The 50,594-nt window shown below is 71.7% G+C and carries 49 protein-coding genes and 3 pseudogenes; 32 read left to right on the plus strand and 20 right to left on the minus strand.

Going from position 1 to position 50,594, the window contains the following annotated elements; genetic code table 11:
- Window positions 1–34: 34 nt before the first annotated feature.
- Together TR46_RS09830 and TR46_RS09835 are read right to left on the minus strand one after the other, a co-directional pair.
- Entirely contained in the window at window positions 35–625 is a 591-nt protein-coding gene (locus tag TR46_RS09830; protein WP_042396940.1) for a TetR/AcrR family transcriptional regulator, read from the minus strand.
- Between the two features lie 201 nt (window positions 626–826).
- The gene (locus tag TR46_RS09835; protein WP_236655280.1) at window positions 827–1,435 is read right to left on the minus strand and encodes a C40 family peptidase; all 609 of its coding nucleotides are present in this window, start codon (window positions 1,433–1,435) and stop codon (window positions 827–829) included.
- Between the two features lie 124 nt (window positions 1,436–1,559).
- On the opposite strand from TR46_RS09835, the gene TR46_RS09840 reads away from it, so the two are divergent.
- Window positions 1,560–2,972 (plus strand): hypothetical protein, encoded by a 1,413-nt coding sequence (locus tag TR46_RS09840; protein ID WP_042396943.1) that lies wholly within the window; start codon window positions 1,560–1,562, stop codon window positions 2,970–2,972.
- A 19-nt stretch (window positions 2,973–2,991) separates the two neighbouring features.
- Here TR46_RS09840 and TR46_RS09845 read toward each other — a convergent pair whose 3' ends face one another.
- Window positions 2,992–3,447 carry a VOC family protein gene (locus TR46_RS09845; RefSeq protein WP_042396945.1) on the minus strand — a complete coding sequence of 152 codons (456 nt, stop codon included), beginning with the start codon at window positions 3,445–3,447 and terminating at the stop codon, window positions 2,992–2,994.
- A gap of 60 nt (window positions 3,448–3,507) precedes the next feature.
- On the opposite strand from TR46_RS09845, the gene TR46_RS09850 reads away from it, so the two are divergent.
- Window positions 3,508–4,146, plus strand: coding sequence for a hypothetical protein (locus tag TR46_RS09850; RefSeq protein WP_042396948.1), 639 nt, complete (start codon window positions 3,508–3,510; stop codon window positions 4,144–4,146).
- A 43-nt stretch (window positions 4,147–4,189) separates the two neighbouring features.
- Here TR46_RS09850 and TR46_RS09855 read toward each other — a convergent pair whose 3' ends face one another.
- Window positions 4,190–4,579: a VOC family protein gene (locus tag TR46_RS09855; RefSeq protein ID WP_042397132.1), complete on the minus strand. Its 390-nt coding sequence runs from the start codon at window positions 4,577–4,579 to the stop codon at window positions 4,190–4,192.
- Window positions 4,580–4,790: 211 nt separating this feature from the next.
- Between TR46_RS09855 and TR46_RS09860 the strand changes: the two are divergent.
- The 6 genes and pseudogenes from TR46_RS09860 to TR46_RS44100 all read left to right on the plus strand — a co-directional run.
- Window positions 4,791–5,863, plus strand: a pseudogene (locus tag TR46_RS09860) (protein kinase family protein).
- Between the two features lie 545 nt (window positions 5,864–6,408).
- The gene (locus tag TR46_RS09865) at window positions 6,409–7,131 is read left to right on the plus strand and encodes a GntR family transcriptional regulator (protein WP_042396951.1); all 723 of its coding nucleotides are present in this window, start codon (window positions 6,409–6,411) and stop codon (window positions 7,129–7,131) included.
- Between the two features lie 90 nt (window positions 7,132–7,221).
- A complete protein-coding gene (locus tag TR46_RS09870) occupies window positions 7,222–7,410 on the plus strand; it encodes a hypothetical protein (RefSeq protein WP_042396954.1) in 189 nt (62 codons plus the stop codon).
- Between the two features lie 74 nt (window positions 7,411–7,484).
- The gene (locus tag TR46_RS09875) at window positions 7,485–8,852 is read left to right on the plus strand and encodes a hypothetical protein (RefSeq protein ID WP_042396956.1); all 1,368 of its coding nucleotides are present in this window, start codon (window positions 7,485–7,487) and stop codon (window positions 8,850–8,852) included.
- Window positions 8,853–8,904: 52 nt separating this feature from the next.
- Window positions 8,905–9,336 (plus strand): annotated as a pseudogene (locus TR46_RS44095) (HD domain-containing protein); the annotation flags it as partial.
- 108 nt (window positions 9,337–9,444) lie between these two features.
- Window positions 9,445–9,804, plus strand: a pseudogene (locus TR46_RS44100) (DUF6508 domain-containing protein); the annotation flags it as partial.
- 74 nt (window positions 9,805–9,878) lie between these two features.
- Here the strand turns inward: TR46_RS44100 and TR46_RS09885 are convergent.
- Window positions 9,879–10,748, minus strand: a complete 870-nt coding sequence (locus TR46_RS09885; RefSeq protein ID WP_042396959.1) for a helix-turn-helix transcriptional regulator — start codon at window positions 10,746–10,748, stop codon at window positions 9,879–9,881.
- Between the two features lie 101 nt (window positions 10,749–10,849).
- Here TR46_RS09885 and TR46_RS09890 point away from each other — a divergent pair, with 101 nt between their 5' ends.
- Complete coding sequence (locus TR46_RS09890; RefSeq protein ID WP_042396962.1) at window positions 10,850–11,548, plus strand: SDR family NAD(P)-dependent oxidoreductase; 699 nt, start codon at window positions 10,850–10,852, stop codon at window positions 11,546–11,548.
- 61 nt (window positions 11,549–11,609) lie between these two features.
- Here TR46_RS09890 and TR46_RS37790 read toward each other — a convergent pair whose 3' ends face one another.
- Window positions 11,610–14,084 carry a pectinesterase family protein gene (locus TR46_RS37790; RefSeq protein WP_052432675.1) on the minus strand — a complete coding sequence of 825 codons (2,475 nt, stop codon included), beginning with the start codon at window positions 14,082–14,084 and terminating at the stop codon, window positions 11,610–11,612.
- 60 nt (window positions 14,085–14,144) lie between these two features.
- Entirely contained in the window at window positions 14,145–15,578 is a 1,434-nt protein-coding gene (locus TR46_RS09900) for a pectinesterase family protein (protein ID WP_042396965.1), read from the minus strand.
- 286 nt (window positions 15,579–15,864) lie between these two features.
- Between TR46_RS09900 and TR46_RS09905 the strand changes: the two genes are divergently transcribed.
- The 9 genes from TR46_RS09905 (at window position 15,865) to TR46_RS09945 (ending at window position 25,811) form a co-directional block, all read left to right on the plus strand.
- Window positions 15,865–16,530, plus strand: coding sequence for a GntR family transcriptional regulator (locus TR46_RS09905; RefSeq protein ID WP_304941270.1), 666 nt, complete (start codon window positions 15,865–15,867; stop codon window positions 16,528–16,530).
- Window positions 16,530–17,489, plus strand: coding sequence for a dihydrodipicolinate synthase family protein (locus tag TR46_RS09910; protein ID WP_042396969.1), 960 nt, complete (start codon window positions 16,530–16,532; stop codon window positions 17,487–17,489). The genes TR46_RS09905 and TR46_RS09910 overlap by 1 nt, the downstream gene beginning before the upstream one ends.
- Window positions 17,490–17,515: 26 nt before the next feature.
- Entirely contained in the window at window positions 17,516–19,246 is a 1,731-nt protein-coding gene (araD, locus tag TR46_RS09915; protein WP_152626388.1) for an L-arabinonate dehydratase, read from the plus strand.
- Window positions 19,247–19,330: 84 nt separating this feature from the next.
- Window positions 19,331–20,608 carry an extracellular solute-binding protein gene (locus TR46_RS09920; protein WP_084718190.1) on the plus strand — a complete coding sequence of 426 codons (1,278 nt, stop codon included), beginning with the start codon at window positions 19,331–19,333 and terminating at the stop codon, window positions 20,606–20,608.
- Between the two features lie 14 nt (window positions 20,609–20,622).
- Entirely contained in the window at window positions 20,623–21,798 is a 1,176-nt protein-coding gene (locus TR46_RS09925; RefSeq protein ID WP_084718192.1) for an ABC transporter ATP-binding protein, read from the plus strand.
- On the plus strand, window positions 21,795–22,697 hold the full coding sequence (locus TR46_RS09930; RefSeq protein WP_042396976.1) for an ABC transporter permease: 903 nt from the start codon (window positions 21,795–21,797) through the stop codon (window positions 22,695–22,697). The genes TR46_RS09925 and TR46_RS09930 overlap by 4 nt, the downstream gene beginning before the upstream one ends.
- Window positions 22,694–23,575: an ABC transporter permease gene (locus TR46_RS09935; protein WP_084718194.1), complete on the plus strand. Its 882-nt coding sequence runs from the start codon at window positions 22,694–22,696 to the stop codon at window positions 23,573–23,575. Before TR46_RS09930 ends, TR46_RS09935 begins: the two co-directional genes overlap by 4 nt.
- A 17-nt stretch (window positions 23,576–23,592) precedes the next feature.
- A complete protein-coding gene (locus tag TR46_RS09940; RefSeq protein ID WP_052432676.1) occupies window positions 23,593–25,023 on the plus strand; it encodes a glycoside hydrolase family 28 protein in 1,431 nt (476 codons plus the stop codon).
- Complete coding sequence (locus TR46_RS09945; protein WP_042396979.1) at window positions 25,020–25,811, plus strand: NAD-dependent epimerase/dehydratase family protein; 792 nt, start codon at window positions 25,020–25,022, stop codon at window positions 25,809–25,811. The genes TR46_RS09940 and TR46_RS09945 overlap by 4 nt, the downstream gene beginning before the upstream one ends.
- A 26-nt stretch (window positions 25,812–25,837) precedes the next feature.
- Here TR46_RS09945 and TR46_RS09950 read toward each other — a convergent pair whose 3' ends face one another.
- The 4 genes from TR46_RS09950 to paaI all read right to left on the minus strand — a co-directional run bounded on the left by TR46_RS09950 (window position 25,838) and on the right by paaI (window position 28,705).
- Window positions 25,838–26,368, minus strand: a complete 531-nt coding sequence (locus tag TR46_RS09950) for a hypothetical protein (protein WP_201776383.1) — start codon at window positions 26,366–26,368, stop codon at window positions 25,838–25,840.
- Window positions 26,369–26,517: 149 nt separating this feature from the next.
- Window positions 26,518–26,832 carry a VOC family protein gene (locus TR46_RS09955; RefSeq protein ID WP_042397157.1) on the minus strand — a complete coding sequence of 105 codons (315 nt, stop codon included), beginning with the start codon at window positions 26,830–26,832 and terminating at the stop codon, window positions 26,518–26,520.
- A gap of 80 nt (window positions 26,833–26,912) precedes the next feature.
- Window positions 26,913–28,271 (minus strand): phenylacetate--CoA ligase PaaK, encoded by a 1,359-nt coding sequence (gene paaK / locus TR46_RS09960; RefSeq protein WP_042396984.1) that lies wholly within the window; start codon window positions 28,269–28,271, stop codon window positions 26,913–26,915.
- Window positions 28,268–28,705, minus strand: coding sequence for a hydroxyphenylacetyl-CoA thioesterase PaaI (gene paaI / locus TR46_RS09965; protein WP_042396985.1), 438 nt, complete (start codon window positions 28,703–28,705; stop codon window positions 28,268–28,270). The genes paaK and paaI overlap by 4 nt, the downstream gene beginning before the upstream one ends.
- Before the next feature lie 99 nt (window positions 28,706–28,804).
- On the opposite strand from paaI, the gene paaA reads away from it, so the two are divergent.
- From paaA to paaE, 5 genes are read left to right on the plus strand one after another with little or no spacing between them, the layout of a single operon-like run.
- Window positions 28,805–29,791 carry a 1,2-phenylacetyl-CoA epoxidase subunit PaaA gene (paaA, locus tag TR46_RS09970; protein WP_042396987.1) on the plus strand — a complete coding sequence of 329 codons (987 nt, stop codon included), beginning with the start codon at window positions 28,805–28,807 and terminating at the stop codon, window positions 29,789–29,791.
- Window positions 29,788–30,075, plus strand: a complete 288-nt coding sequence (gene paaB / locus TR46_RS09975) for a 1,2-phenylacetyl-CoA epoxidase subunit PaaB (protein WP_042396989.1) — start codon at window positions 29,788–29,790, stop codon at window positions 30,073–30,075. The genes paaA and paaB overlap by 4 nt, the downstream gene beginning before the upstream one ends.
- A gap of 23 nt (window positions 30,076–30,098) precedes the next feature.
- On the plus strand, window positions 30,099–30,935 hold the full coding sequence (gene paaC, locus TR46_RS09980) for a 1,2-phenylacetyl-CoA epoxidase subunit PaaC (protein ID WP_042396992.1): 837 nt from the start codon (window positions 30,099–30,101) through the stop codon (window positions 30,933–30,935).
- Window positions 30,929–31,477: a 1,2-phenylacetyl-CoA epoxidase subunit PaaD gene (paaD, locus tag TR46_RS09985; protein WP_042396994.1), complete on the plus strand. Its 549-nt coding sequence runs from the start codon at window positions 30,929–30,931 to the stop codon at window positions 31,475–31,477. The genes paaC and paaD overlap by 7 nt, the downstream gene beginning before the upstream one ends.
- A complete protein-coding gene (paaE, locus tag TR46_RS09990; protein WP_042396996.1) occupies window positions 31,477–32,622 on the plus strand; it encodes a 1,2-phenylacetyl-CoA epoxidase subunit PaaE in 1,146 nt (381 codons plus the stop codon). Before paaD ends, paaE begins: the two co-directional genes overlap by 1 nt.
- A gap of 26 nt (window positions 32,623–32,648) precedes the next feature.
- Here paaE and TR46_RS09995 read toward each other — a convergent pair whose 3' ends face one another.
- Window positions 32,649–33,026, minus strand: coding sequence for an MmcQ/YjbR family DNA-binding protein (locus TR46_RS09995; protein WP_042397000.1), 378 nt, complete (start codon window positions 33,024–33,026; stop codon window positions 32,649–32,651).
- 109 nt (window positions 33,027–33,135) lie between these two features.
- Between TR46_RS09995 and TR46_RS10000 the strand changes: the two genes are divergently transcribed.
- Window positions 33,136–34,650: an MFS transporter gene (locus tag TR46_RS10000; RefSeq protein WP_042397005.1), complete on the plus strand. Its 1,515-nt coding sequence runs from the start codon at window positions 33,136–33,138 to the stop codon at window positions 34,648–34,650.
- Window positions 34,651–34,659: 9 nt separating this feature from the next.
- On the opposite strand, the gene TR46_RS10005 is transcribed toward TR46_RS10000, so the two are convergent.
- Window positions 34,660–35,610, minus strand: a complete 951-nt coding sequence (locus TR46_RS10005; protein WP_042397007.1) for a threonine/serine dehydratase — start codon at window positions 35,608–35,610, stop codon at window positions 34,660–34,662.
- A 125-nt stretch (window positions 35,611–35,735) separates the two neighbouring features.
- Window positions 35,736–35,876, minus strand: coding sequence for a hypothetical protein (locus tag TR46_RS40875; RefSeq protein WP_201776385.1), 141 nt, complete (start codon window positions 35,874–35,876; stop codon window positions 35,736–35,738).
- 135 nt (window positions 35,877–36,011) lie between these two features.
- Between TR46_RS40875 and TR46_RS10010 the strand changes: the two genes are divergently transcribed.
- The gene (locus TR46_RS10010; RefSeq protein WP_052432677.1) at window positions 36,012–36,437 is read left to right on the plus strand and encodes a nitroreductase/quinone reductase family protein; all 426 of its coding nucleotides are present in this window, start codon (window positions 36,012–36,014) and stop codon (window positions 36,435–36,437) included.
- A gap of 43 nt (window positions 36,438–36,480) precedes the next feature.
- On the opposite strand, the gene TR46_RS10015 is transcribed toward TR46_RS10010, so the two are convergent.
- Window positions 36,481–38,220 (minus strand): cholesterol oxidase substrate-binding domain-containing protein, encoded by a 1,740-nt coding sequence (locus tag TR46_RS10015; RefSeq protein WP_052432678.1) that lies wholly within the window; start codon window positions 38,218–38,220, stop codon window positions 36,481–36,483.
- A 383-nt stretch (window positions 38,221–38,603) separates the two neighbouring features.
- On the minus strand, window positions 38,604–39,782 hold the full coding sequence (locus TR46_RS10020; protein WP_042397010.1) for an ROK family transcriptional regulator: 1,179 nt from the start codon (window positions 39,780–39,782) through the stop codon (window positions 38,604–38,606).
- A 124-nt stretch (window positions 39,783–39,906) separates the two neighbouring features.
- Between TR46_RS10020 and TR46_RS10025 the strand changes: the two genes are divergently transcribed.
- The 4 genes from TR46_RS10025 (at window position 39,907) to TR46_RS10040 (ending at window position 43,900) form a co-directional block, all read left to right on the plus strand.
- A complete protein-coding gene (locus tag TR46_RS10025) occupies window positions 39,907–41,037 on the plus strand; it encodes a Gfo/Idh/MocA family protein (protein ID WP_042397012.1) in 1,131 nt (376 codons plus the stop codon).
- A complete protein-coding gene (locus TR46_RS10030; RefSeq protein ID WP_042397014.1) occupies window positions 41,034–41,954 on the plus strand; it encodes a sugar phosphate isomerase/epimerase family protein in 921 nt (306 codons plus the stop codon). Before TR46_RS10025 ends, TR46_RS10030 begins: the two co-directional genes overlap by 4 nt.
- A gap of 84 nt (window positions 41,955–42,038) precedes the next feature.
- The gene (locus tag TR46_RS10035; RefSeq protein WP_042397017.1) at window positions 42,039–42,794 is read left to right on the plus strand and encodes a sugar phosphate isomerase/epimerase family protein; all 756 of its coding nucleotides are present in this window, start codon (window positions 42,039–42,041) and stop codon (window positions 42,792–42,794) included.
- A complete protein-coding gene (locus tag TR46_RS10040; RefSeq protein ID WP_042397020.1) occupies window positions 42,791–43,900 on the plus strand; it encodes a Gfo/Idh/MocA family protein in 1,110 nt (369 codons plus the stop codon). The genes TR46_RS10035 and TR46_RS10040 overlap by 4 nt, the downstream gene beginning before the upstream one ends.
- An 82-nt stretch (window positions 43,901–43,982) precedes the next feature.
- Here the strand turns inward: TR46_RS10040 and TR46_RS10045 are convergent, their stop codons facing one another.
- Genes TR46_RS10045 through TR46_RS44105 form a run of 3 tightly spaced genes read right to left on the minus strand, consistent with a single transcriptional unit; the run spans window position 43,983 to window position 46,350 of the window.
- A complete protein-coding gene (locus TR46_RS10045; protein ID WP_042397023.1) occupies window positions 43,983–44,840 on the minus strand; it encodes a TIGR02452 family protein in 858 nt (285 codons plus the stop codon).
- Window positions 44,841–44,886: 46 nt separating this feature from the next.
- Entirely contained in the window at window positions 44,887–45,828 is a 942-nt protein-coding gene (locus tag TR46_RS10050) for a S66 peptidase family protein (RefSeq protein ID WP_042397025.1), read from the minus strand.
- Between the two features lie 42 nt (window positions 45,829–45,870).
- A complete protein-coding gene (locus tag TR46_RS44105) occupies window positions 45,871–46,350 on the minus strand; it encodes a VanZ family protein (RefSeq protein ID WP_063770561.1) in 480 nt (159 codons plus the stop codon).
- A 492-nt stretch (window positions 46,351–46,842) separates the two neighbouring features.
- Here TR46_RS44105 and TR46_RS10060 point away from each other — a divergent pair, with 492 nt between their 5' ends.
- The 3 genes from TR46_RS10060 (at window position 46,843) to TR46_RS10070 (ending at window position 49,420) form a co-directional block, all read left to right on the plus strand.
- Window positions 46,843–47,337, plus strand: a complete 495-nt coding sequence (locus tag TR46_RS10060) for a DUF6069 family protein (protein WP_052432679.1) — start codon at window positions 46,843–46,845, stop codon at window positions 47,335–47,337.
- 69 nt (window positions 47,338–47,406) lie between these two features.
- Window positions 47,407–47,736, plus strand: coding sequence for an STAS domain-containing protein (locus tag TR46_RS10065; RefSeq protein WP_052432680.1), 330 nt, complete (start codon window positions 47,407–47,409; stop codon window positions 47,734–47,736).
- A 187-nt stretch (window positions 47,737–47,923) separates the two neighbouring features.
- The gene (locus TR46_RS10070) at window positions 47,924–49,420 is read left to right on the plus strand and encodes a carbohydrate-binding protein (protein ID WP_042397028.1); all 1,497 of its coding nucleotides are present in this window, start codon (window positions 47,924–47,926) and stop codon (window positions 49,418–49,420) included.
- A 36-nt stretch (window positions 49,421–49,456) separates the two neighbouring features.
- Here the strand turns inward: TR46_RS10070 and TR46_RS10075 are convergent, their stop codons facing one another.
- Window positions 49,457–50,530, minus strand: coding sequence for a LacI family DNA-binding transcriptional regulator (locus TR46_RS10075; RefSeq protein WP_042397031.1), 1,074 nt, complete (start codon window positions 50,528–50,530; stop codon window positions 49,457–49,459).
- Window positions 50,531–50,594: the final 64 nt, after the last annotated feature.

Raw genomic sequence — 50,594 nt, forward strand, 5'->3', positions numbered from 1 at the left:
GGGGGTGGACGGGGCGAGCCGGGGCGGGCGGTGGTCAGCGGGGGAGGCGCAGGCCTGCGATGAGGAGTTCGACCAGTCGGCGGGCGTCGTAGCGGGGGTTGTTGTCCCCGCCGATGCACAGGTTGCCAACGCCGCGCATGAGTTCGTAGGAGTCGATGTCGGAGCGGATCTCCCCGGCGGCGACTGCGGCTGCGAGCAGTTCGGCGCAGACCGGAAGGAGCCGGTCGAGGAAGTAGGTGTGCAGCGCCTCGAAGTCGGTGTTGCCGGACTGCAGCACCACGGCGAGCCCGTGCTTGGTGACCAGGAAGTCGACAAAGAGATTGATCCACCGCCCAAGTGCGGCGTGCGGGGTCGCGCTGGTCTCCAGCAGCGCCGGGCCGGCCTGGGCGCAGGCTTCGACCTGGTGCCGGTAGACGGCGATGATGAGGTCCGCGCGGGTGGGGAAGTGGCGGTAGATGGTGCCGGTTCCGACACCGGCCCGGGCCGCGATGTCGCGTACCGGCACCTCGACACCGGCGGTGACGAAGAGCGCTGCGGCCGCGTCGAGCAGTGACTCCTCGTTGCGCCGGGCGTCCGCCCGCTTGGGGCGTGCCGCGCCGCCTGCGCCGCCTTGGCCTTCGTTCACCGCGCCGCCCCTCTGTGTCTCCTGCGGTCTCCTGTGCCGGGTCTGTGTCGGCCCGGTCAAGCGGATCTGAGTTCCGTATGGATTCGGGTCCACGATCCGATGGTGAGTCTAGCCGACGCAGGTCTGCTGCTCCCCTCCCGGTGAGCCTTCTCTCGGAGGCATTCCAGTAAGCGGAGTGGCGTTCCGCTATGACTGCGACGATCAGGCGTCGGGGCGTGCGGCGGCGATGAGCTGCGGGCCCCAGACCGGGTCGTGGGCGACGTCCGGGAGGACGGCGACGACGGTACCGGTGTGCTCCGCGTGCACCATCGCACCGCCGCCGAGGTACACGCCCACGTGGTGCACCGGGCCGCCAGGGTGGGCGAAGAACAGCAGGTCACCGGGGATCAGCTGGTCCAGGGGAACCGGACGGTCCTCGGCGCGCTGGTCCACACTGTAGTGCGGCAGCAGGACACGGCCGTCCGTTCCCTGGTACCAGGCGAAGAGAGCGAGCCCACTGCAGTCGAAGCCGATGGTGTGGTCGGCCATGCACACGCCCTGCAGATAGCCGTTGACACCGTCGCAGAAGCCGAGAGAGGGTCCCCGCGGACCGCCCCCGCCCCAGGCGTACGGCGTCCCCAGCTCGTGCAGCGCGGCTGCGGCGACGCGTTGGCCGGTGTCGCGTTCAGCCGTGGTCGCGGCTGCTCCGTCGCAGGCGGCAGCGGTGCCGGTGGCCGAGATCCAGAGCAGCAGCGCGAGCGCGGTGCAGACCACCGGACCGCGGCGCGTCGGCGTCCGGCGACGACGGTGAGGGGCTTGTGTCGGGTGCACTGTCGGATTCCATCGCCTCGGCGGTGCGGGGCTGCCGCAAGCGGCCATCGGTGGGCGAGTCCCGCAGCGTGATGATGTCGCCGGTAACCTGGGGGACCCCGCCCCCACGTTCCGAGGACCTCGCATGCCCCGCCGCGACCGCACATCCGCATCGCGGGACCCGCTGCCCGGCTACCTGGCCGGACTCGACCACGGGGCGCTGGTCCGGCTGCTGCTGGAGGCGGCCGCCGAGGCCCCGGCGCTGGGGGAGCGGCTGCGGTCGGCGGCGGTCCTGGCGGCGCTCCACGCGGCGGGGAGCGATCCGGGCGCGGCCGAGGCAGCCGTCCGTGCGGCGCTGCAACCGGTGGCCCCGCTCGACGCCGCCCGGACGCGGCTCTACGCCGAGCAGGCCGCGGCGGTGGTCGGCTTCCTCGGACAGACCCTGGCCGAGGGCGGCGCCGGTCTGGCGGTACGGCTCGCCCAGCAGGCGATCGAGCAGCTCGGTGCGGTGACGCCCCAGGCCGAGGACTCCGCAGGCAAGCTGCGCGAGGCCGCTGTGAACCTTGCCGAGCTGCACCGGGAGGCCTCTCTGGACGCCTCCCTGAAGGGCTGCTCCGACCCGGAGGAGCTGGCGGGCTGGCTCGCCGAACGCCATCTGACGGCTGATCAGGATGTCCCGTACGCCATTGACGCCTACGCGGAAATCCTCGGCGACCGCGGCCTCGACGCCTACAACAGCGCCCTCTCCGCCGCCTTCGACCGCAGCGCGCCCGGCGAGCGACGCGCCCTGGCCCGTCGTCTGGAGGCCGTGCACACACTCCGCGGCGACACCGACGCCCTGGTCGCGGTGCTCGCCACCGACCTGGGACACCCCAGCCGCCATCTGCGCATCGCCGCACTGCTCGCCGCCGCAGGGCGCGTCCCCGAAGCCCTCGAATGGGCCGAGCGGGGTCTCGCCCTGGCTCCGTCCGGCCGTGGGCCAGACGCGCCGCTGCTCGCCTTCGTCGCTGAGCACTACCCGGTGGTCGGGCGAGGCGACGAGGCCGTCGCGCTGCTCCGGGAGCAGTTCCAGCGCCGCCCGGACCACGACGCCTACCGCGCCCTGGTCGCGGCCCTACCCCCTGAGGCCGCGGCCGGGCAGCGGACCTGGGCACTGGCCGAACTGAACCGTCGCGCGGCCCGTCCCACCACCCGCAGCTGGGAGAACCCGGCCTCGCCGCTGATCGAGTTCCTCCTTGCCGACGGCGACCCCGACGCCGCCTGGGCGGCAGCCCGCCAGTACGGCGTACCGCACCGTGCGCTGCTCCGGCTGGCAGAGCTGCGCGCGGACACCCACCCGGCCGACGCGATTCCCGTCTACCGGCAGGAGATCGACGAGCAGATCGACCAGCAGACCCGCGACTCCTTCCGCGCCGCCGCCACCTGGACCGCACGCCTCCGCGACCTCTACCGAACCCTGGGCACCCCGGAGGAGGCCGTCCGCGTCATCGCCGAACTCCGCGCCACCCACAGCACCAAGGGCAGCCTGCTCGCCGAACTGGACGCCCACGGCCTCTGACCGGCGTGGCGGGCGATGGTCAGACGACGCAGAACTCATTGCCTTCCGGATCCTGCAGCACGACGCCGTACTGCCCCATGTCCGGCTCGTCCATGACCCGGAGCACCTTGGCACCGGCCTCGGTGAGGCTTTCCACCATGCCGGCGACCCGCTGCGCGCGGACCGCCAACGGGACGCCACGCCCGCCGCCGACCTTCAGGTCGAGGTGGATGCGATTCTTGGCGGCCTTGGGTTCCGGGACCTGCTGGAACCACACCCGCGGCCCTCGCCCTGCGGGATCGACGATCGACTCCGGGGTATCGCCGGCACCGTCAGGCAACTCCTCCTCGGGCACCCCGCTCGCTGCCCAGTACTCCCGCCAGGTGCCATGGCCGTCGGGCGGCGGCTCCGGTACATATCCAAGGGCCTTGCTCCAGAACGCCACCAGCCTCTGCGGTTCGGCGCAGTCGATCGTCAGTTGCAGCGTCATCTCCATGGCGGGAGCCTGGCAGACACGTCTGACATTCAATGGCAGCCGCACGGAGGGGGAGACCAGATGCGCTATGCGGGATCTGACTCGTGGACGATCAGCATCCGCGAGTGGGAGCAGCAGTTGGAGTGGGCCCTGTGGCTGCGCGCCGCCGAGCGCATCCCCGTCCCGGCAGGCGGCGCGATCCCCGGCCCCTTGGACATCGACCCGCTGCCCGAGCCGACCACGGACGCAGGAGAGGCCCTGGCCGACGGTTGGCGCTTCTGGTGGCACGCGGTGCTGAACCTGCAGTCCGATCCCCGACGCGGTGTCGGGACCGTGCCCGGAGGACCGCTCAGCGAGGGCTGGTTCGTTCCGCCCGACTTCGAGGCACTGGCCCCGCACCCTGAACTGCAGCGTCTGGTCGCGGCCCGTTGGCCGGAGATGGCGCACTGGCAGAACGCCCGCAAGAGCGCCGGGATGGCTGCCCTGAGGGATGCCTCCGGCCCCGCTAACCGGCTCAGCTGCGAGGGCGACATCGTCCGCGCCGTCGAAGCCGAGATCGGCCACCGGGCCGCGCCCTTCGCCCTGTGCCTCGTCCTGATCCCCGTGGCCGACGATGAGTTCCGCAGCCTCGGAGCCCGCACCTTCCTCGTCCCGGAACACCTGCGCGGCACGCCGACCTACGCCAACTGGCTCCACCGCCTGATCCGAGCCGTGGGCTGAAACCTCCGGCCAGGTTCATGAGTTCTGCGATGGACCCGACGGATCAGGATGTCTCACGTTCTTGCTCCTTGACCAGGCAGAAGGGATGCCCGGCCGGATCTGTGAGCACCCGCCACCATTTGCCCTCCCCCGGCTGGTGCTGCGGTTTGCCCGCGCCCAGGGCCAGCAGTTCGGCCTCCGCCTCGTCAAAGTCCTGCACTGCGAAGTCGAGATGGAACTGCTGGGGGACCGTCTGGTCGGGCCAGCACGGAGCCCGGTAGTCGTCGACCCGTTGGAAACCGATGAAGAGTCCGTCTTCCCGAGTGATGCCGGCGAAATCAGCGTCCGACTTCGGGTGGGGTTCGAGGCCGGTGGCCCGCTGATAAAACGCCGCCAGAGCCACCGGATCGGCACAGTCGAGCGTGATGGCGGCCAACTTCATCTGCATCGGCATGGCAGCTCCCGTCCATTCGATTCCCATCGAGAGGCGAATCCTTGTGATTCACAGCCTAGTGCCGCCCGACAGGCTGGCAGTGCCGCCGCTTATGGGACGTCAACGATCGCTTGGTGCCTCTGTTGTGTGGCCTGGCGGGACGGAAAGTAGAGTCGCGTGGTGACAGCGTGCTCTGGGCGGACCCAGGTGCTTCCGAGAGGTTGGTGCCCTGGTGAGGGTTGGCGTCGAGAGCTCTGAAGCGTCGCGTGGTGCGCGTCTGGCTGCCTACAGTGCGGTCTCCACGTCGCTGGCCCTGTGCAGTGATCGTCAACTGCACGACCTTGTGGATGCGGCTGCGCCGTTGGGTTCCGGCATCGGCGGGACCTCGGCTTTGCTGGAAGTCGCTGGGACCCCGGTCTTCGTCAAGCGACTTCCGCTGACCGATCTGGAAAGGCAGCCGGAGAACGTCCGGTCTACGGCGAATCTCTTCGGACTACCTGCCTTCTGCCATCCCGGCCTCGGGGTCCCTGGAGGGCCGGGCTTCGGGGCCTGGCGGGAGTTGGCCGTGCACACCACGACGACGAACTGGGTGCTCGCAGAGGACCATGAGGGATTCCCTCTCATGTACCACTGGCGGGTGCTGCCGCATCCCGGGCAGTCGCTTCCCGAGGAACTGGCCGACGTGGAGAAAGCTGTCTCGTACTGGGGAGGCGAACCCGAGGTGCGCCACCGGATCGAGGCACTTCGGGATTCCTCGGCGAGCATCGCGCTGTTCCTCGAGTACATCCCGCAGAACCTGCACGACTGGCTCGACGTTCAGGTCAATGCCGACGACGAGACGGCCGAGCAGGCATGTGCCAGGTGACGAAGGAGCTTGAGGCCATTACCTCCTTCATGAACGCCCGAGGGCTCCTGCATCTCGACGGTCACTTCCAGAACATCCTGACCGACGGGAAGCGTCTGTTCTTCGCGGACTACGGCCTTGCGATCTCCTCCCGGTTCGACCTGTCGAAGGAGGAGGTCGACTTCTTCGCCGAACACCAGACGTATGACCGCTGCTACACCGTCACCCATCTGGTCATCTGGCTCGTCACCGCCTTGTACGGGTACCGGGGGGACGAGCGCACCACTTTCCTGCACGCCTGCGCGCAAGGTGAACCTCCGACGGGAATCCCGCCGGGGATTGCGGCGATCCTCACTCGTCATGCCCCGCTCGCCGCAGTGATGACGGAGTACTACCGCGAGTTCCGCTTTGAGAGCAGGCAGACCCCGTATCCCCTGGAGGCGATCCGGGCATTGGGGTGAGCCGGCCCGTCCGGTCGGTGCTCTCTCGATTGATCTCCCGGACTCTGGACGTCAGAGACTCCCCGGTGGCGGGGCGCACCTGTCCAGGTAGGGCCTCCCACTCACGGCCGCCGCCACCGGGGCGGAGGTAGAGCATGCCCGCGATGACGTCCCGGACCACCCCGACACGGCCGGACCGGGTGTCGAGAACCCATTGCCCCACCTGCGGGGGCCTTTCGGCCCAGACGGCGGCGCTCACGACGCGTCCGCTGCAGTTGCCGGTTTCGGTGCGGCGCTCTGGGGCGGCTCTCCCTCGGCAGGCCGGAAAGTCACGCCGTCACAGGGGAGGCAGCGCCGGGTGCGGACGTTCACGCTGTTCTCCGATCCACCGCAGCAGGCACACTGCTGCGGCGTCATCGAGTACCACCAACCAACCATCGGCCTACCTCCGAAATCGAGTGCTCTAGTTCACTCTGTCGGTGGCCGAAGCACTCCGCAACGGTTCGTAGTGCACTAGTGTGCACCCTGACGCAACGTCATCCTCGTGGAGAGGTACGGCATTCGATATGGCGAGCTCGAAAACCTTTACGGTGATCGCTGATCACTTCCGCCAGCGGATTCTCTCGGGTGAACTGGAGCCCGGGGCGAAGCTGCCGACCAACCGTGAGATCAGCGGCTCCTGGCAGGTGGCCGCCGCCACGGTCAGCAGGGCCCTCCAGGCGCTGCAGGTGGAGGGTTTCATCCGCACCACTCCGAGAGGGACGTTCGTGGCCGACGATCCGCGAGTGGGTCTGAGCAGCCGCGACCGTCTGGCCAGGGTCCAACGCGTGAAGTCGATACTGGCCGAGGGCGAGACCAGCCGCGTAACCGATGCCGGTTTGGTCGTGCCGCCGCTCTACGTAGCCGAGCTGTTCGACCTGGACAGCGGGGATCAAGTGGTTCGGCGCGAGTGGATCAGCGGACGCGGCAGTACGCGGACCTGCTTCGCCGTCACCTGGTATCCGGCCCAGTTCGCTGCCCTGGTTCCCGATCTGCTGTCGACCGCTCCGGGGAAGAACGCCGGGCTGACCGCGCGGGTCCTCGAGGCCACCGAACGGATCATCACCCACGCCAGGGACGACATGCACGGCCGGGCCGCCGACGCCCGCGAAGCCTCTGGCCTGGGAATCCCGGTGGGATCCGCGGTCCTGGCGGGCGCGCACAGGTGGAGCGACGCAGCAGGGGTGGTGGAGTACGGGGAGTGGGTGCTCCCACCTAGGTTCACCATCGGCTACGAGTACGTCCCATAAGCCCGCTCGCGGCAGGCTCTTCCTGGTCTCCGCAGACGTACACCTCGTTCTGAGTCTCCATCAGGTTGAACGGGATCATTCAAACGGACCGTGACCGGCACTGCACGGCTGGCCGCCGTCCAGATCGTCGCGGTCCGCTGGACTCTGGCCGACGACAACGCCGAACACCTGGCCCGGGGTGTGACGGCCGACTCCCGGTACGACGCCGCGGTGGCCGACGCAGAACACGGCTTCGCGCTGCTGGAGCACGGACTACGGCAACTGCTGGAGCAGCACTGACCGTTGGCCACCGAGCCGGCGGACGCGGCCAATTCGTTTGCTCGGGGGCTCCGTTGTCAGGGAAGATCGCGGGCATGTTCTCGTCGAGTGAAAGCCGTCGTCCGAAGTCCGCTGAACTCGTCGAGGCGTGGGAGTCGCTGGAGGCCGGTGACACGCCTGCAGCGTTGCGGAAGCTGCGCTCCGGTGCTGAGTCACTGCCGTTGGGCGAGGTCGCGCTGGTCGTGGAGCGGGCGGCGGATTCGGCCGGGTTCGATGATCTGAAGGAGGCCTCGGCGAAGCTCGCCGATCAGCCGGAGGACGCGCAGAGCCTGTTCGACTTCGGGTACGCCTGCATCGAGCGCGGGCTCGACTACCTTGCCGTTCCGGCCATGCGCGAGGTACTGCGACGGTACCCGGACGCAGCCCTGCCACTGCGCGAGCTGGTGGCCGCCTACGAGGCGGAGACCCGGCACCGGGAGGCCGCCGACGTCCTGCTGGCGCACGAGGCGGCGTTGCAGGACTGGCCCGACCGCTACCTGCTGGTGTTCAACGCCCTCATGGCGGGTGACCTGGAACTGGCGAACCGTCAGTTCGCGTTGCTCACCGACCCCGAGGACGAGCAGTGGGTGCCACCCCGGGACCGGCTCGCGCGGATGCTGCGCAGGGCCGCGGCGGCCGCGGCCGTCACCGCTCTCGACCGGGAAGACCTGCGCGGTTGGCAGTTCGTCATCGGCGGCACCGTGCTCGGCACGCTGTCCCCCTACGGCTTCGCCCAGGGCATGCGGGGGCGGTACGCCTACTACCAGGACTCCTACGCCGAGTGCCGGCGCGGATTGCTGCGCCTGGGCACCGTCCTGGCCGCTGCCGGACTCCGGCCGGGTACGGTCTCGCTGCTGCCGGACCGGGACAGTCGGATCCTCGGCCTGGCCGCCGCGGAGATCCTCGGGCTTCCCGCAGAGTCCTTCGTCGCCGGGCGACGGGACACCGTGGTGATCGCCTACAACCTGGACGGCGTCATCGGCGAGGAGACCCGTGCCGCGGGCGGCGCCGCGCTCACGGCGCTGCTGGAACGCGAGCCCGGCCAGGTGCTGCACGAGCATGCGAGCTGCTGGACCGATGCGCCGCCGATCACCGCGGACAGCGTCGGCCTGCTGTACCAGTCGCTGGTGCCGCCGTGGGGTGCGCTCCTGCGTCAGGACGAGGACGGCCAAGTGGAGCGGACCGCGCCCGACGGCCGGTCGGTCGAGGAGCTGGCCGCCGAGATCGTGCGGGCCGGGCCGTCCACGGGCGACGGCGATCGCGAAGGCGACGGCGACGGCGGACGCGAAGGCGACGGCGGCACCCCGCCCGACAGCGACGAACTGCTGGCCGCGTTCGCCGCCGCCGTACGGGGCGAGTGGCTGCAGGGCGGTCGGCCCCCGCTCCGTTCGAGCGGGCCGGTTCCGAGCTCGCGCTTCCTGTGATCCGACGTCCTAGGGTGGTGGAGCGGGAGTCCAGCGGGATCGGAGACAGCTGATGGAGTATCTGAGTCTCACCGAAGTCGAGGCGGTGGCCCGGCGTGCCCACGCCGGGCAGGTGGACAAGACGGGCCGCCCCTACGCCGAGCATCTGGCCGCCGTGGCGGAGGGCGTGCGGGAGCGGGGAGGCGACCAGGAGCAGATCGCCGCCGCCTGGCTGCACGACTCGATCGAGGACGACGCGCTGTCGAGCGAATGGCTGGCCGGGGCGCCGTTGTCGGAGCGGACCAAAGCACTGGTCCTGGCGATGACCAAGCACCCGGACGAGGACCTCCGCGACTACGCCGCGCGGCTGCGGGCCGAGCCGGGCGCGGTGCTGATCAAGCAGGCGGACCTGGCGCACAACAGCAACCCCGGGCGGCTCGCCCAGCTGGACCCGGCGACGCGGATCCGGCTGCGCCGCAAGTACGCGCGGATGGACCGGCTGGTGCGCTGGGACCCGGCCGCCCCGGTCCCGGCGCGTCCCTGCGAGGGCGACCCGGGGGACGCGGCGCTGCTGGAAGGTCTGGACCGTGACCGCACCGACGCCTGGGAGACCCTCGCCGGGCATGTCCGGGACTGGCAGGTGGACGACGAGGACTACACCTGGGAGGAGAGCAGCCGTCGGCCCGACGGCAGTTGGCAGCTCGGTTACCCCGTCTACAGCAAACGGGTCGACTCGATCCACTTCGCGCTGTCCGCCGTCGGTGCGGTGACCCCGGCCTACCACTGGATGACGTTCGCACCGGTGCAGTTGAGCCGGGAGGAGACCTTCTCGCCGGCCGACGCGGTCCGCGCGGCCACCCAGGTCATCCGCGGCGAGCGCTTCGGCGACGGCACGATCGGCGCGGCGCTGCTGGACGGGACGCTGTTCGCCATCGCCGCCGCTCTGGTCGGCTGGTACGAGCAGGGCAGATAGCGAACGAACAGGGCAGAGCAGGTAGCGAGCAGGGCAGGTAGCGAGCAGACACACCGGCGGGGGCAGCAGCCGGATCAGAACGTCTCCGCCGCGGCCTCCACGATGCCCGCCACGCGGACCAGGTCGAGCTTGCCCTCCTCCTCGCTGCCGGGGGCCGCGGTGTAGATGACGATCTTGAGGTCGGCGTCGGTGTCGGTGAGGACGTCGCAGTCGATGGTGATCGGGCCGACCACGGGGTGGTGGATGGTCTTGCGGTCCTCGCGGTGCGTGCCGACGCCACCTGCCCGCCAGAGCCGGGCGAAGTGCGGATTCCCGTTGACGGTGTCGCACAGCAGGTCCGCCAGCCGCGGGTCGGCGGGGTAGCGGGCGGAGGCCCGGCGCAGGTCGGCGACGATGGCGCGGTCGGTGGCCTCGGCGTTCTCGGAGATGATCGGCCGGTCGGAGATGTGCGCCTTGGTCGCGGCGGTCGGGAACCGGGACCGGACCAGGTTCCGCTGGTCCGGCGCGACCGTCGAGGGATCGCCGATCAGCGCGGCCCAGCTGCGGTTCCACCAGAGCAGCCGCCAGTCGGCGGCGAACACGGCCACCGGTGTGGCGCCGAGCCGCTGCACGACGCGCTGGACCCCGGGCGGGATGTGATCGCTGATCATGCCGTCGCTCGGCGGTTGCAGACCGGCAAGTCGGTAGAGGTGGTCGCGCTCGTCGCGGCTCAGCCGCAGTGCCCGCGCCAGCGAGGCGGCGACCTGTGCGGACGGCGTGGTGGCCCGTCCCTGCTCCAGCCGCACGACGTAGTCGACCGAGACCCCGGCCAGCTCGGCGAGTTCCTCCCGGCGCAGCCCGGCCGCCCGCCGCACTCGGCCCGCGGGCAGTCCCACGGCCGCCGGGGTGAGCCGGTCGCGCCAGGATCGGATGGTGGCCCCCAGGCCGGTGGTGTCTGTGCTCATCCGTCCATTGTGCGGCGGGCGCGCGCAGTCAGGGTGGTACTGCGTTTCCTACCGTCGAAGCCTCCCTGGCTGTCCGTCCGTGCCGCGCCGAAGCTGGATCCATGGAAACCATTACCTTCATCACCGGGGCCAACAAGGGCCTGGGCTACGAGACCGCCCGCCGCCTCACCGAACTCGGCCACACCGTCGTCCTCGGAGCCCGCGACGCCGGGCGCGGACAGGCGGCCGCCGACCGGCTCGGCCTCCGTTTCGTGCGCATCGACGTCACCGACGACGCCTCCGTCGCCGCGGCGGCCGCCGACATCCAGGCTCACGAGGGCCGCGTCGACATCCTGATCAACAACGCCGGCATCATCGGGTCGCACGCTCCGGCGGAGGAGCTCACCGCGGCGGACGCGACCGCGGTCTTCGAGACCAATGTGATCGGCGTGGTCCGGGTCACCGGCGCGTTCCTGCCGCTGCTGCGCAAGTCGGCGAGCCCGTCGGTGGTCAATGTCAGCAGCGGCATGGGCTCGCAGGCGCTCACCCATGACCCCGGCCGGGTCGAGTCGCGGTTCGCCGCGCCGCTGTACACGGCCTCCAAGGCCGCGGTGACGATGCTCAGCACCCAGTACGCCAAGGCCCTGCCCGATATCCGGGTGAACGCGGTCGACCCCGGCTACACCGCCACCGACTTCAACGCCCACAGCGGCCCGCAGACCGTCACCGAGGGGACCGACGCGATCGTCGCCCTGGCGACCGAGCCCGCCGACGCCGGTACCGGTCGCTTCGTCGACCGCTTCGGCCCCGTCGCCTGGTAGCGGGTACCCGGGTACGGACGGGGGCCGCCCGTCCGTACCCGGGTCGGACACGCTCCAGTTGTCAGGAGTGCGGGAATCCGGGGAAGGAGCAGTGCTGCCCACCGCTGTGGCCGTGGTGTCCGGGGTCGGGGACTCCGGTGTCGGTGACGGTTACGCCGGGGCCGGCGGGGGAGAGGTCGGTGTCGTCGAGGGTGATGTTCGCGTAGGCGGCGGTCACCGAGGTGGCGTCCAGGTGGACGTGGCGCAGGGTGATCCCGGACGGGTAGTCCGCGCTGTAGCCCTCCAGGTCGGAGGTGGCGCCGGTGACCGAGTCGACGGCGGTGGCCCCGTCGATGGTGACCGACTTGAACCAGGGGATCGACGTTCCGGTCGGGGCCGCGTAGTTGGGGGTGACCACGATCAGGTTCTGCACGCCGGTCATGCAGGTGTCGGCATACGAGAGATTGGTGACGGTGCCGCCCGCGCCCGGGTAGCTCTTCACCCTGATGCCGTTGTCCAGACTGCTGACGTTGCCCCAGATGTCCTTTCCGTCCAGGGTGTTGTGGGTGAACTGGATGGCGTCCAGGCCGTAAGTGGTGCCGCTGCCGATGGACAGGCCGTGGGTGCCGTAGCAGTGCAGACCGCTGACGCTCACCTGGGACTCGGCGGCGTTGTTGGTGGTCAGCGCCACGCAGTCGTCGCCGTCCATCACTGAGGAGTCGGTGATGGTGGCCTCGGTGCTGGAGTCCAGGTCGAAGCCGTCGGTGTTGAGCGTGTTCGCCGGGGTGTCGACGGTGACGCCCCAGACGGTGGCGCCGATGCTCCTGGCGATGAACAGGTGCTGCTTGGCCGCGTTCGCCAGGGTGACATGGGCGAAGGTGACGTCGTCGGCGGAGTTGGACTGGATCAGCCGCGGGTTGACCTGCTTGAGGCCCTCGTCCTTGGCCGTGACCGCCAGGTCCCACCACGAGGCCGTGGTGCCCAGCACGGTCAGGTCGCCGCGGCCGTCGATCCGGCCCTGGTGCGCCCCGGTGCCGGTGCCCTCGACGCCCGCGTCACGGCCGTTGACCGAGACGAACGGGTTGCAACCGGTGCCGGTGGAGCCGATCGAGCCGCAGACCGCCTTGCCCGCCTGCTGGTAGGCGGTTGCGTCACGGGTGGCGTAGAGCGTGGCCTTCTCGCCGACCACCAGGTACTCCCCGGCGTGCACGGTGAGCGGCGCGGACAGGAAGTCGGCGGGATGGGTGCCCGGCGTGCGTCCGGTGGTCAGCAGCACGCTGGCGCCGGTGCCGGCGCAGGCGTCCAGCGCAGCCTGGATCCGGGCGGTGTCCGGCGGCGCGGCCTCGTCCGCGGCGCTGAAGAGCCGGTCCTTGCCGATGGTCAGAGCGGCCGTCAGAGTCCGGCAGACCGACGGGAGCCGGGGTTCGCTGACGGAGCGCCGGTCGCCGGTGGTCGGCGGCGGCGCGGTGGCGGCTGCGACCGGGTCCCAGCCGTCGGCCCCGGACAGGTAGGAGGCGGCGGTGTCGTCGGCGGCGGCGGCCTCGTCCAGCACCGGGCGGACGTCCGAGGCCGCGGTGGCGGCGCCGGGGCCGGTGTTGCCGTACTCGCCGTAGCGGCCACTGCTCCAGGTCGCGCCGGAGATGCCCAGCCAGGGCCCCGCAGTGTTGACGGCCTGGGGGAGCAGCGTGTCCCGGAACACCGCCTGGGGGTCGGAGTCGGTGGCCGGCTTCCAGGCCCGGCCCAGGTAGAGGGCGTTGTCGGCCAGGGTGGTGCTGACCGTCGAGCCGGTGACCAGGATGCCGTGGGACAGCGCGGCGGGGGTCGCCGGGGCGGTCAGATAGGCCTTGCTGTAGATGCCGTCGTTGAGCGCGTCGATGGTGGAGCGGTCCACGACCAGGCTGCCGTTGCCGAAGATGAAGTCGACGTCGCCGCTGACCTCGGAGTCGTAGACGTACTGGCGCAGATCGGTGGTGGCGGACGAGTCCCAGCTCAGCAGGGTGTCCTGGTGGCCGTAGAAGGCGTCGTGCAGGTACTGCTGCCGGTCGCCCTCCATGGCGATCGCCACGGCCTGGGTGCCGGTGACGGTGGGGTCGACGGTCTTGTCGAAGGTGTTGGCGAAGGTCAGGTACTCGGCGGTGAAGTCGTTGGCCTTCACGTGCACGGTGGCCGACCCCTCGGTGCCGTAGGCCTTGCCCGTGAGCGGGTTGACCTCCTGGTTGTAGTCGGCGGAGGTGATCACCACGTCGGCGGCCCGATGGCTGGCCCCCTCCAGGGTCAGGTGCAGCTTGGCCGCAGGGACGGTGACCCGCTCGGCGTAGCTGCCCGGGGCGATGGAGATCAGGTACGGGGTGGCCGAGTCGTCCGGCACCGCGTCCACGGCGGCCTGGACGGTGCTGTACTCCGCGCCGCTCTTGGCGACGGTGAGGGTGACGGTGCTCGTGCCGGTGGTGCTGGTGCTGGTGCTGGTGGCGCTGTCGGCGAGGGCCTGGCCGGTGGTGCCGCACAGGAGCAGTGCGGGCACACCGATCAGCCCCGCCGTCAGACGGCGGAGTCTCATGGGTCGGTTCCCTTTCCGGGAGGGTGGGTGCTCGGCAAGGAACGAAGGAGCGGGCGGGGTTCAGCCGTGCCGGGTCGGGTTCCAGCCCGACAGGACGGTCGCCGGATCGCTCCAGAGCGCCGCCTGAGCGGCCGTCAGCTGCTGGGAGCAGGCCAGTCGGGAGCCGGTGTCCAGCGGGCGTCCGGTCAGGTCGGTGGAGCCGTACTCCCAGAACTGCAGGTCGGCCCCGGCGGTGCAGTCCGCGTTGTTGAGCAGCCAGCCGGTCGGGGCGATCTGCGGGCCTATCGCCGTGTCGATGAAGACGGCCTGGCTGTGGGGGTAGACGGTGGGGTCGATCCGGCCCAGGTAGACCGATCCGTCGGCGACGCCGGCCGCGGCGGTCAGCCGGTCCCGCAGGAAGACATAGCCAGGGTGGCCGGCGTCGTTGCGGACCTGGGTGACATAGCCGGCGTGCAGCGACCTGATCTCGCTGTCCTGGATCAGTACCGCGCCGAATCCCCAGGTGAAGTCCACGTCCCCCTCGATGTAGCTGCGGGTGACGAAGCCGCGACCCTGGAGCCGCAGGGTGTCCTGGTAGGAGAGCAGTCGGACCCGGTCCAGCGCGATCCGGTCGCCGTTGCCCCGGAACGCCTCGGCCTGCGAGCCGCCGTAGGGGGTGGTGTTGTGCAGGGTGAGGTCGCGCAGGGTGAAGTCGTCGGCCTCGACGTTGAAGGAGGCGCGCCAGCAGTTGCTGTCGTCGTGCCCGGGGATCAGCTGGCGCGGGCAGATGCCGACCGCGTGCGCGCTGTTCAGGGTGTTGTTGTTGGTGTACTGGATGGTGGTGGCCGCGGGGTCGGGCCCGGTGCCCTGCACGGTGAGGTGGTTCTTGCCGGTCGGCACCCAGTCCAGCTCGGTGTAGCTACCGGGGCGCACCTCGACCGTGTAGGGGCGGCTGCTGCCGGTGGGCACCGCGTCGATGGCGCCCTGCACGGTGCAGAAGTCGCCGCGTCCGTCGGCCGAGACGGTGAGGCTGCGGCCGGTCGGGGCGTGCGCCCTGGTCCGGAAGGTGCGGCTGAGCGGGGCGGTCAGGGTGCTGAGCACTCCCGCGTCCACGGTGACCGTGTAGCGGTGGCCGTAGGCGAGTTGGTGGTGCAGGTGCACGGCGGCGGTGTCGCCGTCCAGGGTGATCGGCGCGTAGCTGAACTCGTGCGGGCTGCCGTCGGCGTTCACGGCCCCGCCGACGGTGCGGCGGTAGGAGGCGGGATCGGCCAGGTCGATCCGGTCGGCGACCGCGCCGGTGGTGTCGTCGAGGACGGTCACGGAGCCGCTCGTGCCCAGCGTCGGTACGGTGGACGAGCGGATGCTCAGGGCGGTGTCCACGCAGGCAGAGGCGGCCGAACCCTGGACGCCGACCGTTGGGCCGGCAGCCGGCGCGGCTGCGGCGGCGCCGGGGGCCGGCAGTAACAGGGCGGCTGCGGCGGTGAGCAGCAGAGTGCGGGGCAGGGCAGATCGCATGGGGGATCTCCCACTCTCACGTATGAAATCTCATATATGACGAGCCGCGAGATTACGGACCGGTGGACCGGCCGTCAACGCCTCGGCGCACACTGTGTCCGGTCTGTGCACATCGGCTTCCAGCTGAGCGTCCGTCAGTCACGGGAACCTGGCCGCGACCCCTTGACCATCGCCGCGAGGACCCTTAGCGTCTGCGACGGATCGTATATGAGATTCCATGCAGGACCGCAGCAGCGCCGCAGTAGTATCGCGTGTTCGCACCGTGCACCAGCCAGGAGCAGCAGACGTGCCCGAGATCCTTGCCAAGAACGGACAGGCCCGCCCCGGCGCCCTGCCCTCCCGTACCGAGGCCGTGCTGGAGTCCATCAAGCACTCCATCCTGACCGGGGAGCTGAAGCCCGGTCAGGCCCTGGTCGAGACGGACCTGGCCGAGCAGCTGGGCGTCTCCAAGACGCCGGTCCGGGAGGCGCTGAAGACCCTGGCCGGTTCCGGGCTGGTCGTCATGAGCCCCTACAAGGGCGCGGCCGTACGCGAGGTCGACCAGGCGCACGCCCGCTGCGTGTACGACATGCGGCTGCTGCTGGAGCCGGTCGCCGCCGCCCGCACCGCCGCGGGCGCCGTCGACTGGGAGGACGCCCGGCGTGCCCTCGACCTCGCCGACCAGGCCCAGGACACCGCCGAGCGCTCGCTCGCCAACCGCGCCTTCCACCGGGCGCTGTACTCCGGCTGCGGCAATCCGCTGCTGGTGCGGACCCTGGACGAACTGCGGGACCAGACGGCGCTGCTGTCCAGCGCCGCCTGGGCCCGGCAGCCCTCCTGGGAGCAGGAGGCACGCGAGCACCGGGCGATCCTGGCCGCCGCCCGCTCCCGCGAGGCGGACCAGGTACGGGATCTGATGCGGGCTCATATCGGTGCCTTCGCTGCCCGGAACTTCCCCGAGGACGGGATCTGATGACCACGGAGAACGAGGTGCCCCTGGCACCGCAGGAGACGCAGACCCCGCTGGACGCGCTGCGCGCCCGGCTGTCCACCGTCGTCGCCATCCCGGTGACGCCGTTCCGGGACGACGGCTCGGTGGACTGGGACAATCACGCCGCCCTGATCCGCCGCATCGTCGACCACGGCGTCGAGGTGGTCACCCCCAACGGCAACACCGGCGAGTTCTACACCCTCACCGAGGCGGAGACCCGCCGCGCCGTCGAGTCCGCGGTCGCGGCCGTGGACGGCAGGGCCGAGGTGATGGCCGGGGTCGGCCTTGACATCGCCAGCGCCGTGGCCGGGGCGCTGGACGCCAGGTCGGCGGGCGCCGGTTCGCTGATGGTGCACCAGCCGGTGCACCCCTACCGCTCGGCCGAGGGCTGGATCGAGTACCACCGCGCCATCGCCGACGCCGTGCCCGAGCTGGGCGTGGTGCTCTATGTCCGCGACCCCAGGATCGACGGCTGGCAGATCGCCGAACTGGCCGACCGCAGCCCCAATGTGATCGGAGTGAAGTACGCGGTCCCCGACCCGGTTCGGTTCGCCTCGGTGGCCCGCGACGCCGGACTGCACCGGTTCGCCTGGATCGCCGGGCTGGCCGAGCTGTCCACCCCCGGCTACTGGGCGGTCGGCGCGACCGGCTTCACCTCCGGGCTGGTCAATGTCGTCCCGCAGTTGTCCGCGGCCCTGCTGGAGGCGCTGCGCGGCGGAGACTTCGCCAAGGCGATGCGGGTGTGGGATTCGGCCCGGGTCTTCGAGGAGCTGCGGGCGGCGGACGCCTCCGCCGACAACGTCAGCGTGGTCAAGGAGGCCCTGCAGCAGCTCGGCCTGTCCGGCCGGGCGGTGCGGCCGCCGTCCCGGGTGCTTCCCGAGGACCTGCGCGACCGGATCTCCGGACTGATAGGCCAGTGGCGGAACGAGGGCTGGCTGTGACCCCGACCGGCGAAACCGCCCCGCCCGTGCTCCGTTCCGCCGCCTGGTTCGGCGACAGCGAGGACCCCACCGGCGGCAAGCTCCGCGCCTTCAGCCACCGCTCCCGGATGCGCCAGCTCGGCTACCTGCCCGAGGAGCACCTCGGCAAGCCGGTCATCGCCGTCCTCAACACCTGGTCCGACATCAACCCCTGCCACATGCATCTGCGCGAGCGCGCCGAGCAGGTCAAGCGCGGGGTCTGGCAGGCCGGCGGCTTCCCACTGGAGTTCCCGGTCTCCACCCTGTCGGAGACCTTCCAGAAGCCCACCCCGATGCTCTACCGCAACCTCCTCGCCATGGAGACGGAGGAGCTGCTGCGCTCCTACCCGGTGGACGGCGCGGTGCTGATGGGCGGCTGCGACAAGACCGTGCCGGCGCTGCTGATGGGCGCCGCCAGCGCCGGACTTCCGGCCCTGGTCGTGCCGTCGGGGCCGATGCTGCGCGGCAACTACCGCGGCCGGGCCCTGGGCAGCGGCACCGACCTGTGGGCCTACTGGGACGAGTACCGGGCCGGGCGGATCGGCGAGTGCGAGCTGTCCCAGGTCGAGTGCGGCCTGGCCCGCTCGCCGGGCCACTGCATGACCATGGGGACGGCCTCCACCATGACCGCCGCCGCCGAGGCGCTGGGCATGGCGCTGCCCGGCTCCTCCTCGATCCCCGCCGTCGACTCGGGCCACCACCGGATGGCCTCCGCCAGCGGCGCCCGCGCGGTGGAGCTGGTGCGGGCGCGGCTGACCCCGGACCGGATCATGACCAGGGAGGCGTTCGAGGACGCCGCCGCCACCGTGCTCGCCCTGGGCGGCTCCACCAACGCCCTGATCCACCTGGTCGCGATGGCCGGACGGGTCGGCGTGCCGCTCTCGCTGGAGGACTTCGACGAGATCGGCCGGCGGGTCCCGGTGCTGGCGGACGTCCGCCCGGTCGGCGCGGCGCTGATGGAGGACTTCTACTACGCGGGCGGCCTGCCGGCGCTGCTGCGGCAGCTGGCCGGGGTCCCCGGGGCGCTGCACCCGGAGCGGCCCACCGTCGCCGGCGGCTCCTTCGGTGACTACTACGCCGCGGCCGAGACCCATGACCCGCAGGTCATCCGCACCCCGCAGGACCCGGTGGCGAGCGAGGGCGGAGTGGCGGTGCTGCGCGGCAACCTGGCCCCGGGCGGCGCGGTCATCAAGCACCTGGCCGCCGACCCGGAGCTGCTGGTCCACACCGGCCCGGCCGTGGTCTTCGACTCCTACCAGGAACTGCAGCAGAACATCGACGACCCGGCCTTCGGCATCACCGAGTCCACCGTGCTGGTGCTGCGCGGGGCCGGACCGCTCGGCGGCCCCGGCATGCCCGAGTACGGCATGCTGCCGATCCCCTCCTACCTGCTGGAACGCGGGGTCAAGGACCTGGTGCGGATCTCCGACGCGCGGATGTCCGGCACCAGCTACGGCACCTGCGTCCTGCACGTCGCCCCCGAGTCGCACGCGGGCGGCCCGCTGGCCCTGGTCCGCACCGGGGACCTGGTCACCCTGGACGTCCCGGCCCGCCTGCTGCAGCTGGAGGTGACCGCTGAGGAGCTGGAACGCCGCCGGGCCGCCTGGCAGCCGCCCGAGCCCCGCTTCGAACGCGGCTACGGGGCGCTCTACTCCGAGCACATCACCCAGGCCGACCAGGGCTGCGACTTCGACTTCCTGGCCCGGGCCGGCGACAACCCCTCACCCGACCCGAGCTGACACACCCGCAGTTCTCAGGACCCTCAAAAAGCCGAGCACAGCACAGCCCCGCTCACCACCACTGACCGAAGGGCTCCATCAGCCATGTCCGCAGACAGCGTGGTCCGCAACACCGACGACACCCCGGACGCGAGCGGCTCCTCCAGAGGCCCGTCCCGCCGCCGGGTGATCAGCACCCTCGCCGCTGGCGCCGCGGCCGTCCCGGTCCTGGCCGCCTGCGGCGCGCCCAGCACCAGTACGAGTAGCAGCAGCGCCGCGCCCAGCACCCTCGCCGACAAGCCGTCCAAGCCGGTGACCCTGAACATCCTCGACGTCGCCGGGAACCTGAAGCTCACCCAGCCGATCATCGACGCCTTCAAGGCGAAGTACCCCGACTACGTCTCGAAGGTCACCACCACCACCGGCACCGCTCCCGAGCTGGCTCCCAAGGTCCAGGCCCAGCAGCAGGGCGGCAACGTCCAGATCCAGCTGGTGCTGACCGGCACCGACGGGCTGTCGGCCGGGATCCAGAAGGGCCTGTGGTACGACCTCAAGCCGTACTACGCCACCTTCTTCCCCGGCCTGATGTCCAACTACAGCGCCGGCGCCGCCTCGATGGCCTCCCTCGCCCAGGACCAGGGCATCGAGCTGGTCTGGTACCCGTCCGGACCGCTGCTGGAGTACGACCCGGCGAAGGTGACCTCGGTGCCCGCCACCACCGACGCGCTGCTGGAGTGGGCCAAGGCCAACCCCGGCAAGTTCCAGTACGCCCAGCCGCGCAACTCGGGCCCCGGGCGCACCTTCCTGATGGGCCTGCCGTACCTGCTCGGCGACACCGACCCGACCGACCCGGTCAACGGCTGGGCCAAGACCTGGGCCTACCTCACCGAGCTCAACAAGTACATCAGCAGCTACCCGTCCAAGACCTCGGCCATCATGACCAACCTGGCCCAGGGCACCTCCCCGATGATCACCAGCACCACCGGCTGGTACATCAACCCCAAGGCCCTGGGCACCGTCCCGGCGTCGATGAAGGTCGGCAAGTTCGACAACATGACCTGGGTCAGCGACGCCCAGTACGGGGTGATCCCCAAGGGCGTCAGCAACGACGAGCTGATCGCCGCGCTGAAGCTGCTGGCCTTCATCCTCACCCCGGAGCAGCAGGCCGTCACCTACGACCAGGGCTACTTCTACCCCGGCCCGGCGGTCAAGGGAGTGACGCTCAGTCAGGCGCCGGCCAGTTCCCAGCAGGCGATCGCCAAGTTCGGCGACCCGGACTTCGACGGCTGGATCGCCAACAACCCGATCAAGAACTCGCTGCCCGCCACCGCCCAGGTCACCGCCTTCGACCTGTGGGACAAGAAGATCGGCTCGACCAAGTGAGCACGGTGACCCCGATGACGACCGCCAAGCCCGTCCCGAGCACAGAGCCCGACGCCGGGGCCGCAGCCCGCCCCGCCTCCCAACTGGGGGCACTGGAACTGCGCGGCATCAGCCGCGCCTACGGCGCCCACACCGCGCTGCACCCGCTGGACCTGACCATCAGGGGCGGCGAGTTCGTCGCCCTGCTCGGCCCCTCGGGCTGCGGCAAGACCACCGCGCTCAACTCGCTGGCCGGCCTGCTGCCGCTGACCGCGGGCGAGATCGTGCTGGACGGCAGGCGGATCGACACCCTGCCGCCGGAGAAGCGCGGCTTCGGCATGGTCTTCCAGAACTACGCCCTGTTCCCGCATCTGACGGTGCGGGCCAATGTCGCCTTCGGGCTGAAGATGCGCGGCGTCGGCAAGGCCGAGACCACCCGCAGGGTGGACGCGGTGCTCGCCCTGGTCCATCTCGGCGAGCAGGCCCACAAGCATCCCGGTCAGCTGTCCGGTGGCCAGCAGCAGCGCGTCGCCATCGCCCGCGCCATCGTGATGGAGCCGCCGCTGGTGCTGATGGACGAGCCGCTGTCCAACCTGGACGCCGCGCTGCGGCTGGAGATGCGCAGCGAGATCCGGCGGATCCACCAGGAGTTCGGCCTCACCACCCTCTATGTGACGCACGATCAGGAAGAGGCGCTGTCGCTCGCCGACCGACTGGTGGTGCTGCACGAGGGCCGGGTCAGCCAGATCGGCACCCCGGCCGACCTCTACGAGCACCCGGCCAACCCGCATGTGGCGGCGTTCATGGGCTACCGCAACCTGCTGCCGCTCACCGTCACCAGCGCGGACGCCGCAGGAGCGGCAGCTACCGGCCGCGGGCTGACGGTGCGTGGAACCGCGGTGGGCGACGGCCAGTTGCGGGAGGGCGGGCCGGTGACGGTGGCCATCCGCCCCGAGGACCTGCGGATCGCCGGGGCGGACGAGCCCGCGCTGGGCGAGGCCGTGGCCGAGATCGTCGAGTACCACGGCCGGGTACTGCATGTGGAGGCAGTCACCCGCGAGGGGGACCGGATCCACCTCAAGTCCTCCGGCACGGTGCGCCCCGGTGACGCGCTGTCGGTCGCCGTCGACGCCGAACGGGCGCTGTTCTTCCCGGAGCCTGCGCCCTCCACGGTTGCGGCAACCGAGCCGGCCGGGGAGGTGCCGTCGTGACCGTCGTCCTCCCGCAGAGCCCGTCCCGTCCCGCACTGCGCCACCGCCTCGCCGAACGCGGTGTCGACCGCACCCTGCTGCTGGTGCTGCCCGGCGCCCTCGCCGTCATCGCGCTGTTCTGCTACCCCTTCCTGTACGGGCTGCAACTCTCCTTCCAGCCCGCGTCCGGCGGAGTCCTGGGCGCCTACCACGCCTTCTTCTCCGAGCCGTTCGCCCGCAAGTCCATCTGGCAGACCTTCTCGCTGGCCATCCCGGCATCGCTGATCAACGTCGGGGTCTCCGTCCCCATCTCCTACCGGATGCGCCGCGACTTCCGCGGCAAGCGGCTGCTGCTGGCGCTGCTGGTGGTGCCGATCACGCTGGGAACCGTGCTCACGGCCGAGGGCATCCTGGAGTTCTACGGCCCGGCCGGATGGTTCAACCACACCCTGAACCTGCTCGGCCTGGCCTCCTCCCCGGTCCAGCTCACCATGAACTACACCGGGGTGCTGCTCTCACTGATCATCAGCGGCTTCCCCTTCGCCTACCTGCTCACCCACTCCTACCTCTCCGGTATCCACCCCAGCCTGGAGAAGGCCGCCTCCACCCTGGGCGCGGACTGGTGGCAGCGGTTCCGGCACATCACCTTCCCGCTGCTGCTGCCGGGCCTGATGACCACCTTCTGCCTCAGCTTCGTGATGGCGTTCGCGGTGTTCCCCTCCGCGATGATGGTCGGCGACCCGGACGGGAAGACGCACGTCATCTCCATCGAGGCCTACGAGGCGGCGCTGGAGCACTTCGACTACGCCCAGGGCTGCGCCGACGCGATGATCATGACGGTGCTGATGCTCGTCGTCATCGTCGCCGTCACCACCCTGCGCTCCCGGCTCTACAGCGGATCCACCGGAGGCAAAGGATGAGCGCCGTACTCGACAGGCCCGCGACCGCGGCCCCCGGCACGGACCCCGACGCCGGACGGCGCCGGATCGCCATCAAGCCGGGCGCCTGGATCACCTGGGGCGTGCTCGGCTTCTTCTTCCTCAACCTGCTCGGCGTGATCGTCACGGTGCTGCTCAACTCCTTCGGCAGCAGCTGGTTCCGGAGCTGGCTGCCCGGCGGCTGGACCGGGCACTGGTACAGCGACGCCTGGTCCGAGTTCAGCCTCGGACAGGTGCTGTGGACCACGGTCGAGGTGACCTTCCTGGTCGTGCTGATCTCGCTGGTGCTGGCCGTCCCCGCCTCCTACGCGCTGGCCCGCCGGGACTTCCCCGGCAAGAAGCTGGTGATGGGGCTGTTCGTGCTGCCGATCCTGGTGCCGCCGATCGCCTACGGCATCCCGCTGGCCACCGTGCTCTACAAGTTCCACCTGGCCGGCTCGGTCACCGGGGTGGTGCTGGCCAACCTGGTGCCGTCGATCCCCTTCGTGGTGTTCACGATGACCCCGTTCATCGAGCAGATCGACCCCAAGATCGAGGCGGCGGCCCGGATGTGCGGAGCCAGGACCTGGACCGTGCTGTCCCGGATCCTGGCGCCGCTGCTGCTGCCCGGGATGCTGGCCGCCGGAATCCTGGTGCTGGTGCGCACCTTCGGGATGTTCGAGCTGACCTTCCTCACCTCGGGCCCGACCAGCCAGACCCTGATCGTCACCCTCTTCTCGGCCGTCAACTCGGCCGGCATCCGCTCCACCCAGTCGATCGACGCCATGGCCGTGATCTACACCGGAACGATGGCCGTGCTGCTGCTGATCGCGCTGCGCTTCGTCAACCCCACCCAGCTCGTCGCCCGCTCAACGGACTGAGAGGCACAGCCACCGCCATGACCATGCGTCAGCCAACCCCGAGCCGCCGTCAGCTCCTCAGCGCCGCCATCGCCCTGGGCGGGGCCGCCGCGGCCACCGCCGCCCTAGGCGGCACCGCCTCCGCCGCGGGCCCGGCCGAAACCCCGCGCAGCACGGACCGGACGGCCGACCGCGCGGCCGACCGCATCGTCCGCTCCATCCGCCGCCCCAGCATCCCCCGGCGGTCCTTCCCGATCACCCGCTACGGCGCGGTCCCCGGCGGAGCCGCCGACACCGCCGCGGCCAACACCGCCGCCATCGACGCCGCCGTCAAGGCCGCCAACCGGCGCGGCGGCGGCGTCGTCACCGTCCCGGCGGGGGAGTGGGCCACCGGCCCGATCCATCTGCTCTCCCGGGTCGAACTGCATCTGGAAGCCGGCTCCACGCTGCTCTTCTCCACCGACCCGGCCGCCTACCTGCCCACCGTGTTCAGCCGCTGGCAGGGCATCGAGCTGATGAACTACTCGCCGCTGATCTACGCCTTCGAGCAGCACGACATCGCCGTCACCGGCAGCGGGGTGCTCGACGGCCAGGCCTCCACCGCCAACTGGTGGGCCTGGAAGGCCCAGGGCGACCTGGACTTCGCCGTCTTCGAGGCCACCGTCAACGCCGGACTGCCGGTCGCCCAGCGCGACGGCACGCTCTACCACTTCCGGCCGACCTTCATCGAGCCCTACCGCTGCGAGCGGGTGCTGATCGAGGGCGTCACCTTCCGCAACTCCCCGATGTGGCACCTGCACCCCACCCTCAGCCAGGACGTCACCGTGCACGGCGTCACCATCGCCTCCACCGGCCCCAACACCGACGGCATCGACCCCGAGTGCTGCGACGGCGTCCTCATCGACGGCGCGAACATCAACGTCGGCGACGACTGCATCGCCATCAAGTCCGGCCGCAACACCGACGGCCGCAGGCTGAACATCCCCAGCCAGAACATCGTGGTGCAGAACACCACCTTCGCCAACGGCCACGGCGGCATCACCATCGGCAGCGAGATGACCGGCGGGGTGCGCAACGTCTACGCCCGCGACCTGACGATGACCAGCACCGGGCTGCAGTCGGGCCACCGGCTGAAGACCAACTCGGTGCGCGGCGGCTTCATCGAGAACAGCAATGTCTACCGGGTGGACGTCAGCGCCATCGGCGGCCCGCTGCTGCTCATCGACTACACCTACGGCGAGGGCAACACCGGCACCTATCCGCCGACCGTCACCGACATCAACCTCAGCCACTGGACGGTCGCCGCCGCCACCCAGGGCTGGAACGTCGTCGGCTACGCCACCGACCCGGTCGGCACGGTCAGGCTCAGCGACATCACCGTCGACGGCGCGCTGACCAAGGCCAATGTCGCCACCTATGTCACCGACCTGGAGCTCAGCAATGTGGTGATCGACGGAGTGCCCCAGTGACGGAGGTCCTCCTCACCGGCGCGGCCGGGCGGATCGGCAGCTACCTCCGGGCCGGGCTGCCCCCGCTCGGCTGGCAGCCGCGCTGCCTGGACCTGGCCGCGCCGGCCGCGCCGGACGGCCTGCGGTGGACGCTCGCCGACATCGCCGACCCGGCGTCGTCGGCCGCCCTGGAACAGGCCTGTCGGGGCGTCAGCGCCGTGGTGCACCTGGCCGGGATCCCCGGCGAGGCGGACTTCGACGCGCTGCGGCGGGCCAACATCGACGGCGTCCACCAGGTGTTCGAGGCCGCCCGCCGGGCCGGGGTCCCTCGGATCGTCTACGCCGGCAGCAACCACGCCGTCGGCTTCCACGAGAGCGGCGCCCCGCTGGCGGCGGACCTCGCGCCGCGTCCGGACTCGCTCTACGGCGTCACCAAGGCCTTCGGCGAGGCACTCGGCTCCTACTACGCCGACCGGTACGGCATGGACGTGGCCAGCGTCCGCATCGGCAGCTGCTTCGACGAACCGCCGACCGTCCGCGCGCTGGCCACCTGGCTCAGCCCCGACGACGCGGTCCGCCTGGTCGACGCCCTGCTCCGGGCCCCGTCCTTCGGACACGCCGTGCTGTACGGGATCTCGGCCAACACCCGCGCCTGGTGGGACCTGGGCACCGCCCGCGCCCTCGGCTACGCCCCGCAGGACGACGCCGAGGCCTTCGCACCGCGGCTCCTCGCCGAACAGGGCCCGCTGCCGCCGCACGACCCGGACGCCCGCTACGCCGGCGGGAAGGCGGCGGTCGGCATCTGGTGACCGCGGCGACCTCGCCGGCCGCCTCATCACCCGGGTCCCGGCGGCGTAGTCCCTGCCAACCCCAGCATCCGCGCGACTCGCTCGGCCAGCCCGCCCGCGCCGGTCCCGGCACCGACCTCGACGGCGGGCAGGCCGAGCCGATCCACCTCCGCACGCAGCCGCTCGGTGAACATCCCGTCCCGCGCGAGCCGGTTGTCCAAAGCCCGCACCGGATCGCTGGTCCGGCGCGCGATGTCCCAGGTCGTGCCCCGACTGTCGAACGCGGCCCGCCGGAACCCGGGAGTGGGCAGCAGCCAGACGGCCCGCCGCCGCTCGGCGAGCAGCGGCTCGACCAGCCGCGGCAGCAGCCGGAAGCCCTCCACGACCACCCCGGCCTCCGCCGGCATCCGCAGCAGGTCCTCGACGATCAGCCCGAACCCCTCGCCCCGGAACCAGTGGAAGGTCTCCAGCATCACCTCCGGCGACCGGTTCACCCAGCGCTCGTCCATGTCCATGGCCTTGAAGGCCTCCAGACAGGGCGCGTCCACGGCCGAGCTCCGTCCGACATGGTCCGCCATCGCATCATCCGTGGAATACACCGTCATCCGAAACCGAGCCGCGAGCTCCCGCGCCACGGTCGACTTCCCGGCCCCACTCCCACCCCCGATCCAGTACACATTCCGCAGCCGCGCCCCGATCGACTCATCCATCCCCCCACTCTGCCCTTTCAACTGGCCTGGACCTCCACGGTCCTGCCGTCGGGGTCCACGACCAGGTGCCGCCCGGCGTCCAAAGGTGGATTGGCGGCGCTTCCTTCAACAGCCAGACCCAGCCTCAGGGCCTCGGTACGGCGGCCGGGACGGGCCGGGTAGAGCTCGAGGACCGAGCCGTCGGCGAGGACCGCGGCGAAGTGCTGGGGGCCTTGGCCGTGCTGCTCGGCGGTGAACGCCAGACCGAGGCTCGTGTAGAAGGCGCGGCACTCGTCCATGCGGGGCGTGTACAGCACCAACAGAGTCAGTCGGAGCGCGTTCGTGTCGCTCATGGGCTCCTGCCCTGCGTCGGGGAACGGGGTCGGCGTCGGGCACACCCTGGTTCCCGTGGCGCCCTCCTCAGCCTGTTGCCTCAGCCCGCCGCTGTCGAACCCCTTTGGTCGACGATGCGGCGGATCTTGCCGACCGAGCGTTCCAGGGTGTCCGGGTCGGTGATCTCGACCTCGACGGTGACGCCCACGCCGTCCTTGACGGCGCGGGCGATGGCGGATGCGGCGGCGGCCCGGGCGTCGGGGGTGGCGTCGGGGCGGGCCTCGGCGCGGACGGTCATACGGTCCAGACGGCCCTCGCGAGTGAGCCGGACCTGGAAGTGCGGGGCCACGCCCGGGGTCCGCAGCACGATCTCCTCGATCTGGCTGGGGAAGACATTGACCCCGCGCAGGATGATCATGTCGTCGCAGCGGCCGGTGACCTTCTCCATCCGCCGGAAGGCGGGCCGCGCGGTGCCGGGGAGCAGCCGGGTGAGGTCGCGGGTGCGGTAGCGGACGATCGGCAGTGCCTCCTTGGTGAGCGAGGTGAACACCAGCTCGCCGCCGGCGCCCTCGGCCATCACCTCGTCGGTCAGCGGGTCCACCACCTCCGGGTAGAAGTGGTCCTCCCAGATGTGCAGGCCGTCCTTGGTGTCCACGCACTCCTGCGCCACACCCGGGCCGATGACCTCCGACAGGCCGTAGATGTCCACCGCGTGCAGGTCCAGTCGCTGCTCGATCTCGCGGCGCATCTCCTCGGTCCAGGGCTCCGCGCCGAAGATGCCGATCCGCAGGGACGTGGACCGCGGGTCGATGCCCTGCCGTTCGAACTCGTCCAGCAGGGTGAGCATGTACGAGGGGGTGACCATGATGATCTCGGGGCGGAAGTCCTGGATGATCTGCACCTGACGTGCCGTCATCCCGCCCGAGGCGGGGATCACCGTACAGCCGGCCCGCTCCGCGCCGTAGTGCGCGCCCAGGCCGCCGGTGAACAGGCCGTAGCCGTACGAGATGTGCACCTTGTGCCCGGGGCGGCCGCCGGCCGCGCGGATCGAGCGGGCGACCATGTCGGCCCACATCGACAGGTCGTTCTCGGTGTAGCCGACCACGGTCGGGTTCCCGGTGGTGCCGCTGGAGGCGTGGATCCGGCGCACCTGGTCCATCGGCACGGCGAACATGCCGAACGGGTAGGTGTCGCGCAGGTCGGCCTTGGTGGTGAAGGGGAAGCGCGCCAGGTCGGCGAGGCTGTGGCAGTCGTCGGGGGAGACCCCGGCCGCGTCGAACTTCTTCCGGTACAGCTCCACCTGGTCGTAGGCCAGCCGCAGGGTCTGCCGCAGCCGTCGGAGCTGCAGATCCCGCAGCTCGGGGCCGGTCAGCCGCTCGCCCGGGTCCAGCAGTTCCTCGGGCAGCGGCTCGCCCAGGTGCCGGTCCGAAGGACCACTCGGACGACTGCTGGTGCTCATGCTGTGCTCTCCTCACCGGTACCGGTCCGCAGCGTACGGCTGCGCCCGCGGAACTCCGCGATCAGCTCGCCGCCCTCTCGTCGGACCGTGACGTCGTAGATCCCGCTGCGACCGAAACGGGTGCGTTCCCTGGCGGTCGCCACCAGCAGGTCGCCCTCGCGGGCCGGGGCGACGAAGTCGATGTCGGCGGCCGCCGCCACCGTCGCCGGGCCGTGGCTGTTGCAGGCGCAGGCGAAGGCGGTGTCGGCCAGCAGGAACAGGTAGCCGCCGTGGGCCGTGCCGTGCCCGTTGACCATGGCGGGGGTGACCGCCATCCGCAGTACCGCCTCGCCCGCACCGGCTTCCAGCAGCTCGATCCCGAGTCCCCGGGAGGCCTGGTCGGCGGCGAACATCAGCTGGGCGGGGCCCTGCGCGGCGGATCTGGTGGATGGCATTCCGACCTCTCCTTGTCTCCCGACCGAACATTCGGTTAGCGTGATGGTGAGGTCAAGTAATCCAGCCCCGCAAACGGCTGTCAAGGGACGAGGGCAACGATGACGACAGCACCGGCTGCACCGGCGGACCCCGCCGGACCCGCAGACCCGCTGCAGCAGCACTTCGACGACACCATCGCCCGGGACCAGCGGGTCGAGCCCCGGGACTGGATGCCGGACGGCTACCGGCGGACCCTGGTCCGGCAGATCGCGCAGCACGCCCATTCGGAGATCATCGGCATGCAGCCGGAGGGCGACTGGATCACCCGCGCCCCCTCGCTGCGCCGCAAGGCGATCCTCTTCGCCAAGGTGCAGGACGAGGCCGGGCACGGCCTCTACCTCTACTCGGCCGCCGAGACCCTGGGCGCGGACCGGGCCGACCTCACCCAGCGGCTGATCGAGGGCCGGCAGAAGTACTCGTCGATCTTCAACTACCCGGCCGAGACCTTCGCCGACGTCGGCGTCATCGGCTGGTTCGTGGACGGCGCCGCGATCTGCAACCAGGTGCCGCTGTGCCGCAGCTCCTACGGCCCCTACGCCAGGGCCATGGTGCGGGTCTGCAAGGAGGAGTCCTTCCACCAGCGCCAGGGCTACGAACTGCTGCTGACCATGATGGCCGGCACCGAGGCCCAGCGGGCCATGGTGCAGGAAGCGGTGGACCGCTGGTGGTGGCCCTCGCTGATGATGTTCGGTCCGCCGGACGGCGACTCGCCCAACTCCGCGCAGTCCACCGCCTGGAAGATCAAGCGCCACTCCAACGACGAACTGCGGCAGCGCTTCGTCGACATGACGGTCCCTCAGGCCGAGCGGCTGGGAGTGGCGCTGCCCGACCCCGAGCTGCGCTGGAACGAGGAGCGCGGCCGCCACGACTTCGGCACCCCCGACTGGACCGAACTGCAGCGGGTGATCTCCGGCGACGGCCCGCGCAACGCCGAACGGGTGTCCCGGCGCCGGGCGGCGCACGAGGAGGGCGCCTGGGTACGCGAAGCCGCCGCGGCGCACGCGGCCAAGCAGGCGCAGCGACGAGAAGAAGGAGCACCGGCATGAGCAACCCCGACTGGCCCCTCTACGAGGTCTTCGTGCGCGGTAAGCGCGGCCTCAACCACGTCCACGTCGGCTCGCTGCACGCCGCCGACGACCGGATGGCGCTCACCCACGCCCGGGACCTCTACACCCGGCGCAACGAGGGCGTGAGCATCTGGGTGGTCCGCAGCTCCGCGATCACCGCCTCCACACCGGACGAGAAGGATCCCTTCTTCGCCCCCAGCGGTGACAAGGTGTACCGCCACCCCACCTTCTACGACATCCCCGCCGACGTCCCGCACATCTAGTCCCGCGCATCCAGGAGAACCACGTGAGCGACGACGACAACGCCTACCTCGGCCTCGCCGAGGTGCACGAGGGCGACGAGGCGCACTGGGCCTTCGGCACCGGCTTCGAGGACCCGCTGCACGGCACCGACACCGCGCTGCCGCCCGGCGTCGACGGCGCCGCGCTGGCCGCGCGCTGCCTCGCGCTCGGCGACGACGCGCTGGTGCTGGCCCAGCGGCTGGCGCAGTGGTGCACCAGGGCGCCGGAGTTGGAGGAGGAGCTGGCGCTGGCCAACATCGGCCTGGACCTGCTCGGCCAGACCCGGCTGCTCTACACCCGGGCCGGACAGACGGACGGCAGCGGCCGCGGCGAGGACGACTACGCCTACCGCCGCGACGCCGGGGCCTTCCGGAACGTCCGTCTCGCCGAGCTGCCCAACGGCGACTTCGCCGAGTGCGTGGTCCGGCTGCTGGTGCTGTCGGCCTGGCGGCTGGCGGTGTTCGAGCGTCTGGCCGGGACGGCGACGGACCCGGTGCTGGCCGCGGTCGCCGCCAAGGGCGTCAAGGAGCTGGCCTACCACCGCCTCTACGCCGCCGAGTGGGTGGTCCGGCTGGGCGACGGCACCGAGGAGTCGCACCGCAGGATGCAGCAGGCCCTGGAGGCGGTTGCGCCGTACCTGGACGAGCTGTTCGCCGCCGAGGACGTCCGTGAGCAGGTCGAACCGGTGCTGCGGCAGGTCGCCGACAGCGCGGGGCTGGTCCTTGCACAGACGGCAGCCGCCCCCGGCTCCGGCCGCGACGGCGAGCACACCGAGCACCTCGCCCCGCTCCTCGCCGAGCTGCAGAGCGTGGCCAGGGCGCACCCAGGGGCGACATGGTGACCACCGCCCGAGACCTCACCACCAGCCCGGACCAGGATCTGGACCTGGACCTGGCCCGCCGGGTGGCCGGCGCCGTCCCCGACCCCGAGCTGCCCATGCTCACCCTCGCCGACCTCGGGGTACTCCGCGGCGTCGAGATCGACACCGAGCACCGGACCCTCACGGCGACGCTCACGCCCACCTACTCCGGCTGCCCGGCGATGGCCGAGATGCGGGCCGAGGTGGACCGACGACTGCGCGCCGCCGGCTTCGCCGATGTGCGCATCCGCACCGTACTGGACCCGCCGTGGACCACCGACTGGATCACCCCGGCAGCCCGGCGCACCCTCGCCGAGCACGGCATCGCCCCGCCCGGAAGCGCGCCGCGCGCGCCGTCCGGCCCGGTCCCGCTGGTCCTGTTCACCCGCAGGCCGTCCCTGCCCTGCCCCCGCTGCGGCTCCACGGACACCGAGGAGACCTCGCGCTTCTCCGGCGCCGCCTGCAAGGCGCTGTGGCGCTGCCGCGCCTGCCGCGAGCCCTTCGAGCACGTCAAGGAGATCTGATGACGGCCCCCGCCACGGCAGCCACCGGCGCAGCCCCAGCCGCCGAAGACCCAGCCGCCACAAACCCGGCCGCCCCGACCCGCCGCCGCCCGGCCTTCCACACGCTGCGGATCGCCTCGGTCGAACCGCTGTGTGAGGACGCCGCCGCCGTCACCTTCGCCGTCCCCGACCACCTCGCGGACGCCTTCGCATTCGCCCCTGGGCAGTCGCTGACCCTGCGCCGCACCGTCGACGGGCGCGACGAGCGCCGCTCCTACTCGATCTGCTCGCTCGCGGGCGGCGCGCCCAGGATCGGCGTCCGCACCGTCCCCACCGGGATCTTCTCGTCCTGGTTGGTGAACGAGGTGCGCCCGGGCGACTCGGTCGAGGTGATGGAGCCCACCGGCGCCTTCACCCCGGACCTCACCACCCCCGGTCGCCACGTCCTGATCGCGGCGGGCTCCGGGATCACCCCGATGGTGTCGATCGCCTCCGCGGTGCTCGCCGCCGACCCGGTCTCCACGGTCACCCTGCTCTACGGCAACCGGCGCAGCGACACGGTCATGTTCGCCGACGACCTGGCCGACCTGAAGGACCGTCACCCGAATCGCTTCCAGCTGGCCCACGTCCTGTCCCGGGAGCCGCGAGAGGCCGAACTGCTCTCCGGCCGGCTCGACCCGGACCGGCTCGCCGCGCTGCTGGACGCGCTGGTCGAGGTGGAGTCCGTGGACCACTGGTGGCTCTGCGGCCCGCTCGGCATGGTCACCGCCGCCCGCGAGCTGCTCACCGGACTGGGCGTCCCCACGGACCGTCTCCACCGCGAGCTCTTCTACGCCGAGGAGGAACCGGTCACCCCGCTGCGCCACAGCGACGCCGCCTCCAAGGGCCCGGTCTCCACCGCCACCCTGATCCTGGACGGACGCAGCACCTGCGCCGTGCTGCCGCGCGACCGCAGCATCCTGGACAGCGCCCAGCGGTCCCGCCCCGACCTCCCCTTCGCCTGCAAGGGCGGAGTCTGCGGCACCTGCCGCGCGCTGGTGGTCGACGGCGAGGCCGAGATGCGCCGCAACTTCGCCCTGGAACCCTCCGAGGTCGCCGCCGGCTATGTGCTGACCTGCCAGAGCTACCCGGTCTCGGACACCCTGACGGTCGACTACGACAGCTGACCCGCCGGGTGTCGCGGCGCTGCCGGCTAGCCGCCGGCGCGGCGCGCGCCCGGCCAGTCCAGGGCCAGTTGCTGCCTGCGCGGGAGCTGGGTGACGATCAGGTCGTAGGAGTCCTCGACCAGCTCCCGCAGCAGCGCGTCCGGTACGGATCCGTCGAGGGTGACGGTGTTCCAGTGCCGCTTGTTGAGGTGCCACCCCGGCACGATCGCCGGGTACTGCTCGCGCAGTTGGACGGCGAGCTCGGGATCGCACTTCAGGCTCACCTTCAACGGCTCGCCGGCCAGATCGGTGAGCGCGAAGACCTTGCCGCCGACCTTGAACACCGACAGCTCCGGGCTGAACGGGAAGGTCTCGACGGATCCGTTGAGGCCGAGGCAGAAGGCCTTGAGGGTGTCGGGAGTCATGGGGCCAGTCTGCCCCATGGCGGACCGTGCAAGATTTATTGACGGCCCGTCAGATAATTTCTAGCCTGCCTGGTGAACGCCGAATCCGAGGCGTGCCCGGGAGGCAGCGATGACCGATCCCCACGAACCTCAGCAACCGGCCGAGGCGATACCGTCGGCCGAGCCCGCAGCCGGATGGTCCCCGCGCCTGGTCGTGATCCTCACGGCCGTGCTGCTGCTCTCCCTGGTCATCCCGCTGGAACTGACGCTGGTCTACCCGGCCGTCCGCTACATGGTCCCGGTGTTCCACACCTCCAGCCTCAGTTGGGTGCTCACCATCGTCAGCCTCACCGGAGTGGTCTGCGAGTCGCCGGTCGGCAAGCTCGGCGACCTCTACGGCAAGAAGAAGACCATCCTGGTCGTCAGCACGCTCTTCGCTGTCGGCTCGCTGCTCTGCGCCCTCGCCACCAGCTTCCCGCTGCTGCTGGCCGGCCGGGTGCTGCAGGGCATCTCGCTCGCCATGATCGCGGTGATGTACGGGCTGCTGCGTGACATCCTGCCGGCGCCGCTGGTGCCCTTCGGCTTCGGACTGATCTCGGTCGGCCTGGGCGTGTCCGCGATCATCGGGCCCTTCGTCGGCGGAGCGCTGATCGACGCCTACGGGTTCCGCAGCGTGTTCTGGTTCAGCTTCATCGCCGTCACCGTGCTCGCCGCGGCCTTCGCCTTCATCGTCCCGGAATCCCCGGTGCGGCTGCCGCAGCGGCTGGACCTGCTGGGCTGCCTACTGCTCGGCGGCGGCACCGGGCTGGTCCTGCTCGGCATCACGGAGGGCCAGGGATGGGGCTGGACCGCAGCCGCCACGCTGGCCTGCCTGACCGGCGGCGCGGCGGCGGTCGCGGTGTTCGTGCCGCACGCGCTGCGCAGCGACCACCCGCTGGTGGACGTCCGGGTGGTGGCCGGACCGCAGATGCGGCTGCCGGTGCTGGCCACCCTGCTGTGCGCCTTCTCGGTCTGCGGCTTCGCCTTCCTGGTCCCGCAGATGCTGGAGACCCCGCGCTCGCTCGGCGTCCACTACGGCTTCGGCCTGGACGCCATCGGCGCCGCCCGCTACATGCTGCCCTACGGCATCACCGCGATCCTGGCGGGGCTGCTCGGCGGCGCACTGGTACGGGCCCTGGGGTCGAGGGCCACCCTGGTCGCCGCGACCGTCCCCCTCACCGCCGCGCTGCTGCTGCTCGGTCTGGCCCATGGCCACACCTGGGAGATCCTCGCCTGGACCGCCGTCTACGGCATCGCCTTCGCGCTCTACCCGCTGGCGACGATGAGCCAGGTGGCCGAGGCAGTGCCGCCGGACCGCACCGCCGTCAGCGAGGGCATCAACGGCATCGCCCGCGACCTCGGCACCGCACTCGCCCTGGCCGTCCTCACCGCGGTGCTCAACGCCAACCTCGCCGCCAAGCAGCCCGCCGACGCGATCGTCTACACCGACCACGGCTACACCCTGGCCTTCCTCGCCGCAGCCGGCACCGGCCTGCTCGCCGTGCTCGCCGCCACCCTGCTCCGGCACCGGGCCCTGTCGACCACCCCGGCCGGAGGAACCACCGGCCCGCTACTGGCCGCGACCCGCCCGGCTGCGGAACACTGATCGGGTCCGCTATGCCAGGTCGCCCAGGGACGTGTTCGCGCCGCAGAGCACGACGCAGACCCGTTCCCCCTCAGCGGGGGTATAGGCGCCGGTGGTGAGTGCGGCCAGGGCTGCTGCGGTGCCGTGTTCGACGGCCACGCGGCGGTCGCGCCAGAGCGCGCGGCGGGCGGCGATGATCTGGTCGTCGGTGACCAGGACACTGTGCGCGCCCTCGTACTGTGCGGCGGCGACCGCCAGTGCGGTGGCGCGGCGGGCGCCGAGGGAGTCCGCCGCGATGGAGTCGGCGGGGGTGTCCACCGGGTGTCCCGCCTCCAGCGCGGCGTTCAGGGCGCGGCAGTTCTCCGGCTCGGCGACCACCGTGCGCAGGCCGTGGTGCCGGGCCGCGGTGGCGACGCCGGCGAAGAGCCCGCCGCCGCCGGCCACCACCACGATGGTGTCCAGCCGGGGGTTCTGCACCAGGATCTCGTCGACCAGGGTCCCCGCACCTGCGGCGATCAGCGGATGGTCGTAGGCGTGCGAGGCGAGTGCGCCGGTCCGCACCGTGAACTCCTCGCAGGCCTGCAGGGCCTGCGCGTACTCCCGGCCGACCAACTGGACGTCCGCGCCGTAGGAGCGCAGCCGCTCCACCTTCACCGTCGGGGCGTTCGCGGGCAGGAACACCGTGGCCGGCACCCCCTGCTGGCCCGCGGCCCAGGCGCAGGCGAGGCCGGCGTTGCCGCCCGAGGCGATGGTGACCCCCGCGTCCCGCAGGGTCCCCGCCTCGCGGTGGGCCAGCAGGAAGTTCTGCGCGCCGCGCGCCTTGAAGCAGCCGGTGTGCTGCATGTACTCCAGCGCCAACGACACCTCGAAGGGCCCCTGGTCGAACTCGTCCATCGACACCACGGCCACCGGCCTGACCCGCCCGGCGATCCGGTCGGCGGCGGCCTTGACGTCGGTGTAGGCGAGTTGCTGCTGCGGCATGTGACCAATCCCCCTGTTGAGCGCTGACGGACCTGTACCCGGTACCGTACGCCGCTCAGACCAGGCCGAGCAGGTCGCCCAATTGCGCGATCGACGACGGCACACCCGCCACGACGCCGTCCGGCTCACCGTCCCGGAGCGGCGCGCACCTCCGGGTGACGGTCGAGGACGGTCTCCTCGAAGTCCGCGCGCGGATTCCAGCAGCCGCCCTTCGGCCGGATCAGCACACGACCGGAGTCGAGCAGGACAGCGCGGGGAGAGGCCATCCGACGAGTGTGGACGAGACCCGCGCCCCGGTCGAGGGGTTCGCGGGCCTCCGGCGGCCATACTGGCCGTGCGTATGACGCGGTACGCGGATGCGCTACGCGGCATTGCGACCGGACGAAGGGCGGCCCCCGGTTGTGCGGATCCTGACCAGCAGGCCGGTGCTGACGGCCTGCAACACCCTCTACCGGGCCACCGGCGGCGTCCTCGGCGCCTGGTGGTTCGGGCAGCCGATCCTGCTGCTGACCACGGTCGGGCGGAGGACCGGCGAGCGCCGGGTCAGCGGGCTGGTGTTCCTGCGCGACGGCGGACGGTATGTGGTGGTCGCCTCCGACAACGGCGCGGCCAGTCGCCCGGGCTGGTACTTCAACCTGCTCGCGTCGGGCGGTGGCGCGATCCAGTACCGGCGGACCCGGCAGGTGGTGACCGCCCACGAGGCCGAGGGGGAGGAGCGGGAGCGGCTCTGGCCCCCGCTCCTCCAGGTCTACTCGGGCTACGACCGGCACCAGGCCAGGGCCGGTCGCCCGCTGCCGGTCATGGTGCTGACGCCGGTCACCTCATAGCCTCGCCGAGCCGCACCGCCTCACCGTGCTCGGCCGCACCGCCTCACGGCAGCAGGCCGTCCAGGAAGGTGTTGCTGTAGATGCGGCTGGGGTCGTACTTGTCGAGGATCGACAGTGCGGTGTCCCAGTTGCCGCCGGACGGCTGGCCGGCCCGGTAGGCGGCGGGGACGGTGGTGTTGATGATGGTGGAGTCGGCCCAGGCGGCGGTGCCGGAGTAGGCCCAGCCCTTGGACCACTCGGGGCGGACCGCGGCGTAGTTGCCGGTGTAGTTGGAGAGCACCCACTGCTCGGTCTCGCGGTAGAACTGCTGGGACTGCGGGGTGCCGGGGATGGTCAGCAGGTCCATCCACACCGCGGTGTCCCAGCCCGGGTGGTCCGGCCGCGGTCGCACCGCGCTGAGCAGTGGCTGGACCGCGCCGGGGACCCCGCAGTCGGCGGCGTTGTCCAGGCCGGTGACCCGGACCTCCCAGGGGCCGTTCATCGGGTACTGGCCCTTGTTCTGATAGGTCGTCAGGGCGTTGTTCAGGTGTGTGTAGAACTCGCTGACCACCCGCTGTACGTCGGACCGGGCGCAGAGGATGGCGTAGCCGTTCGCGGTGACCTGCAGCGTGGTCGGCCTGACGTAGAGCTGCGAGTTCTTGGCCCAGCCCCAGATGTCCCAGGTGCCGGTGACGATCAGCCCGGAGCCGACGATGCTCATCTCCAGGTTCTCGAAGGTCGGCGTGACCGAGACGTCCCCGCCGACGATCTGGGCGATCAGCGAGGACTCCTGGGAGTTCACCGAGTCGGCGAAGGTGAAGGGGAACGGGCTGTCGTTCTCCTTGGAGAACAGCGGCTTGCTGGGGGTCACCGACCAGACCTTGAGCCAGGGCACGGTGGTGAACGGGAACCAGATGGTCTCCACCCGCCCGCTCCTGTCGACCAGCGCGGCGAACGAGCTGGAGCCGGCCGAGGCCGGCGGGGCGAACAAAGTGCCGACATTGGTGGTGTAGGTGCTCTGGCAGCGCAGCCGGACGTTGGCGCCGATGCGCAGGGTGGCCTCGGTGACGAAGGCCCGGCCGAGGTGGACCAGGAAGGCGGCGATGTCGGGGTCGCTGCGCTGGAAGGTCTTGAGCGCGTAGGCGCCGGCCAAGGAGTCCCAGACCACGGCGGTCAGCGAGGTGACCAGGTTGCTGACGGAGCCGAAGGTGTGCCCGGCGGTAAGCGTCTCGCCGCTGGCCGGGACCGCGCTGCCGTGGCCGTCGATGGCCAGCACGCCGCCCAGGCTGAGGTCGCCGGGGGCGGGGGTGTGGGTGAGCCCGTAGCCCGCGTTCTCCAGTGCGGTCAGCAGGTTGAGCATGGTGATGCCGGCCTGGGCGGTGACACTGGCCGGGCTGCCGCTGTTGACGGTGACGGCGGTGAGGTGCTGGGTGGTGTCGACCAGCAGGATGTCGCCGGTGGCGCCGCTCGGCTCCAGCAGCGGGGACCAGCCGTGGCCCATGCCCTTGGCGCGCAGCTTCCAGCCCTGGGCGTGGGCCCAGTTGGCGAGGGTGACCACATCGGCGGGGGTGGCCGGCGCGCAGGTCCACTGCGGGCTGAGCACGATCTCCCCGGACCAGTTGGTCCAGGCCTGCTGGTAGACGCTGATCCCGCTGGGGAAGGAGGGCGGGGCCGCGGTGTCGGCCTCGGCGGGGGTGACCCTGAACGCGGGTGTCCAGGTGAGGCCGGAGAGCGCGGCGGTGGCGCCGGCGGCGCCGAGAAAGGTGCGGCGGGACAGACGGTTCGGCTGATCGGATGAACCCATGACGAGAAACCTCCGCAGAGAGGTTGGGCATGCCCGTCCGAGCGGTGGAGGGCGTGCGGAATCAGCGTGGGGGCGCTGTGCGGAGCGCTGGGGGCCGCGCGGACGCGCGTCCAGCACGGAGGCGGTGCGGGCACTCCGTGACACCTTGGATCGTGGAACTGCGGTGGTGGTGGCGCACTTCGGGCGGCGGTCCGGTCCGGTGGTCCCGGGTGCCGGTCGGAGGGCCGCGGCGGTGCGGTGGGGAGAGGATCCGTCCCTGACCGCGAGAAGTCAATGACGGTGCGTCAGATCTGATTACCCGTCAGTTAACTTGCAAGGCCACGCAGGTTGGCGGTCGCGGGTCAGCGGTCGCGGGCCGGCGGGCGCTGGTCAACGGCCGCCGGTCAGCGGTCGCCGAGCAGCCGGGCCAGCCCGGTGGGGGAGAGCAGGTGCCGCAGTGCCAGCCGGCTGGCGCCCTCGACCCCGGCCCGGCCGGCCAGCAGCGAGGTCTCGATGGCCAGGCTGCGGGTCGCCAGCGGCAGCGCCCGCCGGTAGACGACACCGCGGATCTCCGCGAGCAGGTCCTCGTGCAGTTCGGCCAGGCTGCCGCCGAGGACGATCAGGTCCGGGTTGTGGAAGCTCACCGCGGTGGCCAGCACCTCGCCGAGCCGCTGTCCGGCCAGCCGGACCTGGCGCCGGGCCAGGGCGTTTCCCTCGCTGCTGAGCCGGACCACGTCCCGGGTGGTGTGCACCTCGCAGCCGGCCTCGCGCAGTGCCGCGACCAGCGCCCCGCCGGAGGCGACCGCCTCGATGCAGCCGGTGTTGCCGCAGTGGCACGGCACGTCCTCGTGGCCGGGGACCCGGACATGGCCGATGTCGCCGGCCGCCCCGGCCGCGCCCCGGTGCAGTTCGCCGTTGGAGACGATGCCGCAGCCGATGCCGGTGCCGACCTTGACGTAGAGCAGGTGCTGGACGGCGCGGCGGTGTGCGTACTCGCCGAGCGCCATCAGGTTCACGTCGTTGTCGACCAGGACCGGGGCGTCGTAGCCCTCGGCGAAGAAGGCGGGCACCGGGTATCCGTCCCAGCCCGGCATGATCGGCGGGCGGACCGGGGTGCCGGTGGCGAAGTCCACCGGTCCCGGCACGCCCACGCTGATCGCCCGGACGTCGGAGGTCTTGCGTCCGCTCTGCTCCAGCAGGGCCCGCAGCATGGTGTCGACCCGGGCCAGGATCGGCCCCGGGCCCTCGCCGATGTCGATGCCGGCGGCGCTCTCGGCCAGCGGGGCGCCGCCGAGGTCGGTGAGCAGCACCCGGCAGTGGGTGGCGCCCAGGTCCACCGCGCAGACCGCGCCGGTCAGCGGGTTGAGCCGCAGGGTCAGCGGCGGGCGGCCGCGTGCCGCACTCGTCGGCTCGCCGTCCAGCAGCAGCCCGGCCCCGATCAGGGTGTCCACCCGCTGCGAGACGGTGGCCCTGGACATCCCGGTCGCGGTGGCGAGGGCGCTCCTGGTCCCGGCCGTCCCGGCGGCCACCAGCCGGGCCACCTCGCTCAGCGCCGTGTACTGCCGCGCGTCGATCGTGCTCATCCGTCCCACCCGCACCGTCCGCTCGGCCTGCTATTTATGCCAGAAGTTAGCGTAAATCACGTCATTGTCAAGCGGATAGCAGCGGGATTACGGTTCTGACTGATCGGAAAGGAGCCGCGCTGTGATGCACGGTCAACTCCGGGTCGCCATCGCCGGAGCAGGCATGGTCGCCCGGGTCCACGCGGACGCCGTCCGACGGGCGGGGGCCCGACTGGTCGGTGTCTCCGCCTCCACCCCGGAGCGCGGCAAGGCCGCCGCCGCCGAACTGGGCGCCGAGCGCGCCTTCGACACCTCCGAGGACCTGGTCGTCAGCGACGAGGTCGACGTCGTGCACATCTGCACGCCGAACGGGCTGCACCGGCCGCTGGCCGAGCTCGCCCTGCGGGCCGGCAAGCACGTGGTCTGCGAGAAGCCGCTGGCGACCTCGGCGGCCGAGGCCGCGGAGCTGACCCGGCTCGCCTCCGGGCAGGGCGTGGTAACGGCGGTGCCGTTCGTCTACCGCTACCACCCGATGGCCGCCGAGGCCCGGGCCCGGGTGCGGTCCGGGGCGCTCGGCCCGGTGCACCTGCTGCACGGCCACTACCTGCAGGACTGGCTCGCCGACCCGGCCGACAGCAACTGGCGGGTGGACCCGGTGGCCGGAGGACCGTCCAGGGCCTTCGCCGACATCGGCTCGCACTGGTGCGACCTGGCCGAGTGGATCACCGGTCACCGGATCACCGAACTGGTCGCCTCCACCGCCACCGTCCACGGCGAGCGCAGCGCGGCCATGAGCGGCACGTTCACGGCGCCCGCCGCCGGTGGCGCCGTCGCCACCGAGGCCGTCGCCACCGAGGACGCCGCGCACCTGCTGTTCCGCACCGACCAGGGCGCCACCGGTTCGCTGCTGGTCTCCCAGGTCTCGCCCGGCCGCAAGAACCGGCTCTGGCTGGAGGTCGACGCGGCCGGGGCCAGCGTGACCTTCGACCAGGAGAAGCCGGAGACGCTGCTGCTCGGCCGCCGGGAGAGCACCGAGGTGCTCAGCCGCGACGCCGCACTGCTGGCACCGGACGCGGCCCGGCTGTCCACCCTTCCCCCCGGCCACCCGCTCGGCTACGCCGACTGCTTCGCCGCCTTCGTCCGCGATGTGCACGACGCCGTACGCGGGGGCGAGCCCCGCCACCCCGGCTTCGCCGACGCCGCCCGCACCGCCGCTCTCACCGACGCGGTACTCGCCTCCGCCGACTCCCGTTCCTGGACCGAGGTACACGCATGAAGCTGGGATTCCTGACCGCCTGCCTGCCCCAGCTGACCCTGGAGCAGATCGTCCCCTGGGCCGCCGCCCACGACTACGACGCACTGGAGGTGGCCACCTGGCCCTCCACCGGGTCGCGCGACTTCGAGGCCAGCCACCTCGACGTCGCCGCCCTGGACCAGGACGGCGCAGAGCGGGTCAAGGCGCTGTTCGACCAGCACGGCGTGGAGATCTCCGCCTTCGCCTACTACGAGAACAACCTGCACCCCGACGAGAGGCGCCGCGCCGAGATCGCCGAGCACCTGCGCCGCAATATCGACGCCGCCGCACTGCTGGGCGTCCCCTACGTGGGCACCTTCATCGGCCGCGACCCCGGGCGCTCGGTCAAGGAGAACGTCGCCGTCGGCGACAAGGTGCTGCCGCCGCTGGTCGACTACGCCACCGAACGCGGCGTCAAGCTCATCATCGAGAACTGCGTGATGGAGGGCTGGCATCCGGACGGCTACCCGGGCAACCTCGCCTACTCCCCGGAACTCTGGGAGTGGATGTTCTCGCTCGGCTTCTACCTCAACTACGACCCCTCCCACCTGATGTGGCTCGGCATCGACCCGGTCGAGGCGCTGCGGCCCTACGTCGACCGGATCCCGCACGCCCAGGCGAAGGACGCCCAGCTGGACCCGCGCGCCCGCGGCCGCTACGGGTTCTTCGGCAAGACCCTGGAGCGCGACAACCCCTGGGACGTGGGCTGGTGGCGCTACCGCGTGCCCGGCCTCGGCGACGTCGACTGGCGCGCCGTGGTCGACACCCTCTACGAGGGCGGCTTCACCGGGACGCTCTCGGTCGAGCACGAGGACCCGGTCTGGGGCGGCACCGAGGAGAAGGTCAAGCAGGGCCTGATCGTCGCCCACCGCACGCTGCGCCCGCTGATCGTCGACTGAGCCCGGCCCGGTCGTAGCGTCAACAACCCGGATCCGAGCGGCCCACACTCCATCCGTCACTGTGTCCCGAGGAGCGCACCAGAGATGTCCCACCCCCTCTCCGTCCAGCTGTACTCCGTCCGAGAGCTGATCGCCGACGACCGTGACGGCGTGCTGCGCCGGATCGCCGAAGCCGGCTTCGGCGCGGTGGAGCCCTTCCGGCCCACCGATGACCCGCTCGGCTTCCGCAAGGTCGCCGACGACCTCGGCCTGTCCGTCTCCAGCGTCCACGCCATGGACCTGCTCGGCACCGAGACCGAGGCCGACGCGGTGTTCGACGCCGCCGCGGTGCTCGGCACCGAGCTGGTCATCGTCCCGGCCGGCATCGACCAGGAGGACTTCACCGGCACCGAGGGCCTGGCCCGAGCCGCGGACCGGCTCAACTCCCTGTCCGAGCGCGCCGCGGGACACGGGCTGCAGCTCGGCTACCACAACCACTGGTGGGAGTTCGAGCCGATGGTGAACGACCGTCACGCCCTGGAGGCCCTGGCCGACCTGCTCGACCCGCGGGTCTTCCTGGAGGTCGACACCTACTGGGCCGCGGTCGGCGGCGCCGACGTCCCGGCCGTCCTCGGAGGTCTCGGCGACCGGGTGAAGGCGCTGCACATCAAGGACGGACCGATCGTCAAGGGCGAGCCGCACACCGCGGTCGGCGCCGGCGCCATGCCGGTCCCGGAGATCCTCGCCGCCGCCCCGGCCCACGCCTGGCGCATCGTCGAGCTCGACAGCTGCGCCACCGACATCATCGAGGCCGTCGCGGCCAGCCGCCGCTACCTCACCGCCCTGGAGGCCCAGGCATGACAACCCGCTCCGGACCCGTCGGCGTCGCCCTGGTCGGCGCGGGCGTGATCAGCACCCAGTACCTGAAGAACCTCACCACCTTCCCGGACGTCCAGGTCGTCGGTATCGCCGACCTGGACACCGAGCGGGCCCGGACCGCGGCCGAGGAGTACGGGGTCCCGTTCTCCGGGGACCTGGACTCCGTGCTCGCGCGGCCCGAGGTCGAGCTGGTCGTCAACCTGACGATCCCGGCCGCCCACGCCGCGGTGGCGCGGGCCGCGCTGGAGGCAGGCAAGCACGTCTACGGCGAGAAGCCGCTCGCGCTGGACCCGGTCGAGGGCGAGAAGCTGCTCGCCGACGCGGCCGGTCGCGGCCTGCGGGTCGGGAGCGCTCCCGACACCTTCCTCGGCGCGGGTCTGCAGAGCGCCCTGCGGGCCATCGCCGCAGGCGCCATCGGCACGCCGGTCGCGGCGAACACCGCGGTGATGAACTTCGGCCCCGAACGCTGGCACCCCAGCCCCGAGTTCCTGTTCCAGTACGGCGCAGGGCCGCTGTTCGACCTGGGGCCCTACTACCTCACCGCACTGGTCGCGCTGCTGGGGCCGGTGTCCCAGGTCGCGGCCACGGCCAGGCAGGGCCGGGCCGAACGGGTCATCGGTTCGGGGCCGCGGGCCGGCACCGGCTTCACGGTCGAGGTGCCCACGCACGTCACCGCGCTGCTCGACTTCGAACGCGGCGCCACGGCGGCCACCACCTTCAGCTTCGACTCGGCGCTGCCCCGGATCCAGTTCGAGGTCACCGGCACCGAGGGCACCCTGGAGATCCCCGACCCCAACACCTTCGACGGTGTGCTGCGGGTGCGCGGCGGCGCCGACGAGGACTGGCGCGAACTGCCGGTCGGCGGGACCACGGCCGGACGCGGCATCGGAGTCCTGGACATGGCCCGCGCGCTGCGGGCGGAGCGCCCGCACCGGGCTTCGGGCGAACTGGCCCAGCACGTGCTGGAGACCATGGCCGCGGTCACCGACTCCGCGGCCGCCGGGGCGTTTCGCGGGGTCAGCTCCCGCTGCGAGGCGCCGGAGGCGCTGCCGGAGACCTGGTCGCCGTTGGAGGCCACCCTGGGCTGAGGCCCGCTTTCGGCTGCGGGTTGTGCCTGGTTTGTCGCGCAGTTCCTCGTGCCCCCAGGTGAGTGCAACTGATCCGAGGTGGTCAAGTTGCATCCGCCTTGGGGGCGCTGGGAACTGCGCGGGCCGACCCGAACACCGCGCTGAAGGCGTCGCGGTTGGCGGACGGCGAGGTCCGGTCCCAGACGGCGAAGACGACCTCGTCGAAGGTGTGCCGGAAGCCTCCCGCGAGGTGGTCGTGGAACGACGCGGCGACCGAGCGGGGGTCGTTGGCGAACACCCCGCAGCCCCAGGCGCCGAGCACCAGTCGCCGGACGCCGTGGCCCGCGGCCGCCTCCAGGACCCGTCCCGAGCGGCGCCGCAGCGCCGCCTCGATGCCCGGTCCGGCCTGGAGGTCGCGCCGCAGAACCTGACCGGCGTTGGGCGCCGGGCAGGTCAGGAAGGACACCGGATACGGCTCGGCCAGCAGGCCGCCGTCCTCGCCGCGGATCACCGGCACGCCGGGGGACCAGATCACCCGGTCGCTGTAGAGCAGGTCGCCGGAGGCCCGGTGCGCCTCGTAGTACTCGGGCGCCCGCAGCAGGCAGTGGTACAGCAGCGCGTGCCGGCACAGGTCCTCCTCCTGGGCCCGCGCGCCGCGGACGTACCCGCCGCCGGGGTTCCGCGCGGAGGCGAAGTTCAGCACCGCGACCTCGCCGGGCCCGGCCGCGTACAGCCGCCGGGCCGCCTCCAGGCTCCCCTCGGCGGTCACCTCGACGCGCAGGTCACCCGCCCCCGCGCCGCCCCGGTCGAGCCGCTCCTCGGGCAGGTGGCACCGCGTCCCCTCGGCCGCGGCCGCCAGGGCCGGTCCCACCGAGACCTCCGTGCCGTCAGCGGCCGTGTAGTGTCCGGCTGCTGCGATTTCCTCGTTGACCGTCGCGTACTGACGGAGTCTGCTGCTCACGGACGCCAACGCTAGGTGACGACCCGTCGGGCGGGGAAGCTGATTATCAGCGCAGCGCCGGGAGCTCCAGCCGCAGGGTTCCGGCGTCCGCGTCCAGTACGGCCGGTACGCCCAGCGGGACGGTGAGGCTGGTGGGGCCGTGGCCGAAGCCCAGTTCCCAGACCACCGGGACGCCCAGCGGGCCCAGCCGTTCCAGCATCAGCCGGCGGATCTGCTCGGGGGAGGGGCGGCAGTCCTGCCAGGAGCCCAGTGCGACGCCGGCCACGCCGGTCAGCGCTCCCGAGCGCAGCAGTTGGGTGAGCAGCCGGTCCAGCGCGTAGAGGTCCTCGTCCACGTCCTCCAGGAGCAGGATCGCGCCCGCGAAGCTCCGGCGGGCGAACGGGGTGCCGCGGTCTGCGGCCAGCAGGCTGAGGCAGCCGCCCGCGGTGACTCCGGCCGCCCGGCCCGGGAGCAGGCATTCGGCGGTCGCGGAGGTCAGCGACTGCACCGACTCGGGCTCGAACAGCGTGCGGCGCAGTCCCTCCGCGGTGGCCGGATCGGCGCCGAACACCGCCGCCGCGGCCATCGGCCCGTACAGCGTGGACAGCCCGAGCCGGACCGCGAAGGCCTCGTGCAGCGCCGTCGCGTCGCTGTAGCCGACGAAGACCTTGGGCTCGGGCAGGGCGGCCATCGCGGTCCAGTCCAACTGGTCGACGATCCGCTGCGCGCCGTAGCCGCCGCGCCCGCAGACCACCGCGGCAACGTCGGGATCGAGCCAGGCCTTCTCCAGGTCGGCGGCGCGGGCGGCGTCCGGGGCGGCCAGGTAGCGCAGCTCCGGGTTTCCCGCCAGTACACCGGGCATCACCTCGACCCGCAGCCCCCAGGACCGCAGGATCGACACCCCGCGCTCCAGCCGTTCCGGAAGCAGGCTCCCTGACGGTGCGACGACGGCGACCCGGTCCCCGGCAGTGAGCCGACGCGGTCGTTGCAACGGTGGGACATCGGACAACGTTTCAGCTCCCGGTACGGTGGCGGCAACGCCACCGTACCGTCACCCCCGGCCGGGGCGCCTCCGCCGTACCACGTCCACCTGGCGCTGCCACCAGTGCCGGTGGTCCGGGTGCATCCGCAGCGAGAACCTGCGTCCCAGCGGCAGATAGCCGAGCGCCGCGCCGAGGGCTGCGAGGATGACGTCGTCGATGTCGAAGGAGCGCCCCTCGACGAAGAAGTGCTGCGCGATCTCCAGCATCAGCACCGCGAGCGAGCAGATCAGCACCACCCGCAGCAGGCCGCGGGCGCGTGGTGTGATCACCGGCAGCAGCAGCCCGAAGGGGACGCCGATCAGGATGTTCCCGCCGATCTGCAGCAGGGCCTCGCGCACCGACGGCTGGTCCAGGTAGAGCCTGATCGACGTCCCCGGATGCAGATTGGTGTGCGCGATGCCCACCGACGCGGGGGAGGGGGTGAGCGTCAGCTTGACGATCACCGCAGCGCACACCGCGAGCCCGAGCAGCGCCACCGTCCCGACCACGGCACGGGCCAGCCTGCGGCCCAGACCTCTGGCGCGGGAAGCCTTCGGGGGCCTGGACGGCTTCGCACCCGAGGCGTCCTTCCCTTTCAGGAGCCCTTTCACGGGCCCTTTCACGGGCCCCTTCGCGGGCGCTTTCGCGGGCCCTTTCGCAAGCGGGGCGGCCGGCCCACGCCGCCGCCGCTGGAACAATTCCCGCCCGGGCAGCGCGAACGCCGCCCGCTGCGTTCCGCCGCTGCCCCTGCTCCCGCCCTTGCCCCCGCCCTTGTCCCCGCCTGCGGCGGCCACGCTCCCCACTGTCGTGACCATGCGCCTCATCGACCGGCCTCCTCATCACCCACCGGCGGTCCTCCGCCCCGCAGCGGCCTCTACCCGAAGCGGCTGCCTCCATGTCGGAATCCGCGCCGGCCTTGGTGTAGAGGACCCCTCGGTCCCTCCGACTGACGGGTGAGGCGCATCCGACCCGGATCCGCCGCCCGAACCGAGGAGCACACCATGTCCGCCCCTGCCACCCAGCCGCACACCGACCCGACCGGCACCCGGCGTCCCTCCGCTCGCACCAGCCGACTGCTGCTCACCGCCGCAGCGGCCACCCTGACCGCCTCCGTCGTCGCCGAACTCCTGGCCGCCGCCGCCCGTGGCCTCGGCGTCACACTCTCGGCGGGTGAGCACGGCGCCGCCCACGCCGGCGCCCTCGGCGTCGGCGCGTTGGCCACCGGCGTCCTGATCTGCTGCTTCTGGGGCACGCTGCTCGCCGCCATGCTCAATCTCAGGGCCGGCCGCCCGCGTCGGACCTTCACCAGGATCACGGTCGTCCTCACCGCCCTCTCCCTGGCCGGTCCCCTCAGCGCCACTGCCACGCCGGGCGCCAGGGCGACCCTGGTGGCCGGCCACCTCCTGGCCGCGTCCATCGTCATCCCCCTGGTCTCCCGGGCCCTCCCGGCGACCGTCAGCGAGGAGAGGTTCGTCACCCGTCCGGGTTACAAGTGACGACGGCATATTCAGCCCCCCTGTTCGCCAACTACAGTGAGGTTCCGTTCCGTTGGTGGAGGTGGGCTGGTGTACGGCGATTCGCGCCTGACCGTCCTCGTCCTGGACGGACGCAGTACGGCGCAGCTGCTACTGGCCGGGGAGGTCGACCTCGGAGCCACCCCGATGCTGGAGCAGGCGGTCGCCAGCGTGCTGCGGGACAGTGCGGTGCGGCGGATCGAGTTGGACGTCGCCCTGGTCCGGTTCTGCGACGCCGGGGGGCTCAGCGCGTTGCTCGCGTCACACCGGCTGGCCGCCCTGCGCCAGGTCCCGCTGTACCTGATCCAGGTGCGGGCGACGCTCCAGAAGGTGCTGGACGCGGCCGGACTGGACGAACTGCTGGCCCGTCCGCCCGACTAGGGACGCGTCTCGCCATGCCTTCGACAAGTGAACGCTGCACCGCGTATTGACGACTCATCAGCTTCAGGCTGACACTGCGTTACGCGTTCCGGAACCGTGCATCAGTGAATTGGAAGCGCTCTCAATTCGCTGAACCGAAGGAAGAGGCAGCAGCAGCTTTTACTTTCCTAAGCCTGGAGGGTTCCCCATGCGCAGAACCACCCTTCCGCGCCCCCACCGCGCGCCGTTCCGCCGTCGGACGGCGGCACTGCTCACCGCCCTCGCGTTGCCGCTGGCGGGGGCGCTCGCCCTGACCGCCAGCTCCGGCAGCGCCTCCGCCGCCGTGCCGTCCGCGCCCGCCGGCTGGACCACGGCGTTCAGCGACGACTTCAACGGTGCCGCCGGCACCGGCCTCTCCACCGCGAACTGGCTCTACGACACCGGCACCGGCTACGCCGGCGGCGCCGGGAACTGGGGCACCGGCGAGGTCGAGACGGCGACCAACTCCACGACCAACGTCTACCAGGACGGCTCCGGCCACCTGGTCATCAAGCCGGTCCGGGACGCCTCGGGCAACTGGACCTCGGGCCGGGTCGAGACCCAGCGCACCGACTTCGCCGCGCCGGCCGGCGGCGAGCTGGAGCTCAGCGCCAGCCTGGAGCAGCCCGCCCCCGCCTCCGGCAGCGGCTACTGGCCCGCCTTCTGGGCCCTCGGCGCGGCCGCCCGTCCGGTCGGCGCCACCAACTGGCCCGGCATCGGCGAGCTGGACATCATGGAGGACGTCAACGCCCTCAGTGAGCACTCCACCACCCTGCACTGCGGCGTCGACCCCGGCGGCCCCTGCAACGAGACCACCGGAATCGGCAGCGGGCTGCAGGCCTGCTCCGGCTGCCAGACCGGCTACCACACCTACTCGGTGATCCTGGACCGCACCGACACCGCCTCCGAGCAGCTGCGCTTCTACCTCGACGGCGCCCAGACCTTCACCGTCAACGAGAGCCAGGTCCCGGTCGCCACCTGGCAGGCCGCGGTCGACCACGGCTTCTTCGCCATCTTCAACGTCGCCATCGGCGGTGCCTACCCCAACGCCATCTGCGGCTGCACCTCGCCGTCGGCCGCGACCAGCTCCGGGGCGGGGATGAACGTCGACTGGTTCGCCGCCTACGAGAAGGCCGCCGGCGGAACCACCACGACGCCCACGCCCACCCCGACACCCACGCCCACACCGACCCCGACCGGCGGCTCCGGCGGCGGCAGCAGCTGCACCACCACGGCCGTCTCCGACATCTCCGCCGACTGCTTCAGCGCGCACCAGGGCACCGCTACCGTCCAGGCGGCGACCGGTGACACCGACCCGACCGGCGTCGACGGCAACCAGGTGGCCCAACTGTCCAACGGGGCCTGGCTCAAGTACTCCGGCGTCGACTTCGGCAGCGCCGGGTCCAGCCAGTTCCACGCCAGAGTGGCCTCGGGCGCGGCGGGCGGCGTCAGCGGGCTGGTCGAAGTGGTGCTGGACAGCCCGACCAACGCGCCGATCGGCAGCTTCGCCGTGGGCAGCACCGGGGGCTGGTCCACCTGGACCACGGTCCCGGCCAACATCGCCAGGACCACCGGCACCCATGACGTCTACCTGGAGTTCGTCTCCGGCGCGCCGGGCAATCCGCCGTATGTGAGCGTCCACTACGTCAGCTTCCCGACCCAGTGAGCCGCACGCCCTGACGGCAGCAAGGGCCCCCGCCGATCAGCTGGACGCGCGGACGACCAGCTCGGCGGGGGTCACCACCGGGGCCAGCCCGGCTGCCGCCCCCGTGTTGCCGTCGAAGGTCAGCTGGAGCCGGGTGAGCAGCAGCCGGGCCATCAACCGGCCCATCCCTTCGATGTCCTGACGCACCGTCGTCAGCGGCGGCGACGCCCACTGCGCCGCGGTGTCGCCGTCGTCGAAGCCCACCACGGCGACGTCCTCCGGTACGCGCAGCCCGCGTTCCGCGAGGACCGCCATCGCGCCCGCCGCCATCAGGTCCGAGCAGGCGAACACCGCGTCCGGGCGGTCGTCCCCGCCGCGGTCCAGCAGCTCCGCCATCGCCCGCCGTCCCCCCTCGGCGGTGAAGTCGCCCTCGGCGACCAGGGCCGGGTCCGCCTGCGGCAGGACGTCCCGGTAGCCCGAGAGCCGGTCCAGCGCCGAGGCCTGGTCCAGCGGTCCGGTGATCACGGCGATCCGCTGCCGCCCGCGCTCGCGCAGATGCCGTACCGCGGCCTGCGCACCGCCCCGGTTGTCGGTGTCGACATACAGCGGCGCGGCGCCGGTGGGCTCCCAGCCCGGCCGGCCGCCGTAGACGGTGGGCAGGCCCAGCCCGTCCACGATCGCGGGCAGCGGGTCGTCGTTGTGCACCGAGAAGATCAGCGCGCCGTCCACATGCCCCGCCGCCAGATAACGTCCGACCTGGGCGTAGTCCCCCGCCTCGGTCACCAGCAGCAGCACCAGCTGCACCGCCGAGGCGGACAGCTCCCGGCCGATGCCGCGCAGCTGCCGTGCGAAGAACGGGTCGGAGAACACCCGGCTCTCCGGCTCCGCGACCACCACCGCCACCGCGTCATGGCGGCGGGTCATCAGCGCCCGGGCCGCCGGATTGGGCACATACCCCAGCTCGTCGACGGCCTGGCGCACCTTCACCTGGATCTCGGACCGCACTCCGGCCCCGCCGTTGACCACCCGGGACGCGGTGGCGCGGGACACCCCCGCCAGCGCGGCGACCTCCTGAAGCGTCGGCCGCCACGCCCGGACCGGGGCCCCGTGCTGTTCCTCCGGCTGCGTCATTGCCCAATCATCGCACCGCGAACGCCGTTCGTTACGACGTAGGCTGCTCCTTGAACGAACGCCG

Source organism: Streptacidiphilus carbonis, from assembly GCF_000787775.1.
In the GTDB taxonomy this organism is placed as follows: Bacteria; Actinomycetota; Actinomycetes; order Streptomycetales; family Streptomycetaceae; genus Streptacidiphilus; species Streptacidiphilus carbonis.

Bases quoted from the DNA above. Each gene is read 5' to 3' on its own strand.
- TR46_RS09840 (WP_042396943.1), top strand. From the start codon at position 1,560: ATGCCCCGCCGCGACCGCACATCCGCATCGCGGGACCCGCTGCCCGGC.
- TR46_RS09845 (WP_042396945.1), bottom strand. From the start codon at position 3,447: ATGGAGATGACGCTGCAACTGACGATCGACTGCGCCGAACCGCAGAGG.
- TR46_RS09850 (WP_042396948.1), top strand. From the start codon at position 3,508: ATGCGCTATGCGGGATCTGACTCGTGGACGATCAGCATCCGCGAGTGG.
- TR46_RS09855 (WP_042397132.1), bottom strand. From the start codon at position 4,579: ATGCCGATGCAGATGAAGTTGGCCGCCATCACGCTCGACTGTGCCGAT.
- TR46_RS09865 (WP_042396951.1), top strand. From the start codon at position 6,409: ATGGCGAGCTCGAAAACCTTTACGGTGATCGCTGATCACTTCCGCCAG.
- TR46_RS09875 (WP_042396956.1), top strand. From the start codon at position 7,485: ATGTTCTCGTCGAGTGAAAGCCGTCGTCCGAAGTCCGCTGAACTCGTC.
- TR46_RS09885 (WP_042396959.1), bottom strand. From the start codon at position 10,748: ATGAGCACAGACACCACCGGCCTGGGGGCCACCATCCGATCCTGGCGC.
- TR46_RS09890 (WP_042396962.1), top strand. From the start codon at position 10,850: ATGGAAACCATTACCTTCATCACCGGGGCCAACAAGGGCCTGGGCTAC.
- TR46_RS37790 (WP_052432675.1), bottom strand. From the start codon at position 14,084: ATGAGACTCCGCCGTCTGACGGCGGGGCTGATCGGTGTGCCCGCACTG.
- TR46_RS09900 (WP_042396965.1), bottom strand. From the start codon at position 15,578: ATGCGATCTGCCCTGCCCCGCACTCTGCTGCTCACCGCCGCAGCCGCC.
- TR46_RS09910 (WP_042396969.1), top strand. From the start codon at position 16,530: ATGACCACGGAGAACGAGGTGCCCCTGGCACCGCAGGAGACGCAGACC.
- TR46_RS09920 (WP_084718190.1), top strand. From the start codon at position 19,331: ATGTCCGCAGACAGCGTGGTCCGCAACACCGACGACACCCCGGACGCG.
- TR46_RS09925 (WP_084718192.1), top strand. From the start codon at position 20,623: ATGACGACCGCCAAGCCCGTCCCGAGCACAGAGCCCGACGCCGGGGCC.
- TR46_RS09935 (WP_084718194.1), top strand. From the start codon at position 22,694: ATGAGCGCCGTACTCGACAGGCCCGCGACCGCGGCCCCCGGCACGGAC.
- TR46_RS09940 (WP_052432676.1), top strand. From the start codon at position 23,593: ATGACCATGCGTCAGCCAACCCCGAGCCGCCGTCAGCTCCTCAGCGCC.
- TR46_RS09950 (WP_201776383.1), bottom strand. From the start codon at position 26,368: ATGGCGGACCATGTCGGACGGAGCTCGGCCGTGGACGCGCCCTGTCTG.
- TR46_RS09955 (WP_042397157.1), bottom strand. From the start codon at position 26,832: ATGAGCGACACGAACGCGCTCCGACTGACTCTGTTGGTGCTGTACACG.
- paaK (WP_042396984.1), bottom strand. From the start codon at position 28,271: ATGAGCACCAGCAGTCGTCCGAGTGGTCCTTCGGACCGGCACCTGGGC.
- paaI (WP_042396985.1), bottom strand. From the start codon at position 28,705: ATGCCATCCACCAGATCCGCCGCGCAGGGCCCCGCCCAGCTGATGTTC.
- paaA (WP_042396987.1), top strand. From the start codon at position 28,805: ATGACGACAGCACCGGCTGCACCGGCGGACCCCGCCGGACCCGCAGAC.
- paaB (WP_042396989.1), top strand. From the start codon at position 29,788: ATGAGCAACCCCGACTGGCCCCTCTACGAGGTCTTCGTGCGCGGTAAG.
- paaD (WP_042396994.1), top strand. From the start codon at position 30,929: ATGGTGACCACCGCCCGAGACCTCACCACCAGCCCGGACCAGGATCTG.
- paaE (WP_042396996.1), top strand. From the start codon at position 31,477: ATGACGGCCCCCGCCACGGCAGCCACCGGCGCAGCCCCAGCCGCCGAA.
- TR46_RS09995 (WP_042397000.1), bottom strand. From the start codon at position 33,026: ATGACTCCCGACACCCTCAAGGCCTTCTGCCTCGGCCTCAACGGATCC.
- TR46_RS10000 (WP_042397005.1), top strand. From the start codon at position 33,136: ATGACCGATCCCCACGAACCTCAGCAACCGGCCGAGGCGATACCGTCG.
- TR46_RS10005 (WP_042397007.1), bottom strand. From the start codon at position 35,610: ATGCCGCAGCAGCAACTCGCCTACACCGACGTCAAGGCCGCCGCCGAC.
- TR46_RS40875 (WP_201776385.1), bottom strand. From the start codon at position 35,876: ATGGCCTCTCCCCGCGCTGTCCTGCTCGACTCCGGTCGTGTGCTGATC.
- TR46_RS10015 (WP_052432678.1), bottom strand. From the start codon at position 38,220: ATGGGTTCATCCGATCAGCCGAACCGTCTGTCCCGCCGCACCTTTCTC.
- TR46_RS10020 (WP_042397010.1), bottom strand. From the start codon at position 39,782: ATGAGCACGATCGACGCGCGGCAGTACACGGCGCTGAGCGAGGTGGCC.
- TR46_RS10025 (WP_042397012.1), top strand. From the start codon at position 39,907: ATGCACGGTCAACTCCGGGTCGCCATCGCCGGAGCAGGCATGGTCGCC.
- TR46_RS10030 (WP_042397014.1), top strand. From the start codon at position 41,034: ATGAAGCTGGGATTCCTGACCGCCTGCCTGCCCCAGCTGACCCTGGAG.
- TR46_RS10035 (WP_042397017.1), top strand. From the start codon at position 42,039: ATGTCCCACCCCCTCTCCGTCCAGCTGTACTCCGTCCGAGAGCTGATC.
- TR46_RS10040 (WP_042397020.1), top strand. From the start codon at position 42,791: ATGACAACCCGCTCCGGACCCGTCGGCGTCGCCCTGGTCGGCGCGGGC.
- TR46_RS10060 (WP_052432679.1), top strand. From the start codon at position 46,843: ATGTCCGCCCCTGCCACCCAGCCGCACACCGACCCGACCGGCACCCGG.
- TR46_RS10070 (WP_042397028.1), top strand. From the start codon at position 47,924: ATGCGCAGAACCACCCTTCCGCGCCCCCACCGCGCGCCGTTCCGCCGT.
- TR46_RS10075 (WP_042397031.1), bottom strand. From the start codon at position 50,530: ATGACGCAGCCGGAGGAACAGCACGGGGCCCCGGTCCGGGCGTGGCGG.